General features: G+C 66.5%; 56 protein-coding genes, 2 tRNA genes and 1 pseudogene (1 of these 59 only partly in view). 32 read left to right on the top strand and 27 right to left on the bottom strand.

Annotated elements, in window-relative coordinates:
* Together QRT08_RS16755 and QRT08_RS16750 are read right to left on the bottom strand one after the other, a co-directional pair.
* Nucleotides 1-245, bottom strand: a pseudogene (locus QRT08_RS16755) (hypothetical protein); the annotation flags it as partial.
* A 129-nt stretch (nucleotides 246-374) separates the two neighbouring features.
* Nucleotides 375-2,324: a twin-arginine translocation signal domain-containing protein gene (locus tag QRT08_RS16750; protein ID WP_286047121.1), complete on the bottom strand. Its 1,950-nt coding sequence runs from the start codon at nucleotides 2,322-2,324 to the stop codon at nucleotides 375-377.
* A gap of 216 nt (nucleotides 2,325-2,540) precedes the next feature.
* Here QRT08_RS16750 and QRT08_RS16745 point away from each other — a divergent pair, with 216 nt between their 5' ends.
* The 5 genes from QRT08_RS16745 (at nucleotide 2,541) to QRT08_RS16725 (ending at nucleotide 7,472) form a co-directional block, all read left to right on the top strand.
* A complete protein-coding gene (locus QRT08_RS16745) occupies nucleotides 2,541-3,665 on the top strand; it encodes a polysaccharide deacetylase family protein (protein WP_286047120.1) in 1,125 nt (374 codons plus the stop codon).
* Between the two features lie 100 nt (nucleotides 3,666-3,765).
* Complete coding sequence (locus tag QRT08_RS18945) at nucleotides 3,766-4,638, top strand: winged helix-turn-helix transcriptional regulator (protein WP_286047119.1); 873 nt, start codon at nucleotides 3,766-3,768, stop codon at nucleotides 4,636-4,638.
* Nucleotides 4,628-5,086 carry a response regulator gene (locus QRT08_RS16735; protein WP_286047118.1) on the top strand — a complete coding sequence of 153 codons (459 nt, stop codon included), beginning with the start codon at nucleotides 4,628-4,630 and terminating at the stop codon, nucleotides 5,084-5,086. Before QRT08_RS18945 ends, QRT08_RS16735 begins: the two co-directional genes overlap by 11 nt.
* On the top strand, nucleotides 5,076-6,152 hold the full coding sequence (locus QRT08_RS16730; RefSeq protein ID WP_286047117.1) for an ATP-binding response regulator: 1,077 nt from the start codon (nucleotides 5,076-5,078) through the stop codon (nucleotides 6,150-6,152). Before QRT08_RS16735 ends, QRT08_RS16730 begins: the two co-directional genes overlap by 11 nt.
* Before the next feature lie 75 nt (nucleotides 6,153-6,227).
* A complete protein-coding gene (locus QRT08_RS16725; RefSeq protein ID WP_286047116.1) occupies nucleotides 6,228-7,472 on the top strand; it encodes a glycosyltransferase in 1,245 nt (414 codons plus the stop codon).
* 127 nt (nucleotides 7,473-7,599) lie between these two features.
* Here QRT08_RS16725 and QRT08_RS16720 read toward each other — a convergent pair whose 3' ends face one another.
* Nucleotides 7,600-8,592, bottom strand: a complete 993-nt coding sequence (locus QRT08_RS16720) for a DUF1616 domain-containing protein (protein ID WP_286047115.1) — start codon at nucleotides 8,590-8,592, stop codon at nucleotides 7,600-7,602.
* A 329-nt stretch (nucleotides 8,593-8,921) separates the two neighbouring features.
* Here QRT08_RS16720 and QRT08_RS16715 point away from each other — a divergent pair, with 329 nt between their 5' ends.
* The 12 genes from QRT08_RS16715 to QRT08_RS16665 all read left to right on the top strand — a co-directional run bounded on the left by QRT08_RS16715 (nucleotide 8,922) and on the right by QRT08_RS16665 (nucleotide 21,923).
* The gene (locus tag QRT08_RS16715; protein ID WP_286047114.1) at nucleotides 8,922-10,010 is read left to right on the top strand and encodes a DegT/DnrJ/EryC1/StrS family aminotransferase; all 1,089 of its coding nucleotides are present in this window, start codon (nucleotides 8,922-8,924) and stop codon (nucleotides 10,008-10,010) included.
* Nucleotides 10,003-10,980: a Gfo/Idh/MocA family protein gene (locus QRT08_RS16710; protein ID WP_286047113.1), complete on the top strand. Its 978-nt coding sequence runs from the start codon at nucleotides 10,003-10,005 to the stop codon at nucleotides 10,978-10,980. The genes QRT08_RS16715 and QRT08_RS16710 overlap by 8 nt, the downstream gene beginning before the upstream one ends.
* A gap of 120 nt (nucleotides 10,981-11,100) precedes the next feature.
* The gene (locus QRT08_RS16705; protein ID WP_286047112.1) at nucleotides 11,101-11,694 is read left to right on the top strand and encodes an acyltransferase; all 594 of its coding nucleotides are present in this window, start codon (nucleotides 11,101-11,103) and stop codon (nucleotides 11,692-11,694) included.
* Nucleotides 11,687-13,075 carry a nucleotide sugar dehydrogenase gene (locus QRT08_RS16700; protein ID WP_286047111.1) on the top strand — a complete coding sequence of 463 codons (1,389 nt, stop codon included), beginning with the start codon at nucleotides 11,687-11,689 and terminating at the stop codon, nucleotides 13,073-13,075. The genes QRT08_RS16705 and QRT08_RS16700 overlap by 8 nt, the downstream gene beginning before the upstream one ends.
* Complete coding sequence (locus tag QRT08_RS16695) at nucleotides 13,068-14,363, top strand: nucleotide sugar dehydrogenase (protein WP_286047110.1); 1,296 nt, start codon at nucleotides 13,068-13,070, stop codon at nucleotides 14,361-14,363. Before QRT08_RS16700 ends, QRT08_RS16695 begins: the two co-directional genes overlap by 8 nt.
* On the top strand, nucleotides 14,344-15,387 hold the full coding sequence (locus QRT08_RS16690) for a DUF354 domain-containing protein (RefSeq protein WP_286047109.1): 1,044 nt from the start codon (nucleotides 14,344-14,346) through the stop codon (nucleotides 15,385-15,387). Before QRT08_RS16695 ends, QRT08_RS16690 begins: the two co-directional genes overlap by 20 nt.
* A complete protein-coding gene (locus tag QRT08_RS16685; protein ID WP_303650385.1) occupies nucleotides 15,374-16,300 on the top strand; it encodes a glycosyltransferase in 927 nt (308 codons plus the stop codon). Before QRT08_RS16690 ends, QRT08_RS16685 begins: the two co-directional genes overlap by 14 nt.
* 289 nt (nucleotides 16,301-16,589) lie before the next feature.
* Nucleotides 16,590-17,162, top strand: a complete 573-nt coding sequence (locus QRT08_RS16680) for a DUF7344 domain-containing protein (RefSeq protein ID WP_286047107.1) — start codon at nucleotides 16,590-16,592, stop codon at nucleotides 17,160-17,162.
* Between the two features lie 186 nt (nucleotides 17,163-17,348).
* Nucleotides 17,349-17,759, top strand: coding sequence for a helix-turn-helix transcriptional regulator (locus QRT08_RS16675; RefSeq protein ID WP_286047106.1), 411 nt, complete (start codon nucleotides 17,349-17,351; stop codon nucleotides 17,757-17,759).
* A gap of 69 nt (nucleotides 17,760-17,828) precedes the next feature.
* Nucleotides 17,829-17,999: a DUF7563 family protein gene (locus QRT08_RS19055; protein ID WP_483299973.1), complete on the top strand. Its 171-nt coding sequence runs from the start codon at nucleotides 17,829-17,831 to the stop codon at nucleotides 17,997-17,999.
* A 316-nt stretch (nucleotides 18,000-18,315) separates the two neighbouring features.
* A complete protein-coding gene (glmS, locus tag QRT08_RS16670) occupies nucleotides 18,316-20,127 on the top strand; it encodes a glutamine--fructose-6-phosphate transaminase (isomerizing) (RefSeq protein ID WP_286047105.1) in 1,812 nt (603 codons plus the stop codon).
* Nucleotides 20,128-20,228: 101 nt separating this feature from the next.
* Nucleotides 20,229-21,923 (top strand): asparagine synthase-related protein, encoded by a 1,695-nt coding sequence (locus QRT08_RS16665; RefSeq protein ID WP_286047104.1) that lies wholly within the window; start codon nucleotides 20,229-20,231, stop codon nucleotides 21,921-21,923.
* A gap of 2 nt (nucleotides 21,924-21,925) precedes the next feature.
* On the opposite strand, the gene QRT08_RS16660 is transcribed toward QRT08_RS16665, so the two are convergent.
* Nucleotides 21,926-22,705 (bottom strand): hypothetical protein, encoded by a 780-nt coding sequence (locus tag QRT08_RS16660; RefSeq protein WP_286047103.1) that lies wholly within the window; start codon nucleotides 22,703-22,705, stop codon nucleotides 21,926-21,928.
* A gap of 121 nt (nucleotides 22,706-22,826) precedes the next feature.
* Between QRT08_RS16660 and QRT08_RS16655 the strand changes: the two genes are divergently transcribed.
* The gene (locus tag QRT08_RS16655) at nucleotides 22,827-24,146 is read left to right on the top strand and encodes a CapA family protein (RefSeq protein WP_286047102.1); all 1,320 of its coding nucleotides are present in this window, start codon (nucleotides 22,827-22,829) and stop codon (nucleotides 24,144-24,146) included.
* 1 nt (nucleotide 24,147) lies between these two features.
* Here QRT08_RS16655 and QRT08_RS16650 read toward each other — a convergent pair whose 3' ends face one another.
* From QRT08_RS16650 to glmM, 3 genes are all read right to left on the bottom strand, one after another.
* Nucleotides 24,148-25,746: an oligosaccharide flippase family protein gene (locus QRT08_RS16650; protein ID WP_286047101.1), complete on the bottom strand. Its 1,599-nt coding sequence runs from the start codon at nucleotides 25,744-25,746 to the stop codon at nucleotides 24,148-24,150.
* Nucleotides 25,747-25,799: 53 nt separating this feature from the next.
* The gene (gene glmU, locus QRT08_RS16645) at nucleotides 25,800-26,981 is read right to left on the bottom strand and encodes a bifunctional sugar-1-phosphate nucleotidylyltransferase/acetyltransferase (RefSeq protein ID WP_286047100.1); all 1,182 of its coding nucleotides are present in this window, start codon (nucleotides 26,979-26,981) and stop codon (nucleotides 25,800-25,802) included.
* Between the two features lie 79 nt (nucleotides 26,982-27,060).
* A complete protein-coding gene (gene glmM, locus QRT08_RS16640; RefSeq protein WP_286047099.1) occupies nucleotides 27,061-28,401 on the bottom strand; it encodes a phosphoglucosamine mutase in 1,341 nt (446 codons plus the stop codon).
* 423 nt (nucleotides 28,402-28,824) lie between these two features.
* On the opposite strand from glmM, the gene QRT08_RS16635 reads away from it, so the two are divergent.
* A complete protein-coding gene (locus QRT08_RS16635; protein WP_286047098.1) occupies nucleotides 28,825-30,117 on the top strand; it encodes a polysaccharide deacetylase family protein in 1,293 nt (430 codons plus the stop codon).
* A gap of 113 nt (nucleotides 30,118-30,230) precedes the next feature.
* Entirely contained in the window at nucleotides 30,231-30,383 is a 153-nt protein-coding gene (locus QRT08_RS16630) for a hypothetical protein (protein ID WP_286047097.1), read from the top strand.
* On the opposite strand, the gene QRT08_RS16625 is transcribed toward QRT08_RS16630, so the two are convergent.
* From QRT08_RS16625 to QRT08_RS16610, 4 genes are all read right to left on the bottom strand, one after another.
* On the bottom strand, nucleotides 30,384-30,659 hold the full coding sequence (locus QRT08_RS16625; protein WP_286047096.1) for a HalOD1 output domain-containing protein: 276 nt from the start codon (nucleotides 30,657-30,659) through the stop codon (nucleotides 30,384-30,386).
* A 71-nt stretch (nucleotides 30,660-30,730) separates the two neighbouring features.
* Entirely contained in the window at nucleotides 30,731-31,345 is a 615-nt protein-coding gene (locus QRT08_RS16620) for a DUF420 domain-containing protein (protein WP_286047095.1), read from the bottom strand.
* A gap of 60 nt (nucleotides 31,346-31,405) precedes the next feature.
* Complete coding sequence (locus QRT08_RS16615) at nucleotides 31,406-31,645, bottom strand: HalOD1 output domain-containing protein (protein ID WP_286047123.1); 240 nt, start codon at nucleotides 31,643-31,645, stop codon at nucleotides 31,406-31,408.
* Nucleotides 31,646-31,857: 212 nt separating this feature from the next.
* Nucleotides 31,858-31,930: transfer RNA gene (locus QRT08_RS16610), tRNA-Pro, on the bottom strand.
* Between the two features lie 68 nt (nucleotides 31,931-31,998).
* Between QRT08_RS16610 and QRT08_RS16605 the strand changes: the two genes are divergently transcribed.
* The gene (locus QRT08_RS16605) at nucleotides 31,999-32,277 is read left to right on the top strand and encodes a pro-sigmaK processing inhibitor BofA family protein (protein ID WP_286047094.1); all 279 of its coding nucleotides are present in this window, start codon (nucleotides 31,999-32,001) and stop codon (nucleotides 32,275-32,277) included.
* Here the strand turns inward: QRT08_RS16605 and QRT08_RS16600 are convergent.
* Nucleotides 32,254-34,326 carry a DEAD/DEAH box helicase gene (locus QRT08_RS16600; RefSeq protein ID WP_286047093.1) on the bottom strand — a complete coding sequence of 691 codons (2,073 nt, stop codon included), beginning with the start codon at nucleotides 34,324-34,326 and terminating at the stop codon, nucleotides 32,254-32,256. The two genes, QRT08_RS16605 and QRT08_RS16600, sit on opposite strands and share 24 nt — an antisense overlap.
* Nucleotides 34,327-34,377: 51 nt before the next feature.
* Nucleotides 34,378-34,746, bottom strand: a complete 369-nt coding sequence (locus QRT08_RS16595; protein WP_286047092.1) for a cupin domain-containing protein — start codon at nucleotides 34,744-34,746, stop codon at nucleotides 34,378-34,380.
* Nucleotides 34,747-34,824: 78 nt separating this feature from the next.
* On the opposite strand from QRT08_RS16595, the gene QRT08_RS16590 reads away from it, so the two are divergent.
* Nucleotides 34,825-35,730: a universal stress protein gene (locus QRT08_RS16590; protein WP_286047091.1), complete on the top strand. Its 906-nt coding sequence runs from the start codon at nucleotides 34,825-34,827 to the stop codon at nucleotides 35,728-35,730.
* Nucleotides 35,731-35,782: 52 nt separating this feature from the next.
* Nucleotides 35,783-37,000 carry a M50 family metallopeptidase gene (locus QRT08_RS16585; RefSeq protein ID WP_286047090.1) on the top strand — a complete coding sequence of 406 codons (1,218 nt, stop codon included), beginning with the start codon at nucleotides 35,783-35,785 and terminating at the stop codon, nucleotides 36,998-37,000.
* Here the strand turns inward: QRT08_RS16585 and QRT08_RS16580 are convergent, their stop codons facing one another.
* Nucleotides 37,001-37,420 (bottom strand): Hsp20/alpha crystallin family protein, encoded by a 420-nt coding sequence (locus tag QRT08_RS16580; protein WP_286047089.1) that lies wholly within the window; start codon nucleotides 37,418-37,420, stop codon nucleotides 37,001-37,003.
* 129 nt (nucleotides 37,421-37,549) lie between these two features.
* Between QRT08_RS16580 and QRT08_RS16575 the strand changes: the two genes are divergently transcribed.
* Complete coding sequence (locus tag QRT08_RS16575; protein ID WP_286047088.1) at nucleotides 37,550-37,678, top strand: phosphohydrolase; 129 nt, start codon at nucleotides 37,550-37,552, stop codon at nucleotides 37,676-37,678.
* 208 nt (nucleotides 37,679-37,886) lie between these two features.
* On the opposite strand, the gene QRT08_RS16570 is transcribed toward QRT08_RS16575, so the two are convergent.
* Nucleotides 37,887-37,959: transfer RNA gene (locus QRT08_RS16570), tRNA-His, on the bottom strand.
* A gap of 159 nt (nucleotides 37,960-38,118) precedes the next feature.
* Here QRT08_RS16570 and QRT08_RS16565 point away from each other — a divergent pair.
* A complete protein-coding gene (locus QRT08_RS16565; RefSeq protein WP_286047087.1) occupies nucleotides 38,119-38,625 on the top strand; it encodes a cupredoxin domain-containing protein in 507 nt (168 codons plus the stop codon).
* Nucleotides 38,626-38,672: 47 nt separating this feature from the next.
* A complete protein-coding gene (locus tag QRT08_RS16560; protein ID WP_286047086.1) occupies nucleotides 38,673-39,128 on the top strand; it encodes a DUF5814 domain-containing protein in 456 nt (151 codons plus the stop codon).
* On the opposite strand, the gene QRT08_RS16555 is transcribed toward QRT08_RS16560, so the two are convergent.
* The 3 genes from QRT08_RS16555 to QRT08_RS16545 all read right to left on the bottom strand — a co-directional run bounded on the left by QRT08_RS16555 (nucleotide 39,125) and on the right by QRT08_RS16545 (nucleotide 41,428).
* On the bottom strand, nucleotides 39,125-39,535 hold the full coding sequence (locus QRT08_RS16555; protein ID WP_286047085.1) for a DUF8146 domain-containing protein: 411 nt from the start codon (nucleotides 39,533-39,535) through the stop codon (nucleotides 39,125-39,127). The two genes, QRT08_RS16560 and QRT08_RS16555, sit on opposite strands and share 4 nt — an antisense overlap.
* Nucleotides 39,536-39,897: 362 nt before the next feature.
* Complete coding sequence (locus QRT08_RS16550; protein ID WP_286047084.1) at nucleotides 39,898-40,497, bottom strand: RPA family protein; 600 nt, start codon at nucleotides 40,495-40,497, stop codon at nucleotides 39,898-39,900.
* Nucleotide 40,498: 1 nt separating this feature from the next.
* A complete protein-coding gene (locus tag QRT08_RS16545) occupies nucleotides 40,499-41,428 on the bottom strand; it encodes a replication factor A (RefSeq protein ID WP_286047083.1) in 930 nt (309 codons plus the stop codon).
* Between the two features lie 179 nt (nucleotides 41,429-41,607).
* On the opposite strand from QRT08_RS16545, the gene QRT08_RS16540 reads away from it, so the two are divergent.
* Nucleotides 41,608-41,868 carry a DUF7091 family protein gene (locus QRT08_RS16540; RefSeq protein ID WP_286047082.1) on the top strand — a complete coding sequence of 87 codons (261 nt, stop codon included), beginning with the start codon at nucleotides 41,608-41,610 and terminating at the stop codon, nucleotides 41,866-41,868.
* Nucleotides 41,869-42,383: 515 nt separating this feature from the next.
* Here the strand turns inward: QRT08_RS16540 and QRT08_RS16535 are convergent.
* The 3 genes from QRT08_RS16535 to QRT08_RS16525 all read right to left on the bottom strand — a co-directional run bounded on the left by QRT08_RS16535 (nucleotide 42,384) and on the right by QRT08_RS16525 (nucleotide 44,471).
* Entirely contained in the window at nucleotides 42,384-42,860 is a 477-nt protein-coding gene (locus QRT08_RS16535) for a Tfx family DNA-binding protein (RefSeq protein ID WP_286047081.1), read from the bottom strand.
* 10 nt (nucleotides 42,861-42,870) lie between these two features.
* Complete coding sequence (locus tag QRT08_RS16530; protein ID WP_286047080.1) at nucleotides 42,871-43,314, bottom strand: TRAM domain-containing protein; 444 nt, start codon at nucleotides 43,312-43,314, stop codon at nucleotides 42,871-42,873.
* A gap of 164 nt (nucleotides 43,315-43,478) precedes the next feature.
* Nucleotides 43,479-44,471, bottom strand: a complete 993-nt coding sequence (locus QRT08_RS16525) for a radical SAM protein (protein WP_286047079.1) — start codon at nucleotides 44,469-44,471, stop codon at nucleotides 43,479-43,481.
* 377 nt (nucleotides 44,472-44,848) lie between these two features.
* Here QRT08_RS16525 and QRT08_RS16520 point away from each other — a divergent pair, with 377 nt between their 5' ends.
* A complete protein-coding gene (locus tag QRT08_RS16520) occupies nucleotides 44,849-45,547 on the top strand; it encodes a helix-turn-helix domain-containing protein (protein ID WP_286047078.1) in 699 nt (232 codons plus the stop codon).
* Between the two features lie 65 nt (nucleotides 45,548-45,612).
* Entirely contained in the window at nucleotides 45,613-46,698 is a 1,086-nt protein-coding gene (locus QRT08_RS16515) for a DUF373 family protein (RefSeq protein WP_286047077.1), read from the top strand.
* On the opposite strand, the gene QRT08_RS16510 is transcribed toward QRT08_RS16515, so the two are convergent.
* Both QRT08_RS16510 and QRT08_RS16505 read right to left on the bottom strand, forming a co-directional pair.
* Nucleotides 46,695-46,961: a DUF8106 domain-containing protein gene (locus QRT08_RS16510; protein WP_286047076.1), complete on the bottom strand. Its 267-nt coding sequence runs from the start codon at nucleotides 46,959-46,961 to the stop codon at nucleotides 46,695-46,697. The genes QRT08_RS16515 and QRT08_RS16510 overlap by 4 nt on opposite strands.
* Before the next feature lie 57 nt (nucleotides 46,962-47,018).
* On the bottom strand, nucleotides 47,019-47,861 hold the full coding sequence (locus QRT08_RS16505) for a polyprenyl synthetase family protein (protein WP_286047075.1): 843 nt from the start codon (nucleotides 47,859-47,861) through the stop codon (nucleotides 47,019-47,021).
* A gap of 87 nt (nucleotides 47,862-47,948) precedes the next feature.
* On the opposite strand from QRT08_RS16505, the gene QRT08_RS16500 reads away from it, so the two are divergent.
* Complete coding sequence (locus tag QRT08_RS16500; RefSeq protein ID WP_286047074.1) at nucleotides 47,949-48,698, top strand: YqjF family protein; 750 nt, start codon at nucleotides 47,949-47,951, stop codon at nucleotides 48,696-48,698.
* On the opposite strand, the gene QRT08_RS16495 is transcribed toward QRT08_RS16500, so the two are convergent.
* From QRT08_RS16495 to QRT08_RS16480, 4 genes are all read right to left on the bottom strand, one after another.
* Entirely contained in the window at nucleotides 48,699-49,508 is an 810-nt protein-coding gene (locus tag QRT08_RS16495) for an alpha/beta fold hydrolase (RefSeq protein ID WP_286047073.1), read from the bottom strand.
* Between the two features lie 331 nt (nucleotides 49,509-49,839).
* A complete protein-coding gene (locus tag QRT08_RS16490; protein WP_286047072.1) occupies nucleotides 49,840-50,796 on the bottom strand; it encodes an electron transfer flavoprotein subunit alpha/FixB family protein in 957 nt (318 codons plus the stop codon).
* A gap of 58 nt (nucleotides 50,797-50,854) precedes the next feature.
* Nucleotides 50,855-51,631, bottom strand: coding sequence for an electron transfer flavoprotein subunit beta/FixA family protein (locus QRT08_RS16485; protein ID WP_286047071.1), 777 nt, complete (start codon nucleotides 51,629-51,631; stop codon nucleotides 50,855-50,857).
* Between the two features lie 194 nt (nucleotides 51,632-51,825).
* Nucleotides 51,826-52,932: a DUF7345 domain-containing protein gene (locus tag QRT08_RS16480; RefSeq protein ID WP_286047070.1), complete on the bottom strand. Its 1,107-nt coding sequence runs from the start codon at nucleotides 52,930-52,932 to the stop codon at nucleotides 51,826-51,828.
* Nucleotides 52,933-53,078: 146 nt separating this feature from the next.
* On the opposite strand from QRT08_RS16480, the gene QRT08_RS16475 reads away from it, so the two are divergent.
* The gene (locus tag QRT08_RS16475) at nucleotides 53,079-54,320 is read left to right on the top strand and encodes a DUF7096 domain-containing protein (protein ID WP_286047069.1); all 1,242 of its coding nucleotides are present in this window, start codon (nucleotides 53,079-53,081) and stop codon (nucleotides 54,318-54,320) included.
* A gap of 23 nt (nucleotides 54,321-54,343) precedes the next feature.
* A protein-coding gene (locus tag QRT08_RS16470; RefSeq protein WP_286047068.1) for a type IV pilin N-terminal domain-containing protein crosses the window boundary here: on the top strand, nucleotide 54,344 shows a 1-nt sliver of it. The gene runs 464 nt beyond the window's last position; just 1 of its 465 coding nucleotides falls inside the window; its start codon straddles the right edge of the window (only 1 of its three bases is visible, at nucleotide 54,344); the stop codon falls past the right edge of the window.

Here is a 54,344-nt window from a genome sequence, read left to right as displayed (position 1 = left end):
TCTTCGGCGACCTGGCGGAGCGTGGAGGTGATCGAGCTGTCGCCGTCGTTGTCGGCGCCGGCCTCGACGACGTTCACTACCCTCGAGTAGTCGGAGGTGTCGGCCGAGCGACTGCCGGTCGAATCGTCGGAGTCGTCCGCGCTCGCGAGTGATCCGAGAAGGGGTGTCGCCGCGAGTCCGCCGACGGCACCGAGATAGCCGCGTCTGCTAACGGAACTGCGCTCTTCGTGGTCGTGGTCTCGCATTTCGTTCCCACGACAGCAACTGCTATTCGTAGTCCTTTCGAAACCCGGAGCGTCTCAATACAATACAGGAAATTTGACAGAACAGCCGACTGCTCGAACCGGTTGATGGGAGGGCCTGCGTCAGCGGGTTCAGACGAGGTCGATCTTCGCGCTGTCCGCACCGCGGGTGTCGCTGATCTGTCGGAACTGGCCGTGTTCGTCGTTGAGGACGCCCGAGACGTACGCCTTCCCGCCGCCGAAGCGGACGGCGATCGGGTCGTCCGAGAGCGTCTCGTTGGCGCTGCCGACCGACTTCCGCACCGACTCGATGACGATGCCGGTCGCGGTCAGCGCGTGGGCGTTGGCGCTGATCGCCGAACGGGTCGCGCGGATCGTCGTGCCGTTGATCTTCGCCGACTCGCAGGCGCGCGAGAGTGAGATGCCGTTGCCCCAGTAGTACTCGCCCGAGTCACCGTCGCGCGAATCCGCCTCGAGGACGCCGCCGTCGACGTAGATGTTGCCCGCGGTCGCCGACCCGCCGTGGGTCGAGATGGCGTGCATCGAGGCACCCGTGATGTAGGGATTGTTGATCTCGACCTCGAAGACGCCGTTCGCGAAGTCGATCCCGCGGCGACACTTGTGCACGCGGGGGTTGTTGATGGTCGTGTCCGTCGAGTGGGCCACCTGGAGGGCCTCGCCCTGGGCGCTCTTTCGGCCCTTGGGGTTCGTCGCGACGGGGTTGTCGTAGACCGTGCCGAGGCAGTAGTCGACGCGGTGGGCGTAGTTCTCGTAGTCGCGGACCTCACAGTTCTCGAAGCGGCCGTTGACACAGCACTCCATGCGCAGGGGGATCTCCCCGCCGACCGTCTTCAGGTTGCGGAAGACGGGGTTCTCGAGGGGTTCGAGCCGGTGGATCTCGATCTCGTGTTCCCCGCCGTCGAAGCCCATGTCGAAGTACGTCTGGGTGGCCTGGTCGAGGACGAACCACGACCCCGAGGTGTACTCGATGCTCGCGACCTGACACTTGTAGTTCGACCCCGTCCGGAGGGGGTGCTGGTCGGACCAGCTCGTGTAGCCCGTCTCGATGAGGACGTAGTCCCCGTCCGAGAAGCCGCTCGTCCCTTCGGTGTTGACGCTGCGTTCGCCCTTGCGGATCGACCCCGTCGGGACGGTGGTCGTCTCGGGGGTCGCGCCGTTGTAGTGGCTGCCCCGGAAGTGAAGCCCGCCCGAGTCGCCGAAGTCGAGGGTGGCGTTCTCGCCCTCGACGACCAGCGACTTGCGCACGACGTGCAGGTCGTCGAGGCGGAAGGTTCCGTCGCGGAACTTGATCTTGTCGCCCGTCTCGGCACACGCGACGACCTCGCGAAGGAGGTCGTCACAGCGGTCGGACTCGTCGAGGCCGACGTTCTCCGCGAGGGTTCGCATGTCGAACACCTTTCGATCGGCTCCTTCGACCTGTGCCGCCGACATGGTGAGGTCGGCCGTCGCCACCTCCAGGTTGAAGAAGTAGTACCAATACTCGTTCGGTTTGTCGTAGTCGCCGGGCTTCGAGCCGCCGATCACGTTGAGCGGGCTCGACGTCTCGCGGAACCAGTCGTCCCACGCGACGCGCCGGAGCGGGAAGCTCCCCTCGCGGGTGAGGAGGTACTCGCCGCCCTCGGGGACGTACATGTCGAGGGTGATCTGCTGTCTCCCGCCCGTGGCGTCGATCTCGCGCTCCGCGATCGGCTCGAACCGGCTTCCGCCGTCGTAGCGGGCCAGGACCGCCGTGAACGTTCCCGAGCGCTGGGCGTCGATCGTCGCGCCCTCGATGTGGATCGGTCGGCTGGTCTCGAAGTGGATCCCCCACCGGCTCGCGGTGTGGTAGCCGCCGTCGACGTCCGGTCCCACGCGCCGGTGCGGGATGACCGAGCCGATGGCGAGCTCCGCGGGGGCGTTCTCGAGTTGGGGAACGACGATTCCCTCGTCGGTTCCCTCGTCCGCCGCGGCCTGCGTCGTGCCGACGGCCGCGACGGCGCCCGCCGCACCGGCCGCCTTCATGAAGGTCCGTCGGGAGAGCCCCGACGACGATTCGTTCGTGGTGTGTGGATATTCAGTCACGCTTACTCACGAATTCAAAAAATACCAGATAACATATTAATATAAGCTTATATGAAGGTAATCGGAGGCGGTTACCGCCGAGTAAGCACTCGATACGGTCGATATCGGTCGATTCAGCCGGCCGGTTCCGACGCCCGATCGGTCGTCGTGGAAGGGACTGGCTAGCGGAATTTATCCGATGTATAAATAAAGGTCGGGGCTCGGATACTATGGACGATGACGAACACCACTGGATTTCGCTCGGGTCGCCGGTCGTTCATGCGGGCGATCGGTGCCGGGGCGGCCACGATCGGCGTTTCGGGCCTGTCGGCCACCGCCGGCGCCCAAGACGAGGGCGACGAACCGGCGGGCTACCTCTCGCTAATCTACGACGACGGCCCGGCGGAGGACTACGAGATGTACCAGGTCCACCGGCGCTACGACGCGCCGGGTTGCATCGCGGCCTGTCCCGGCCTGATAAACTCCTCGAGCGAGTGGCTCAGCAGCGGCCGACTACTGGAGATGTCGGACGCCGGCTGGGAGGTCATGTCCCACACCGTCGACCACCGGGCGCTCGGCGAGGTGCCGATCGCCCGGGACATCGAGGCCGGAGACACCCGAATCTACCCCGAGGTGGCCGTCCACGGTCGGTTCGAGGGCGATCCGATCGTCGTCTTCGACGAGACCGGCACCGAGGCCGAGGCGACCGTCGCCGGGAATGGCGAGGACGGGACCGGCTCCTACATCGAACTCGAGGAGGGGATCGCCGAGGGCTTTTCGGCCGCCTCCACCACGCGCGTTCGGTACACCGAGGAGTTCCTCCGCGAGATCCTCGCGGACTCGCAGTCCCGACTCGAGGGGTACGTCGGCGAGGGGCAGGTCACGAACTTCATCTACCCGTACGAGCGCGACGACGGCCTCGTGAGCGAACTCGTCCCCGAGTACTACGCCGCGACGCCCCAACGGGACGGCGTCGGTCTCAACCCCGAGTACCAGCCCGAACCCTACGGCCTCGGGCGCCGGTACATGGAGACCGATCGAATGGACGAGGCCGAGATCGAGACCTTCCTCGATAACGTCGCCGAGGAGCCCGACTACGGCATCCTCGCCGGCCACAGCCAGTACGACACCCTCCCGCCCGAACGAGTCGATTTCGTCCTCGACCAGGCCCGCCAGCGGAACATCGAGGTCGTCACCGTCCAGGAGGCGCTCGACGTCTTCGGCGTCACCGACGCACCCGAACCCAGGGTGAGCGCCAACGAGTCGGGAGAGGAGGAGGCTCCCGGCAGGGAACCCGGCGAGGAGGGCTCGATGGGGCTTCTCGATCGGATCATCGCCTTCTTCAGATCGCTGTTCAGCTAGCGACCATTCTTATTTTTAGTGTTATATTTCTAACTTTATTTAATCTAGATAACGTATAATAAATTACGGAGGAGCCCGTACGGGGAGTAGGCGATAGACGGTGACCAGCAACACAGATCGGGCACAGCAGGTCGTCGACACCGTCGACCTCATATCGAAGAAGTGGCATCCGGTGATCATCCATCGGCTCCTCGACGAGGGGCCGTTGCGGTTCAACGAACTCAAAGAGCGGATCGAGGGGATCTCGGCGAAGGTCCTCACCGACGGTCTGGAGGACCTGACGGAGAACGGGCTCCTACGGAGGACGGTGGTGAGCGAGTCGCCGCTTCGCGTCGAGTACGCGCTCACGGACACGGGACGCGAACTGCAGGAGGCGCTCGAGGCGCTCGCCGCGTGGGGCGACCAGCACCTCGACCCCGATCCGGATCCCGTGGTGTTGATCGTCGACGACGACCCCCGACTCGTGAAGATGCACGCCGGTTGGCTCGAGACCGACCACACCGTCGAACGGGCGTACGACGGCGAGGACGCCTTCAGGAAACTCGACGAGTCGGTCGACGTCGTTCTGCTCGATCGGCGGATGCCCGGGATCTCCGGCGAGGACGTCCTCGCGCGGATCCGCGAGTGGAACCTCGACTGCGGGGTGGTGATGCTCTCGGCCGTCGAGCCGGACTTCGACATCGTCGACATGGGCTTCGACGCCTACATCGTCAAACCCGGGTTCAGGGAGGAGGTCCGCGAGACGGTCACCGACGTGCTCGCACGCGAGGTACACGACGAACCCCTCCGGGAGTACCTCGCGCTGTCCGCGAAGGAGTCGCTGTTGCGCGCAGAGAAGTCGGCGGCCGAACTCGACGCCAGCGACGAGTACGACCGGCTTCGACGCCGCATCGAGGCGCTCGAATCGGAACTGGACGATCCCGTCGACGCCGCCGACGACCCCCAACTCCGGGCGTTGGTCAATGACGCCTGAGCGAACCGACACGGAGCGAGTCCTGCTCGTCGAGGACAACCCACACGACGTTCGCCTCGCTCGTGAGGCCATCGCGGAGGCCGACAGCTCGATCGAACTCGACGTCGTCACCGACGGGATCGCCGCGATCGACTACCTCTTCTCCCGGGGCGAGTACGCCGACGCCACGACCCCGGCGTTCGTCCTCCTCGATTACAACCTCCCGAAGCGCAACGGCGCGGAGGTGCTCGCCGCCGTGAAGTCGGACGATATTTTGCGTAGGGTACCAATCACTATTTTTACTACCTCTGACTCGAAAGATGACGTCGTTCGGATGTACGACCTCCACGCGAACGCCTACGTCACGAAGCCCGAGACGGTCGACCAGTTCGTCTCGATCATCGACCACCTCGAATCGTTCTGGCTGTCGACGGTGACGCTCCCGCCGGTACGCCGCCATGAACACTAATCCCGCGTTCGGGGCGGTCCTGCTGATCGAGGACAACCCCGGCGACGCCCGACTCATCGAAGAGATGCTGCGCGAACACCGGACGGATCCGCCGATCGAGTTGATCCACGAGTCATCGCTCGGCGCGGGACTCGAATCGCTCGTGGGGAGCGACCCCGACGTGCTCTTGCTCGACCTGCAACTGCCCGATAGCACCGGTCTCGACACCCTCGAACGCGTCCTCGGGAAGACGGAGACGGTCCCGGTGATCGTCCTGACCGGGATGCCCGAGGCGAGCCTCGGGATGGAGGCGGTCTCGCACGGCGCACAGGACTACCTCGTGAAGGACGACGTCACGCCCGAGGTCCTCGCGCGCGCGATTCGTTACGCGATCGAACGGAAGAAGACCGAACGCGAACTCAGGACGCGCACGCGCGAACTCGCCATCCTCAACCAGCTCACCCGTCACGACATCAGAAACGACATCAGCCTCGTCGTCGGCCGCGCCCGCGAGGTCGCAGAACACGTCGAACCGCGCGGACAGGACGCAATCGACGAGATCATCCAGTCGAGCAACCACATCCTCCAGCTGACCCGCACCGTCGGCGACATCGTCGAGACCGTCACCGACGACGAGGAGGTCGACCTCCACCCGGTCGTCCTCTCGCAGGTGCTCGCGACCGAGGTCGAGAAGGCCCAGGGGCTGTATCGCGGCGTCGAACTCTCGATCGAGGGCGAGGTGGCGGGGCTCCGGGTGCGCGCGAACGACCTCCTCTCGTCGGTCGTCGGCAACCTCATCAGCAACGCCATCTTCTACAACGACAAGGACGTCCCTGTCGTCCGGCTCTCGGCCGAACGGATGGATGAAACGGTCGTGATTCGTGTCGCGGACAACGGCCCCGGCATCCCCGACCGGCGCAAGGAACGGATCTTCGCCGAGGGGGAACGGGGCGAGACGAGTTCGGGAATGGGGATCGGCCTCTCGCTAGTCGACCGCCTTGTCACTCAGTACGACGGCGAGATCTGGGTCGAGGATAACGAGCCCGAGGGGTCGGTGTTCTGTGTCGAACTCCGCCGAACCGAGTAGCATACGACACCGATAATAAGGTTCGCCCTCCGAGAACGAGTACGAGAATGATCGACGGAACCGATTCCAGTACCCATGTCTGACCGCCTCGACGTCGCGTTCGTCCCCGCGGAGTGTCCGGGCAGCGACGGCACCGGCGCGACCCACAGTTCGACGATCTACATCGAACGGCTCTCCCATCACCACGACCTGACGGTGTACGTCTCGACGCAGATGGACGCCGCGGAGGCGACGCTTCCCGCGCAGGACCGCGTCGAGTACGTGCTCCACGACCGCCTCCCGAAGCTCCCACACCCGATCTACACGAAGATGGACGCCCTTCGCGATGAGAGCGCCGCCCTCGAGAGCCACGATCTGGTCCACTCCTACTCCTCGGCGTTCATCCCCGTGCTCGCCGACCTCGACGTGCCGACGCTCCTCACGCTCAACTCCTATCTACCCATCTGCCCGAAAGCCGACATGATGTACCACGGCGAACGCAAGTGCTCGGGGCCCGGCCGGCTGAAGTGTGCGACCTGCGTGCCCGCGACGGCGATGAAACGCCGACAGGGACTCGAGGCCGAGCTCCGACAGGGCTACGTCTCGATGGGCCAGATCCCGTTCGTCCGCTCCTCGATGGCCCACGCCGACGAGATCACGGCCTACCACGCGCTCTCGCCGCACCTAAAGGAGGACTACGCCGATCTGGGATTCCCCGCCGAGGCGACGACCGTCGTTCCCCACTTCTACGACGAGGAGTTCTACCGGCCGCGCGATGGGCCCGCCGACCTGACCGAACCGATCACCGCGCTCTACGTCGGCGCGCTCCAGGACATCAAGGGCGTCGAGACCCTGATTCGGGCGCTCGCCCTGCTCCGGCGGGCCGGGCGCGAGGTCGAGTTGCAGGTCGCCGGCCGCGGCCCGCTCGAGGGGACGCTCCGCGAACTCGCGGCCGACCTCGGCGTGAGCGGAGCGATCACGTGGCTCGGCTACGTCGATCACGGCGAACTGCCCGAGCTCTACCGGTCCTCGGACGTGTTCGTCTATCCGGGGATCATCGACGAGCCGTTCGGCCGGGTCATGCTCGAGGCGCTCGCGACCCACACGCCGATCGTGAGCGCCGACGTCGGGAGCATGGACTACATCGTCGGCCCCGCCGGGACGCTCTTCGAGCCCGGCGATCCGGACTCGCTCGCGGACGCCTTCGGGACGCTCTGTGACTCGTACGCCGACCACCGGGGGGCGATCCCCCACCAGCTCGAACGCTTCGCGCCCGGGACGGTGATCGAGTCGCTCGGCTCGCTCTACGCCGACGTCGCGACGACGCACACCATCCGATAGAACGACTTCTTCCCGGCGGACTCCTATATCGACTCCGCGCGCCGTGAGCAGTACGGAAAAACTGTGGTGAACCGTCACCGAGCCCCGATCCGGCGGGCGAACGCCGTCGACGCGACGGAGCCCGTGCTTAGCCGGTGAACGCGAGGCGGGTGGTCTCGTCGGCGTTCTCCGGCGACGGGTCGTCCGGCACGTCGCCGTGATAGAGGAGGAACCAGACGTAGACGTCGCCGTCGGCCGTCGGGCCGGCGTCGTACGAGACCTGTTCGGTCCCGCCGTCCTCGACGGTCGTCTCGAACCGGTCGAGTTCCTCCGCGCCGTCGACGCTCTCGACGGTCCGGCCGTCGTCGCTCAGCGTCACCTCCTGCTGGTAGACCACGGTGGTGTACGTCTGGGTCTCGCCCTCGTGGTTCTCGATGGCGATGGTGATTGGGGCGGTCTCGCCCGCCGAGAGGTCCGTCGGCAGGTCGGTCGAGGTCAACTCGCCCTCGTCGTTCTCCGAGAGCAGGTAGAACTCGGTGTGGGGCTGCTCGTTCGGTAGCGACGGGGCGGCGACCCCCATGTAGACGCCGCCGGCCAGCAGCGCGAGGAGGCTGAAGACCAGAAAGACGTTCAACAGGAGCTGCCGTTCGTTCTCCGGTTCGAACGGCCCGCGCGTCTCGCCCGGGCGTCGCCGCTGGACGGTGAAGAGCCCGGCGACGGCGCCGAGGTGGACGCCCGACCGCACGCCGTAGCGGCCCTCGGCCGGGTGCCTGGCGCGTCGAACGAGACCGAGCAGTGCGAACAGCACCGTCCACCCGACGACGGCGACGGTGATCGGAAGCAAGGTGATCCCGTACGGCGTGAAGTTCGCGGCGTACGCGATCATCGCGACGACCGCGAGGCTCACCGCGACCGAGAGGACGACCCGTTCGAGGGTCCCGAGGCCCTTGCCGTCCTCGGCGGGGGCGTCGGGGAAGAGGGCGCTGATGAACGCGTACCCGGGCAGCAACAGGACGAGCGGGAGCGCGAGCGCGACGCGGATCGGCGTGAAGGACACCTCCGCCACGAGGATGCCGCCCGCGGCCAGCCCGCTGAAGAGGAGGACCACGAACAGGTCGCCGGTCCACTGGTGGACTCTCATTTCCCCCGCCTACGCGAGGTGCCTTGAAAAACCCCCCGACAGTCCGATCGGCGGTACGCGTCGATCGACCGACACGAACGCCGCCGCGGCTAGCGATTTCCTCCCGATTATGCACCGCTATCGCGGGTTAATGCGTTTATAACAAAGGCACCCTCACTCTAGGCACGCGGTGAGCGCGGGATGTCACCCGCTACGAGTTCCACCATGCAACTACCCCCACACCACCCCGCTACCGAGGTCGACGGATCGCACGCGGAACACGACCACGCCCGGCCACGCTCGACGGCGGCGAGCGATCCCGCCGTTTCGCCGTCGCCCGGAGGCCGTCGATGATCCCGATCGCGAACCCCGACATCGGCGACGGCGAACGAGACGCCGTCGAGGAGGTCCTCGACTCGGGCTACATCGCCAGCGGCGACGTCGTGACCGCCTTCGAGGAGGCGTTCGCCGAGTTCTGTGGCGCCGAGCGCGGCGTCGCGACCGCCAACGGCACCGCCGCCCTCCACGCCGTCTGCGAGGCCCTCGACGTCCGGGGGCGGGCGGTGATCACCACCCCCTTCTCGTTCGTCGCGACCGCGAACTCGATCCGACTGGCCGGCGGCGAACCCGTCTTCGCCGACATCGATTCTAATACCTATAACCTCGACCCCGACGCCGTCGAGTCGATCCTCCGCGACCGCGAGGACGTCGCGGCGATCATGCCCGTCCACCTCTACGGCCTGCCGGCGGACATGGACCGGTTCGCGGAACTCGCCGCGGAGTACGACGTCGCGCTGATCGAGGACGCGGCCCAGGCCCACGGCGCGGCCGTCGACGGCCGGCGCGTCGGCTCGCTCGGCGACGTCGCCTGTTTCTCCTTCTACCCGACGAAGAACATGACCACCGGCGAGGGGGGGATGGTGACGATGGACGACCCCGACATCGAGGCGGGGGTCAGGGGGTTCATCAACCACGGCCGCGACGGGAGCGCCCAGTACGCCCACACCGCGGTCGGGCACAACCTCCGGCTGACGAACATCGCGGCGGCGCTCGGACGCGTCCAGCTACAGCGGCTTCCCGACTTCACCGAGGCCCGTCGGGAGAACGCCGACCGACTGACCGAGGGGCTCGCCGAGACCGCCGTCGAGACGCCGGCGGTGCCCGAGGGCCGAACGCACGTCTACCACCAGTACACGGTCCGAACCGACGGGCGGGACGCCCTCCAGAGCGCGCTCGAGGAGCGGGGCGTCGACAGCAAGATCTACTACCCGACGTGTATCCACGAACTCGACGCCTACGAGGGCTACGACGCGGACGTGCCGAACGCCACGCGCGCGGCCGAGGAGGTGCTCTCGTTGCCGGTTCACCCGAACCTCTCGTCGGCCGACGTGGATCGGATCGTTGAAGCCGTCGCGGACACAGGGATACGACATGTCTGAACAACCGCCGGTCCGTGCGGGCGTCATCGGCGTCGGCAGCATGGGGCAGAACCACGCCCGGGTCTACCGGGAACTCCCCGAGACCCAGCTCGTCGGCGTCCACGACGTGGACACCGAACAGGCCCGGTCGGTCGCCGAGGCGTTCGGAACGGCGGCCATGGAGATGGACGACCTCCTCGATTCGGTCGACGTCGTCTCGATCGCGGTGCCGACCCAGTTCCACTACGACACCGCACGGGAGTGCATCGACGCGGGCGTGAGCGTCCTCGTCGAGAAGCCGTTCGTCGAGGACCTCGAGGACGGCCGCGAGCTGATCGGGTTGGCCGAGCGACAGGGCGTCGTGTTGCAGGTGGGCCACATCGAGCGGTTCAACCCGGCGGTGATGACGCTGAAGGACCTGCTCGCTGACCTCGATATCATCGCGTTGGAAGCGCGCAGGCTCGGCCCGCCGGTCGACCGGGACATCGAGGACACCGCCGTGATGGACCTGATGATCCACGACATCGACATCATCCTGTCGATCCTCGGAGAGGAGGCGAGGGATGTCTACGCCGCGGGGACGCGCGGGTCGGACTACGCGACCGCGACGATCCAGACCCCCTCGGGCAGGATCGGTCAGCTCACCGCGAGCCGCGTCACCCAGCAGAAGGTCCGCGAACTGACGATCACCGCGGAGAACTGTCGGGTGATCGTCGACTACATCGACCAGTCGATCGAGATCACGCGCCAGTCGCTTCCCGAGTACGTCAAACAGGAGGGCTTTCGCTACCGTCACGAGAACATCGTCGAGCAGGTGCTCGTCGAGCGCCGCGAACCCCTGAAGAACGAGCTCTCGGCGTTCGCGGAGGCCGCACGGACCGGTTCCGAACCCGTCGTCACCGGCGAGGACGGGCTTCGGGCGCTCTCGCTCGCGCGCGAGATCGACGAACTGGCCGGCCGCGAGACGCCGCCGCCGACCGATACCGTATAGCACGATTTATGTATCACATACTAAACACTCCGGGGAGCGACAGCCTCCTATAGCCCGCACGCGAACGAATACGATGACTTCCATGCTCACGACACGACCCGACGACAGGAGGCCCGCCGGATGACCGAGACGCGCGTCGAACTCGGCGAGGAGTGTGTGATCGACGACCCCGACTCCGTGGGGTATCTCCACGACGAGTCGGCCGATCCCGCCGTGATCGGCGATCGTGCCCGCATCCGCAAGGGGACGATCGTCTACGCGGACGTCGAGATCGGCGACGACTTCACGACGGGTCACAACGCGCTCGTTCGCGAGAAGACGACGATCGGCGACAGCGTGATCGTCGGGACCGACACCGTGATCGACGGCACCACGGAGATCGGCTCGCACGTCAGCCTCCAGACGGGCGTCTACGTCCCGACGAACACGACGATCGGGTCGAACGTCTTCGTCGGCCCGCGTGCGGTGATGACGAACGATCCCTACCCCGTACGGCGGGACGCCGACCTCGTGGGCCCGACCCTCGAGGACGGCGTCTCGGTCGGCGCCAACGCGACGATCCTGCCGGGCGTGCGGATCGGCGCGGGATCGTTCGTCGCGGCGGGGGCGACCGTCACCGAGGACGTCCCGCCCCACACCCTCGCGCTGGGGACGCCCGCTCGACACCGCGACCTTCCCGAGTCCCTCTCGGGGGAGAACCTACTCCATGACTGATACGGTACGGAGCGCTCCGGCGCTCTACGGCTCGGATGCATCGATCGACGAACAACGCACTGCCCTGACGAGCGGCGAGGTCCCCGTCGCGGTCTACGGGCTCGGCAAGATGGGTCTGCCCCTCGCGTCGGTCTACGCCGACGTGACGGGCAACGTCACCGGGATGGACGTCGACCCCGAGGTGGTCGAGGGCGTCAACGCCGGCGAGAACCACATCGTCGGCGAACCCGGTCTCTCCGATCTCGTCCGCGAGGTCGTCGACCGGGGCGCGCTCTCGGCGACGACCGACGGCCGGGCGGCCGCGGCGGCCGCCCGGGTCCACGTCGTGATCGTTCCCACGCTGATCGACGAGAACAGCAAGCCCGACCTCTCGATCGTCGAGACGGTGATGGAGACGGTCGCCTCGGGGCTCGCGCCGGGCGACCAGGTGATCCTCGAATCGACGGTCCCGCCGCGCACCTGTCGGGACGTCGTCGCGCCGCTGCTCGCCGCCGAAAGCGGGCTGGATCGCGAGGAGTTCGGCGTCGCGTTCTGTCCCGAACGCACCGCGAGCGGGCGGGCAATCGAGGATATTCGGGGTGCGTACCCGAAGATCGTCGGCGGACTCGACGACGAGAGCACGCGCGTAGCCGAACTGATCTACGGCGAGATCAATAGCCAGGAGATCATCCCCGTTTCGGACGCCACCACCGCGGAGGCGGTCAAGGTGTTCGAGGGGGTGTATCGCGACGTCAACATCGCGCTCGCGAACGAACTGACGAAACACGCCGAGGAACTGGAGATCAGCGTGCTGGAGGCGATCGAAGCGGCCAACACCCAGCCGTTCTGTGATCTGCACATTCCGGGTGCGGGCGTCGGGGGCCACTGTATCCCCTACTACCCGCACTTCCTGATCCAGACGTTCGATGCCGACTCGCGGCTGATGGAACTCTCCCGCGAGATCAACGACACCATGCCGACCTACACCGCGGAACTCGCCCTCTCCGGGTTGACGAAACACGGCAAGGAGACCGAGGGAAGCGACGTGCTCGTCCTCGGGCTGACCTATCGGGCCGGCGTCGACGAACTGCGCGCGACGCCCGCGATGGGCGTCATCGAACGCCTCGTGAGCGCGGGCGCGAACGTCACGGCTGTCGACCCGATCACCGACACCCACGGACCGTTCGAGGAGGCCGGTGCGGACGTCGTCTCGCTCGACGACGCACGCGGGCGCACCTACGACGCGGTCGTGTTGGTGACCGCCCAGGAAGCGTTCGAGGACCTCGAGATACCTGCGCTGGCGGCCGACGACCCGTTGGTCGTCGTCGACGGCCGGCAGGCCCTTTCGGAGCTACAGAATGAACACGGAATCTACTACAGAGGAATCGGTATCAATGCCTGAACCCGCCGGAGATACGGTCTGTATCGTTGGTCTCGGCTACGTCGGTCTGCCGCTCGCGAACGCCTTCGACGAGGAGGGCCTCGACGTGATCGGCTACGACGTCGACGAGGAGAAGATAGCGGGGCTCTCGGCGGGCCGCGACCCGACCGGCGAGATCGGCGACGACGCCGTCACCGGAAGCGGGATCGCCTTCACCACGGACCCGACCGGAATCGAACGCGCCGACTACGTCGTCATCACGGTGCCGACGCCGGTCGACAGCATGAAGAACCCGAACCTCGACTTCGTCGAGAGTGCGGGTCGGACCGTCGGCGAACACCTCTCTCCCGGCGCGACCGTGGTCCTCGAGTCGACCGTCTACCCCGGCGTGACACGGGACGTCCTCGGGCCGGCCATCGAGGCGACCTCGGGGTTGACCCAGAGCGAGGGGTTCAACATGGGCTACTCGCCCGAGCGCCTCGCCCCGGGGACCGACAAGAGCCTGCGCGAGGTCAAAAAGATCGTCAGCGGCGACACCGACGAAACCCTCGAAGACCTCGCCGCGCTCTACGGGACGATCATCGACGCCGGGCTCTATCGAGCGCCCACGATCGAGACCGCGGAGGCGGCGAAGGTGCTCGAGAACGTCCAGCGGGACGTCAACATCGCGGTCGTCAACGAACTCGCGTTGATCTGTGATCATATGGGGCTGGACACGAAGGAGGTCATCGACGCAGCCGCCTCGAAGTGGAACTTCCACGAGTACTCCCCCGGATTGGTCGGCGGCCACTGCATCCCCGTCGACCCTCTGTTCCTGGTGCATGGCTCGGAACGTGCGGGCTACTCGCCGAAGCTCATCCTCCAGGCCCGCGAGGTCAACGAGTACATGCCAAAACACACGGCCGAACTCACGCTCAAGGCGCTCAACGAGGCCGGCAAGGTCCTCCGAGAGAGCCGGCTGGTCGTGCTCGGGCTGGCGTACAAGCCGAACGTCGGCGACCTCCGCACCTCGGAGATCGGCGGCGTCATCACGACGCTCGCGGAGTACGGCATCGAGTGCGACGGCTACGACCCCCTCGCGCCGGACGAACGGGTCCGCGAGTCGTTCGGGATCGACCCGCTGCCCGAGATGGCCTTCGACGGCGCCAACGGGATCGTGCTGGCGACGCCCCACGACGCGATCCTCGAGGAGTTCGACCTCGAGGCCGCGAAAGAACAGCTCGCCGAGAATCCCGTCCTCATGGACGTGAAGGGCGTACTGGACGAAGATGAGGTCGAGGAGGCCGGGTATGCCTACCGCAAGCTCTGAGCGCCTGCTGGTCGCGATCCAGCACCCGGCTCACGTCCACTTCTACAAGCACGCGATCCGCGACCTCGAGACCGACCACGAGATCTCGATCGTCGTGCGCGACTCGGAGGTCGCGACCGACCTGCTCGACGCCTACGGCTTCGAGTACGACGTGATCGGCCGCTCGGGCTCAGGGATCCGGCTGCTCGCCTCACAGGCGCTCTACGAGGCGAGGATGTTGCGTCACGCCCGCGAGTTCGAGCCGGACGTGATGACCGCGATCGGCGGATCGGCCGTCGCCCACGTCGCGCGTGCGGTCGGCGCGAGGAGCGTCGTCTTCACCGACACCGAACACGCGACGCTGACGAACCGACTGATGGCCCCCTTCGCGGACGAGATCTGGACGCCCGAGTGCTTCCACGCGGACTTCGGCGCGAAACAGATCCGCTATCCGGGCTATCACGAACTCGCCTACCTCCATCCCGATCGCTTTACGCCCGACGAGTCGATCCGCGAGGACGTCGGGCTCGGCCCCGACGACGAGTACGTCGTCCTCCGACTCGTCTCGTGGGAGGCCTCCCACGACGCCGGCGCGGGCGGCATCGACGACGTCGGCGACGTGGTCGATCGGCTCGAAGCCACCGGGGTACGGGTACTGATCACCGCCGAGGGCGACCTACCGGCTCGCGTGCGCGACAGGCAGGTCGACATCGAGCCACATCGGATGCACGACCTGCTCGCTGGAGCGTCGCTGTTCGTCGGCGAGGGCGCGACGATGGCCGCAGAGAGCGCGGTGCTGGGAACGCCCGCGGTCTACGTCAACACCCTTCGGATGGGTTATACCGACGAACTCGAGGCGCGTTACGGCCTCCTGTACAACTGTCAGGGGTCGTTTCGCCACCGGATGGCCCTCGACGTCGCCGAATCGATCCTCTCGGGCGAGGAGGACCGGGACTGGGAGGCCGCTCGCGAGCGCCTGCTCGACGAGAAGGTTGACACGACGGACGTGATCCTCGGGGCACTCACCGGCGATGGCTCCTATTAGGGCCCTCCAGTTGGTGACGACGCCCCGATCGTTCTTCGACCAGCAGGTGCGTATGCTCGAAGAGCGGGGCGTCGAGTGTACGGTTGTCGAGGTCCCTCGGCCCGAGAACGGTCGAGGACCTGCCGAGTTCGCCCGCTTTTACCGGCGAGTCCTCCGCGAGGCCCTCCTCGGGGACTACGACCTCGTTCACGCGAACTACGGACTGGTCGGCCCGTTCGCACTCGCCCAGCCGGTGCGTCCGGTGATCCTCTCGATCTGGGGGTCCGAGGTGATGGGTTACTCGAACCGGCTCGACCGAGTCACGCGCTTTGCCGCCCGCCACAGCGACGCCGTCATCGCCCCCTCGGCGGCGGTCTCGCGCGAACTCGACCGCCCCCACACGGTCGTCCCGTTCGGCGTCGACACCGACCTGTTTCGGCCGATGGACCGCGAGGAGGCACGCGAGCATCTGGGGTGGGACCCGGATACCCGGATCGTCCTCTTCCCCTACGATCCCGACAGGGCGGTGAAGAACCACCCGCTCGCCGAGCGCGTGATCGAGCGCCTCTCGGTCGAGGCCGAACTGCGGACGGTCTCTGGTCTCGCCTACGAGGAGATGCCGTACGTGATGAACGCGAGCGACGCGCTGCTCGTCACCTCCGAACGCGAGAGCGGCCCGATGGTCGTCAAGGAGGCCGCTGCCTGCGATCTGCCGGTCGTCTCGACGGACGTCGGGTTCGTCCGCGACGTCCTGAAGGACGTTTCGAACTGTTACATCGGCGAGTCCGCGGACTCGCTCGCGCGCCATCTCGATTCCGCCCTCGAACGGGGCGAGAGAGCCGATAGCCGGGACGTTATCGACGGATTAGGGCTCGATGAGATGGCGGATCGTCTCCTTACGCTCTACACAACCACTCTTCGACTTCATCCGTAAACAGAAAAATGTGATATATTGACTACTGTAAGAAACAATCGTTTATCATATAATTAATATTATCTTTCTTTCCAAGGCCCGAACCCTATTGGTGGTATTATCCATGAATCGGCGGTAAAGAGCCGGGTATCGGGTCGTCATCCCGTGTCTTTGGCGGTGCTTTATGATATCGGAACTATTATATTTCACGATCCGCGCTCTCGCCCGAAACAGTATGGAACGGTCTAAAACTACGTGGAACAACGGCCGGTTTATTATGCGTCGACTGATAGTGCGAAACGACGAAATGATGTCGACCGTCAATGCGGAGCACCCCTCGAACGACGCTGCCGTTTCGGAGGTCGCTCCCCCTGAACGCTCTCTCTCGAAGGACGATACGTTCCATATTCTCCAGAACGAACGTCGTCGCCGCGTGTTACAGTACCTCTCGGGCACCGAGGGGCCTGTCGACATGCGCGATATCGCGGAGCAGGTCGCGGCCTGGGAACACGATACCACCGTCCAGCAGTTGACCTCCGATCAGCGCCAGCGCGTCTACATCGCGCTGTACCAGTCCCATCTCCCGAAGCTCGCCGATTTCGACCTCATCACCTACAACCGAAGCCGCGGGGTGGTCGAGCGGACGCCGCTCGCTGACCAGGTGTCGCGGTACCTTCGGGAGTCCGACGATCAACCGAGAGCCCAGGGGCTCGATAACGACAAGTGGACCAACTACTACGGAGGGGCGACCGCGGTCAGTATCTCGCTCGTCGCGCTCGCGTGGCTCGGCTTCGCACCGATCACCAGCCTCGGCTTGGCGACGCTGATAACCGCGATCTACGCCGCCGTGACGGTGGGGCTGGTACGGTCGTCCGGCGACTGACACTCGACTCGCACGCCATAAATGGACACGACCGCGTCGGAAACCACAGCACCGGTGACTGCTCGGTGTACAGCCAGCGAGCGGTGTCCTCGTCCGATTCGGCGCCAGGGAAACCGATGGTACTCGTATGGGGGACTCGTATCCGGACCGGCGGTACTCCTCCAGCTCACCCCCGGTATCGACTGTATGATCGCCCTGGTCGTCGGCCTGCTCGGCGGTATGCTGGCGGGGATGGCGCTAACGCGTGCGCGGATATCGGACGAGCCGCCCGAACCGCCCACACGACACTCACGACCTTCTCGGGTGCCGACACGACCCATCGGACCGGCCGACTCGGCGGAACGAGCGTTTGGTGACGACGATCCCGCCCTGACCGACGAGGAGCGGATCGTCCGGCTCTTGGCTTCGAACGGCGGTCGGATGAAACAATCACAGATAGTCGACAGGACCGACTGGTCGAAGGCGAAGGTCAGTCGCCTGCTCTCGTCGATGGAAGACGGGGAGGAGATCACGAAACTGACCGTCGGCAGGGAGAACATCATATTCCTCGGCTCGATGGACGGGGTGTACGCCTCGGACGACGGACCGAGGGACTGAACCGGCGGCCCAGACGAGTTAGACGGGTGATAATAAAGTCCGATCACCACGAGGTGATTTCCCTACGCAATGGATAGGTCGGTTCCGGACAGGGCGGGTGATCGGCTAGCAGAGACGCAGTGTTCGAACTGTGGGAGCTTCGTCACGCCACAGTTCGCGCGTGTCTTCGGCGACAACCAAAATCGGGTACAGCGCTGTCTCAACTGCACAACGTCGCGTGATCTCTGCAACGGCCGGTGATCGCAGATCGGTCGCTGTAGCTGTCCGGGACCGGTTCGTTATCGGCTCGCTAAACCCCGGTATCCCGCTGTTCTCCGTTCTCGTAGCCGGTACTGTCCGGTCTCTCCTCCGTTCAATCTACACATAAATTGACACTATCGTCCGTCGTTCGGTAGGATTTTAGCCTGCGTATAGTAATGCCCATGAGAGCAGTTCTGCCGGATAGAAGTCCGATGCTTGCCCCCGCCGTGTGAGCACCTCCAACCCATGATATCGAACGACCCCGCCCCCGAGACGTACCGACGACAGCCAACCCCGCGCGGTGAGGTGAACTGATATGTGCGGCATCATCGCGTGTGTCGGTTCGGACGACGCCGTCGACACCGTCCTGACGGGCCTCAAGAACCTCGAATATCGAGGATACGACTCCGCAGGACTCGCGATCCAGAACGGATCCGATCTCGTCGTCCGGAAACGAGCCGGTAAGATCAGCGACCTCACCGACGGGTTCGTGAAGGAACTCCCCAGGGGCGTTTCCGGCATCGGCCACACCCGCTGGAGCACCCACGGCCCGCCGACCGACGCGAACGCCCACCCCCACACGAGCGCCTCGGGTGACGTCGCCGTCGTTCACAACGGCGTCATCTCCAACTACGAGGAGCTTCGCTCGGAGCTCGAGGGACTCGGTTACTCCTTCGAGAGCGACACCGACACCGAGGTCATCCCACACCTCGTCGAGCACTACCTCGAGGACGGCCTCGACAGCGACCGGGCGTTCAGAGCCGCCGTCGAGCGTCTCGAAGGGAGCTACGCCATCGCGCTGATGATCGAGGGCGAGGACACCGTCCGCGCGGCGAGACAGGGATCGCCGCTCGTCGTCGGCCTCCACGACGACGCCTACTATCTGGCCAGTGACGTCCCCGCGTTCCTCGAGTTCACCGACGAGGTGATCTACCTCGAGGACGGCGACGTCGTCACCGTCGAGAACGGTTCGCTCTCGATCACGGATCTCGACGGCGGACCGGTCTCCCGCGAGATCGATACCGTCGACTGGGACCCCGAGGAGACGGGCAAGGGCGGCTACGACCACTACATGCTGAAGGAGATCGAGAGCCAACCCGAGTCGCTCTCGAACACGATCCGGGGGCGAATCGACCCCGACGACCCCGCCGTTCACCTCGAGGGCTTCCCGTCGGGCTGTTTCGAGGACGTCACCGAGGTTCACTTCGTCGCCTGTGGGACGTCCTACCACGCGGCGCTGTACGGCGCACGCCTCCTCGATGAGGCGAACGTTCGGGTTCGTACCTCGCGGGCGAGCGAGTTCACCGGCCGGGTCCCCGATCCCGAGGGGACGCTCGTCGTCCCGGTCACGCAGAGCGGCGAGACCGCGGACACCCTCGGTGCGCTCAGGGCGGCCCGGAAGGCCGGTGCCCGGACGCTCGCGGTGACGAACGTCGTCGGCTCGACGGTTTCCCGCGAGGCCGACGAGGTGCTCTACATCCGGGCGGGCCCGGAGATCGGCGTCGCCGCCACCAAGACGTTCTCCTCGCAGGTCGTCACGCTCGCCCTGCTCGTCGAGCGTCTCACGGAGGAGATCGAGGGCGCGCACGCCCGCGAGGACCTCGGTTCGTTCCTCGAGGCGCTCTCGGTGCTGCCGAACCAGATCGAGGAGGTGATCCGCACCTCGCGTGCCGAGGCGCTCAGTTCGAAGTACGACGATCGCGACGCGTACTTCTTCATCGGCCACGCCCTCCAACACCCGGTCGCGCTCGAGGGCGCACTGAAGTTCAAGGAGATCACGTACGAGCACGCTGAGGGCTTCGCGGCGGGCGAGCTCAAACACGGCCCGCTCGCGCTCGTCACGCCGGGGACCCCGATCTTCGCGCTGTTCGACGGGAAACACGACGAGAAGACACACACCAACGCGAAGGAGGCCCAGGCCCGCGGCGCGGAGATCATCGCCGTCACCGCGAGCGAGCGAACCGCGGAGTTCGCTGACGACGTGCTGGTGATCCCCGACACGCATCCCGACCTCAGCGGACTGCTCGCGAACGTTCAACTCCAGTTCGTCTCCTACTACACGGCACGACTGCTCGGCCGTCCGATCGACAAGCCGCGCAACCTCGCGAAAAGCGTCACCGTCGAGTAATTTCGCTTCCGTCTAACAGTCACTTTTTCTATCTAATAACGGAACGAGCGACGTGAGATAAAGGTAAGATACATCGTCCTCCTCCCTGTAGGTGCGTTCATATGAGGACGGAGTTGTTCGGGGTGTTCGATGACCGCGAGCAGTTCACGCGGTTTCGCTCCCCGACCGATTTCGATCGGCTCGTAAGCGGTGAGTCGATCACCGTCGGCATCCGTGATCCGTATCTCGGCGTTCCCGGACGAACCGCGATACACGAGTCGGCCGACGGGCTCTGTGTCGTCTGGGGGGAGGCCTTCCCGCCCGAGGGTGTCGAAGAGTCGGCCGCGACGTGGCTCTTCGAGCGCTACGCCGAGGACGGGGACGACGCCTTCGAGGGGATGAACGGGTCGTACATCGCCGTCGTCGAACACGGCGGCGAGGCGCTCGTCGCCAACGATCCGATACACTCCTGGGAGTGTTTCTACACGGACACCGCCACCCGGTGGTTCGGTACGGACGCGACGGCGCTGACACGGACGCTCCCCTCGCCGACGCTCGACTGTCGCGGCCTCTGTGAGGTCGTCCACTTCGGGCTGACGTTCGGCGGGACGACCGCCATCGAGGAGGTACGGCGCCTCCCGTTCGATAGCTACCTCACCGCCGACTCCACCGAGGCGCTCTCGCGATTCGTCTACGAACCGAAGACGTTCGACTACACGGAGGAACTCGCGTCCCGCCTCGAGCGCGCGGTCGACCGGCGCGCGTCCTACCCCGGCACGAAGGGGATGCTGATGAGCGCCGGGTTCGACTCGCGCCTGCTGCTCGCACGTCTCCCCGACGTCGACGTCTGTTACACCCTCGGGACGCCGCAGACGCCCGAGGTCAGGGTCGCACGCAAGGTCGCAAGCCAGTACGGCTCGCGCCACCAGACGCTGCTCGTAAACGAGAACTACCTCGCGGCCGGCCCGGACATCGTCCAGTACACGAACGGGATCCGCGAGTCGGTCCACATCCACCACCGGGGGAACACGGCCGAGATCACCACGGACGCGGTCTATCACGGACTCTTCCTCGATACCCTGCTCAGGGGTCGCTTCGTTCCCCACGACACCGTCCATCTCGACGTCATCGACCGGGACTTCCCGCTGCCGCGACTCGACCCCGATCCCGACGTCACGAGGCTTTTCGCCGACAAGTTCGGCTTCTACGCCGACGGCGACCGGACGCTCGTCGACTGCCCGGAGATCGACGCCGACACCCCCGAGGAGTTCCTCGAGGACACGATCGCGCGCCACTACCGACGGGGGTTCGACCGGGCGGATTCGCGCTACAACGCGATGGCGTTGCTCGGCATCAAATCCAAGTCCGCGCTGCCGTTCAGGACCCACCTCGCGGATCAGTTCCTCGAGAGCTTCGTCGCGGCCGATTCGGAACTCATCGACTGGCACCTCACGACACCCCCGGAGCACAGAAACGACCGCACCTACCAGAAGGCCCTTCGGATGGTCGATCCGGACATCTTCCGGTATCGGCCGCCGGATCGGCCACACCGCTCCTATCAGCTCAACCAGGTGGAGAAGTACCTCCGCAAGAAACTCCCGGGGATCAGCCCCTTCGGAACGCCGTGGCCCGACCGGGACCGCATCTACGACGAGAACGACCTCGATCAGCGTCTGTTCGCCGGTCGACCCGACATCCACGCCCTTCCTCCCCGAATCAAACTCCGGATCAACGACGCCCGCACGTGGCTCGACTACGCCGCGGGAGACACCATCAGTACACCGTACGGCCTCGTCCGATCCGAATCGGTTCTCTGAGGTCAGCCGCCGAAGATCGGACTGCCGCCGTCGTCGGTCTCGTTCCCGTCTCCCGTCTCATCGCCGTCGGTTCCGCCCGTCTCCTCGGTGTCGTCACCCTCCTCCGTGTCCGTCGTACCGTCGTCTCCATCCGTCTCGTCTGATTCGTCGACCCCGTCAGTCCCGCTGGTCCCGTCGGTCCCACCGTCGTCCGTCTCGCCGCCGTCGTCCGTCGCGTCGTCACCGCCGCCGCCGAAGATCGGACCACCGTTCCCGTCATCCTCGTTGCCATCCGTTCCGTCGTCATCCGCTTCGTCGCCGCCGTCCGTCCCGTCGGAGCCGTCACCTGTCCCGCCGTCATCCGTTCCGTCACCGCCGCCGAATATCGGGCCCCCGTTTCCGTCGTCCTCGTCTCCGCCGTCGTCCTCCGGCGGCTCGTCGTCGCTCCCGTCCGACCCCTCACCGTCGCTTCCGTCACCGCCGTCGTCCGGCGGGGCGTCGGTCTCGTCCCCGCCGTCGCTACCGTCTCCGCCGCCCTCCGTGTCCGTTTCGTCCCCACCGCCGCCCGTGCTGCCGCCCTCCGGGCTCTCGGGCCCTTCCGAATCGTCGTCATCGGTCGAGATCGGGCCCGACGCCAGATCGCCGCCCGGAAGCCCGGCGGTGATTCCGAGACCCACGACGAACAGGCTCACGCCCAGGACGAGCAGCGCTCGCTGGATGGCGACTTGATCGAGCCGTGTCACGAGAGGCGGCGGCTGTATCGGCGCCGAACGGGGGCGTGCGGGGAACGAGACGGTCCACATCACTGTCCCGTACTAGTGCCCATCGCTTTATTATCGGTTCGATAAAGAGTGCGCGTGGATAGCATGCCCCGTCTACGCAAAGCGGGTAGTTAAGTTCCCGTCCGGTTTTAGGACGAGTAGAATGTGTGGCGCTACTGACGACTGTCTCCAACTCTCGGAGGCCGGTGGGGAGACGTGGTCGCTCTACGTCGCGGGCGACTGCGTCCACGACGAACCGCCGACGCCGTCGATGATCGGAGAGTCGCTGGGGGATCGCGTCGCGTCGAACGACGTCTCGATTCTCAACCTCGAGGCCCCGATCCCGGCCGACGACTCGATCCCGAAAGCCGGTCCACGCAAGGAGTCACACCCCGACGTCCCGGCGGCGCTCGCGGACGCCGGGTTCGACACCGTCGCGCTCGCGAACAACCACACGATGGACTACGGCCTCAACGGCCTCACCGGCACGGTCGACGCGTGTGAGGCCGCCGGCCTCGACACCGTCGGCGTCGGCACCGACATCACCGACGCGCTCGCCCCCCAGTATCTGACGGTCGACGGGACCGACGTCGCCATCGTCAACGCCTGCGAACGGGAGTTCGGCGTCGCGACCGAGTCGAGGCCGGGGACCGCCTGGATCGGCCATCCGGACGCCCCCCGGGTCGTCGAACGCGCGAGCGACCGCGCGGACGCGGTGATCCTCGTCGCACACGGGGGCGTCGAGTTCGTCCCGCTTCCACCGATCCAGTGGCAACGCCGACTGCGACGGCTGTCCGAGGTGGGCGCCGACCTCGTCGTGGCCCACCACCCACACGTCCCACAGGGCTGGGAACGCTACGAGGGCACGCCGATCTTCTACAGCCTCGGGAACTTCCTGTTCAACCACACGTCCCGGCCGAAAGCCGGGTGGGGGCTCTCGCTCGAGGTCTCCTTCGACGGCCCGACGCCCGCGAGCGCGACGCTCCTCGTCACGGAGGAAACCGACGACGGTGTCGATCTCCTCGACGATGGATCCCGACGCGAGGAGCGTCTGGCCCACCTCCATCGGCTCTCGGAACTCATGGCCGACCCCGACGAGTACGCGGCCCACTGGCAGGAACTCGCGGTTCGGATCTTCAACCAGCGCTACGCGGGGTGGCTGCGGCGGGCCGCGGGCGGCAACCCGGTCACGCTCGTGCGCCAGCCGCGCGAACACCTCACGCAGGACGGGCTCTGGGACGGCGACGCCCGACAGGACGAACTGCTCACCCTCCTCAACGTCATCCGCAACAGCTCACACCGGTCGGTGATGGAGACGGCGCTGGCGGTCGAGACGGGAACCGTCCCCGATCGGCGTACCCCCGAGGTGGAACGGCGCGTTCGCGAACTCCTCTCGTGGACGGAGGACCAGGCCGTCTACGACCGGCCATCGTTGCTCGAACGGACGGCCAGCGACCTGTTCGATCGGTTCTCGGACCGGTGAGTCAGCCTCTGGTCTCGTCGGTCTCGCCGAAGAGGCGCTGGATCGTCGAGGCGTGACGGCCCAGCGGTCCGGGCATCCCGCGGAGGATCTGTGCGATCTCGGACGGATCGATCGCCCGCGTCAGCAGCGTCAGTATCCCGTACACCACCAGCCCGGCTGGTGGGATGACCACGAACGCGACCAGTGCGGCGTCGATCGGAAGCGTCGTATTCGTCAGCGGAACGCCGACGGTGGCGAGCGGCGACCCGATCAGCGCGTCGATCCCGAGCGCGATCGCGACGAGCACGCCGCCCGTGACCGCGACGGTGATCGAGACGGGGATCGGGCGGATGTCGCCCAGCGGGTTGTAGCCGATGGCGCGTGCGCCCCAGAGGTGGAACATCGGCAGCGAGAGGTAGCCGAGCGAGGTCGCGACCGCCGCCCCTTCGATCCCGAACCGTGGGATCAGCGCGACGTTGAGCACGACGTTCATCGCCGCCGCCGCCCCCGTCGCGAGAATCATGACCCGCATGTCCCCGCGCGCGTGACTCACCGAGAGGATCGGGCGGGCGACGGCGAAGCCCACCGTCCCGGGGAGCAGGAGGAGCAACGGCGTGATCGTCGGCGTGAACTCCGCCCCGTAGTACCGCGGGACGAACTGTGCCGCGAGGACGGCGATCCCGATCGCCATCAGCGCCGTCAACAACAGCGTGTAGCGCGTCGCCTTCGAGGCCAGCGAGGTGATCTGTTCGATCCGGTCGCGGTGCCAGAGTTCGGACGCGGACTGGATCATCACCGACTGAACTGCCTTGGGTGCGAGCCAGAGGAACTCCGCGAGCACGAGCGCCGCCTTGTAGTAGCCGACCTGTGCCTCGGTCGTGTACGCCTGGAGCATGAGGACGTCGACGTGGTACAGGGAGGTCAGCAGGAAGATGTAGACGATCGAGAGGTTGTTGAAACTGAGCAGTTCCCGGCGGGGAAAGCCCTCGGGGGTGCGCTCGAAGACCGACGACAGCGAGACGTGTCCCGCCAGTCCGACGAGGCCGATCGCCGTGACGAGCGCGTCCGCGAGGATGTGCCCCACGAGCACGCCGGTCACGCCGTAGCCCAGATACGCGAGCGAGATGGAGAACAGGAAGAAAAAGGCCTTCTGTGCGACGTGGAGCGGTTCGGAGATGTGTTCGAGTTTCAGCCCCAGCAGCGAGCGCCGGACGTACTCGCGAAACTGGGCCATGATCGTGATGACCGCGAGCAGGAAGAAGAAGAAGGCGTACTCCTCGCCGAGGGTGGCGTCGACGACCCCGATCTGGGCCGCGGCGATCAGCAGGGCGCTCGCGACGAGCGCGAGGACCGTCGCGATCCGGAAGTAGTAGCCGAAGACGTTGTCGTGCCAGTCGGGGTCGTCGCGGTTCTCGGCGAGGTACTTGCGCGTCCCGCTGTCGACGCCCGAACTCACGGCGATCATCAGCAGCGCGAACACCGACATCACGGTCGCGTAGGTGCCGTACTGCGACGGGCCGAGGATCCGCACGAGGATCGGCGTCATCACCGCTCCGAGGAACGTCGCGGCGACGTTCGCGCCGGCGATGGAGATGAACGCGGTGACGAGTGTCCGTTTCATGTACTGGTCCCTGATCGTACTGCCACCGGCGTTATCAATCTCGTGTCACGAGTCTACCGGTCACGGAGGACCGACTCCCCGGGCGTCGTGGTCGCGTCCCCCGAGAGGGTCACGCCGGGTGCGAGGCTCGTGTTGATCGCCGTCTTCGCGCCGTGGCCGACGACGACGCCGAACTTGCGTCGTCCGGTCGAGGTCCGCTCGCCCTTGACGGTGAGCTTCACGTCCTCGCCGTCGTGGCGCAGGTTCGCGACGTTCGTCCCCGCACCGAGGTTCACGTCCCGCCCGAGGACGCTGTCGCCGACATAGGAGAGGTGGGGGACGTTCGTCCCGCGCATGATCACGCTGTTTTTGATCTCGACCGCCTGTCCGACGTGGACGTCTCCCTCCAGCAGGGTCGCCCCCCGGATGTAGGCGTTCGGGCCGACCGAACAACCTGATCCGATGTAGGCGGGCCCCTCGATCGTCACCCCGGACTCGACCGTCGCGCCCTCCTCGATTACAACGACGCCTTCGACGGTGGCGTCGGGGTCGACCTCGCCGTCGATCCGTCCCCGGTTCTCGCCCAGCAGGAGTTCGTTCGCCTCCAGGAGCTCCCACGCGCGCCCGACGTCCATCCATCGGTCGAGCGCCACGGGCGTGACGTCGTGGTCCTCGATCACGCGCGCGAGGACGTCGGTGAGTTCGTGTTCGCCCCGCTCGCTCATCGGTACGTCGAGGAACTCCCGCGCCTCCGCAGGGAAGAGATAGACTCCGGCGTTCGCGAGGTTCGTCGGGGGTTCCGCGGGCTTCTCGACGATGTCCGTCACGCGCCCGCCGGCCGTCGAGAGCACGCCGTAGTTCGAGGGCTCGGCGACCTCGAAGACGCCGATGGCGGGCCCGTTCGAGAAGAGTTCGGCGATGCTCTCGGGATCGTAGAGGTTGTCGCCGTTGAGGACGGCGAACTCCTCGGAGAGGTGCTCGCGGGCGGCCCGGACGGCGTGGGCCGTACCCAACTGCTCCTCCTGGGTGGCGTAGCTGACCGGCGCCCCACGGTAGGTCTCGCCGAAGTACGACTCGACGACGTCGGCCATGTAGCCCGTCACGAAGATCAACTCGTCGGCGCCGCCGGCGACCGCCGCGTCGGCGACGTGGGCGGCGATCGGACGGCCGGCGACCGGCAACATCGGCTTCGGTACCGACTCCGAAAGGGGACGAAGGCGGGTTCCTTGGCCCGCCGCGAGAATCACTGTTTGCATTGTCGGATCGTTTCTTGGTACCCGGCTTTGTTATCTGCCGGTTAATGTATGGCGATTCCCACCCGTCCGCGGGCGGCGTTCACATGCTTCGAAGGGCGTCGTCGACGAGGTCCAGGGCGACCGCCAGCAGTTCCTCCGCGCGCTCCTCTCGGCGGGATTCGGCCGTCACGCGCACGAGCGGCTGGGTGCCGCTCGCCCGGAGCAGGAACCACCCGTCGGAAAAGCCGACGCGAACGCCGTCGATCGTCAGCAGGTCGGCCTCGGGGTAGGCCTCGGGGACGGCCGCCGCGACGTGATCCATCACCGCCTCCTTTCGATCGGTCTCGACGTTCTCCCGGCGCAGGTGCGGAGAGACGACGCCGTCGACGAGTCCCGATAGCGGCGTCTTCGTTACCGTGGCCGCGAGCTTACACGCCGCGAGCGGGCCGTCGGGACAGAGCGTCTCCTCCGGCCAGATCCACGCCCCGCTCGGCTCGCCGCCGAAGACCACGTCGGGTTCGGTCGCTCGTTCGGCGACGTGGACGTCGCCCACCTTCGTGTGCGTGACCGACGCGCCGATCTTCGCGAGTTCGTCCTCGACGACGAGGCTCGTATCGACCGGGACGGCGACGCGGGTCCCCTCGCTCGCGGCCTCGCGCGCGAACAGCGCGAGCAGCACGTCCTTCGGGACGAACCGCCCCCGCTCGTCGACGGCCATGGTCCGGTCGGCGTCGCCGTCGTGGGCGATCCCGAGGTCCGCATCGGTTTCGGTGACCCGTTCACAGAGCCCCTCGCAGTTCTCAGCGGTCGGCTCCGAGGGCCGGTTCGGGAAGCTCCCGTCGGGGTCGGCGTTCATCGCCTCGACGTCACAGCCGAGGCGTTCGAGAGCGGTGACGGTGACGCCGCCCGCGCCGTTGCCCAGGTCGACGACGACCGAGAGCCCGTCGAGGGAGCCCGCTCCGCCGACCGCCTCGACGAGTTCCTCGGCGTGGCGCTCGGTGGCGTCCTCGACGATCGTTCGGGTCCCGCCCTCGTCCCACCTGCCGAGATCGTACTCGTCCGACCCGATCCGGCCCTCGATCCGCTCGCACTGGGCGGCGTCGAACGCCTGTCCGGAGGGGTTCCAGAGTTTGAGCCCGTTGTCCTCCGGCGGGTTGTGTGAGGCCGTCACCACGACCCCCGCGTTGGCGTCCTCGCGACCGACGGCGCGAGCGAGCGTCGGCGTCGCGACCATCCCCGCGTCGAGGACGTCAGCGCCGCACTCGCGGGCGCCCGCCGTGACGGCCTCGAGCAGCCACTCGCCGCTCTCGCGGGGATCGCGCCCGATCACGATTCGATCCGCGCCCTCGGTGGCGACCGCTCGACCGACCGAGAGCGCGAGGTCGCCGGTGACGACGTCGCCGACCGGTCCGCGGATACCGCTCGTTCCGAAGAGACTCATACCGGATCGTCGTCGTCCCGCCTCCTATAAGATCCGGTATACGGCCGCAACGGGGTCACTACCGGGCTCGGCGGGTCGTTAACGTCCGGCTAAATCCGCGATACGCGGGGTTCGATCCCCGGTATCGGCGAACGATCCACGGAGCCGTAGCCGGTTCGACCGCTCGATTCGTTCGTTTCGCGTTTTCGGACTGGATCGGAACGAGGTCGACGGCTCCCCCCATTTCGGTCGTTCACCAGCAGTGAAAGGAAGCCCTGACCGTGTCGTGCGATCACATTAATCACTACCTTCGATCGAACTATCCACTGCCTATTCGGTCGGAGTCTGCCGATCTTCGACAGGTATGTGATCGTATTTACGTATCCGATAAGCGTCTTTCATACCGAATAACCAAGTCCGCTCGGCCCCGATAAGGGAGTGACTATGACGAAGCGTCCAAACCGTCGCCAGTTCCTCGCAGGGGTCGGTGTCGGCTCTCTCGGACTCGCCGGTTGTACCGATATACTCGGCAGCGGCGAGGGGAACGGCGGGAACGGGAACGGAAACGGGAACGGGAACGGCGGCTTAGGCGGCGGGAACGGCGACGAGTCCCAGGCCACGCCGCCGGCTATCGATGCCGGCGAACTGATCGACGACTTCGAGGACGTCGAGAACTGGGCCCCGATGGAGGAGAGCAACGTGGCCGGCGACGGCGAAGCGGCGCTCACCGGCAGCCAGTCGCTGCGGATCGAGAACCAGGGCACTACGGCGGGTGTCTTCCAGGCGTTCCCCGACGGTCTCGACGCCTCGGGTAACCACCTCTCGATGGCGATCCGCGTCGACTCCCCCCGTCCCGCCCGTGTCCGACTCGAAGTCGACGCACCGGCGCGGGCCGATCAGCTCTGGACGACCCGGACGATGCTCGGTTCGCACGAGGGCTGGTTCCGCATGGACGCCGGCTGGACCGGCCAGCGCGGCGAGCCGAACCTCGGGAACGTCCAGGAGATGCGCATCTACATCCAGACCCAGGAGGAAGAGGAGATCCGCTTCTGGATCGACGACCTCCGAATGACGCCCGCGGCCGATCAGGGCTACGTCATCCTCAGTTTCGACGACGGCGTCGCCAGCCAGTACGAGCGCGCGTTCCCGATCCTCGAGGAGTACGGCTATCAGGCGGCGGCGGCGGTCATCCCGAACTCGCTCAACCGCGATGGTCGGTTGCACATCGATCAACTGCGGGAGATGCGCGACGCCGGTTGGGACATCTCCTCGCATCCCGATCCGGGGACCGGACTCGCCGAGGTCGACCCCGAGGAGGCGCGCAACCGGATCGAATCCGACTTCCAGTACCTCGACAACCGCGGGTTCCCCGACGGCGCGCGCCACATGTTCGCCCCCTACCACAGCGTCAACCAGGAGGTGATCGACATCGCCCGCGAGTACCACGAGACCTGCTTCTACTTCGCCGGCAACAACAGCAACGTCCCACCGACGGACGCGATGCACCTCTCGCGGGTCGACATGCACGACATCGGTGGCTTTACGAGCCTCATCGACATGGCCGCACAGCACAACCAGCTCGCGGTCGGACTGGCACACGGCGTCGAACCCGAGGACGCAGAGGAGCCCAGCCCCCACGCCGACATCACCGTCGAACAGCTGCGCGAAGTGCTCGATCACATCGAGCAGAGCAATGTCGAGGTCATCACGCCCTCCCAGCTCATCGACAGCGTCTGACTAGCGTCGGACCTTTCTACCGGGCTTAGGAGGGATATAACAAAGGTTCTGATGTCCGTTCTCCCGGCCGTGAGCGGACGCTCGTCTCCACGACAGCAGAGGAGGAACGTCTGATGACGGTCTTCGAGCTTTCGCTGACCTTCTTCGTCCTCGCACTCGTGAGTATGGTCGCCGACACGCGGGCCGTCACGGGGTTCTCGATGACACTGACGCGCTGGTTCAGCACCGCCTGTATCGTCCTGGGGATCGCGTCGTTGCTGGTGTAGCTACGCGCGGTAGAGCGTGATCTCCCGGTTCGCGGACAGGCGGACGAGATACCCCGCCAACCGGAAGACGAACCGCCCCGACCGATCCATGGCCGATCCGAACAGCGCGTTCAGGGCGTCCGGGTCGACGACGTCACCGATCCGCACGTCGAGGTCGATCGGGTCGACCCCTTCGGCGACGGCGATGGCTTCGACCACTGCCGTCGCGAGTTCCTCGCGTTCGGGCGGCCGCGCGGTGTATACGACCGACGCCCCATCGAGCGAACTGATGCTCATACTCGTCCCGACGAAACGCCCCGTCATGAAGCTGAGCGAACCGGGCGCTCATCCGTCGGGTTACCGGGCGGTTAGGCCGGGACGAACTCCGCGGCGTAGAGGTGGTTGAGCATGACGTAGGTGACGACGCCGAGGGACAAACTGAGGATCCACGTCCCGGCGGCGAGCCGTCCCACCGTCGCGTGGCGCGTCCCGGCGAGTTCGCTCGGCGTGTGTGTCAACCCGAGGACGATCGCGTACAGTACGAGCGGCACCGCGAGCACCGAGAGGACGATGTGGATCGCGAGCATGATCAGGTACGCGGGTTCGATCCAGCCCCACAGCGGCACCCAGTCGTATCCCGTGGCGAGGACGAAGTGTTTCTCCCCGCCGCCACCGACCTTCGGGAGATAGAGCAGGAGGAACAACACGATCAGGACGAACGACAGCACCATCGCGCTCCTGTGGCTGTCGACCTCGTCCCTTCGGATCCAGTACCATCCCAGTACGAGCGATATCGTCGCAGTCGTGTTGACGACCGCGATCGCGTGCGAGAGCAGATCGACGCCCGGTTCGCCGATATCGGGGTACAGCGGGACGACGCCGGCGAACGTCCCGACGACGAGCGCGTAGCCAAGCGCCGTCAGAACGAGTGCCGCCGCCAGCGGACGGTCCTTCGCCCGTCGCTGTACGTCTGCCGTTGCCATAGCTATCGTTCGACGCCGGCCGCTAAATGACCTCTCATTTCGCCCGATGTGCGTTCGGCGTCAGTCGGACGTCCGCGGCGTCTCCGGTCCCGTCGGTCGGATCTCGATCTCGCCGGAACTGTAGATCGAAATCCGGTAGCCGAGGGCGGCGATCTCGACGCGGCCGCGCTCGTCGCCGGCGTCGTCGAGCGGCGAGAACAACGCGTCCAGCGACTCCGGATCGACGTAGGTGTACAGTTGAAAGTCTGTCGGATCGATCCCCGCGACGTCACAGAGGGCAAGCACTACCGTCGTCGACAGCGATTTTTCCTCCCATCGTGCGTCATGTGGTAAATACCGTCGATAGAATCGAAAGCCGGCGAGGCTACCACGTTCGAATCCCTGATGCTCATCTCTAACATCTTATCTATTATATTACTAATTTATATGTTTTTATGTTTATTGGATGGGCCAATCCCATGTCACACTAGTCGTGAGACATCCTCATCGATTCGGACGGCGTCGAAAACGAGTGGGACCGCCCGGATTTGAACCGGGGTCAACGGCACCCAAGGCCGCAAGGATACCAAGCTACCCCACGGTCCCGCATTCCCCTTTTCCCGGCGGACGAGGAAAACGTTTCGTTCTTACCGGCCGCGTACCTATCGTCGGGTATGGTTACCGGTCTGGAAGTCGCCGTCCTCGCCGCGGTCGTCGTCCTCCTCCTCGGCTCGTACCGCGTGATCCACACCGTCCGTCCGTTCATCGTCAACGCGGTCGTCGGTCTCGTCGCCCTGATCCTTGCGTCTGTGTTCGGCTTCGGCGTCGAGATCACCCCGATCGTCCTGTTGATCGTCGCGATCGGCGGGGTTCCGGGGGCGGTGCTCGTCGTGTTGCTCGCGTATCTGGGCATCGCCTTCACGCCGATCTCACTGGCGTTCGTCCCCGTATAACTCCATCTCCGCGACGATGTCGAGGGGATCGTTCCCCTTTCGGATCCCGTCGAGGATCTTGAACGCCTCGTCGGGCGCGAGGAAGTGCCGCGTCACGGCCCGTCCCAGGGGGGTGGGCTCGAACCCGTCGATGAAGTCGTACTCCAGCAGCTTGCCGATCGCGTGCGTCGTCGGAATCTCGCCGATCATCCTGTCGTTGAGCGCCTTCGCGCGCTTGCCCCCGACGGTGACATTCGCCAGGGTCTCCTCGACCGCCGCCGACTCGTCGTGGTCCGTCCGAACCGGCTCCATCTCGTCTTTCAGCAGCGTGAAGGCGACCTCGTCCTCGGTCCCCTCCATGCTCGAGTGATACGAACAGTCGGGTTCGACCAGCAGGTAGACCGTCCCGCGGTCGTGGTAGTCGGGCCGGCCCGCCCGCCCGAGCATCTGGTGGAACTCCTGGACCGAGAGCCACTCGATGCCCATCGCCAGCGAGTCGAAGATCACCTGCGAGGCGGGGAAGTCCACCCCGGCGGCGAGCGCCGCCGTCGTCACGACCGCCGAGAGCTCCTGTTCGGCGAACATCCGCTCGACCTTCTTTCGACGGCCGTAATCGAGACCGGCGTGATAGGGCGCGGCGTCGTACTCCAACTTTCTACTTATTTCGTGACACCGCCGCCGGGAGTTGGTGAAGACGATCGTCTGGCCGCGATACCCCTTCGAGGACTTCCGGTCGAACTCCCGTTTCACGAGGCGGTTCTCGATCCGGGGCTTCTCCGCCCCGTCGGCGAACGTGAGGTGGCGCTCGATCGGGATGGGACGCTCCTCGAACTCGATCAGTCGGGCCTCGAGCTTCCGGCCGAGCCACTCGGGGTTGCCGACGGTCGCCGAGAGGTAGATCCACTGGGCACCCGAGTAACCGTTTCGCGAGCCTCGCTGCGCACGAGCCGCGCGCTGCTCGCAGTAGTCCTTCAGCCGGGCGATCAGCCCGTCGAGGCGGTGGCCCCGCTCGCCCTCCTTCAGCGTGTGGACCTCGTCGATGACGACCGTGCCGATGTCGCCCAGATCCCTGCCCGTTCGCAGGGCGTGGTCGATCCCCTCGTAGGTGCCGACGATCACGTCCGCGCCCGGGTCGAAGCGGTTGCCGTCGTCACGAACGCGGCTCGCGCCCACCCGGAGGGTGACGTCGACCAGACCGCCGTAGGTATCGAGAAAGTCCTCGTGTTTCTGGTTGGCGAGCGCTACCAGGGGAACGAGAAAGAGCATCTTTCCCTCGCCCTTCAGTACGCGGTCGATTCCGGTCATCTCCCCGACGAGGGTTTTCCCCGTTGCCGTCGCCGAGACGACGAGCTGATCCTCGCCGTCGAACAGCCCGTTCTCGACGGCGAGGCTCTGGACCGGCAGCAGGTCGTCGAACCGTCCCTCCAGCAGACCCTGTAGCTTCGGGTGCAGGTCGAGCGAGTCGACGGGGACGGGGTCGACCTCGTCCGTCGTCGCGCTGATCTCGTCGAACTTCGTGAGGTCGGGATCGAGCTGGCCCGAAAGCAGGTTCGTGATCCGTTCGAGGTCCTGGACCTCGAGGAGCAGTTCTTTCAGCCGGTCCTCGGCCGCGCCCGTCACCCCGCCCGCGTACGAGAGTTCGCGTTCGAGTTCGCGGAACGCACAGTCGGGACAGACCTGCTCGCGCCCGGTCTCGATCGCCGTCTCTCCCGTCAGCGGCGAGTACCGCCCCGCCGAGGCACACAGCCGGCAGGTGCGCACGACACGGGCGTCGAGCTGGTAGCCCGAGAGCATCTCGCGGAGTTCGGCGCGGCCCTCCCGCGAGGTCTGCTCGGAGATGCGGATCCGGTCGGCCCCGCGCGCGAACTCGACGAACTCCTCGGGACTGCGTGGCTCCTGGGTCGAGTCGCGCTTGATGCGGAACTTCCCCGGACGCGGGCCCGCGTTCGTCTCCTTGAGTTCGAGGACGGCCTGGAACAGGCGTTCGTCGTCCCGGATCGGGACGGCGAGGTAGTCGTCGCCGGTCCCGTGGAGAAAGAGCGTCCCGACCCGCTGGCGCTGCGTTGACACTGGCGGCCCTACGTCCGCGAGGTATTTGTGCCTATCACTTACCGTCGACTGTCACTCCACGAGCGAGATCGTATCGTCGCCGTTCGGAACCGCACACAGGAACGCGCCCGGATCGCTCCCCTCGTTTCTGTACCAGTGAACGACGCCGGCCGGAATCAACAGCGAATCGCCGGCCGAAACGGCGTACTCCTGGTCCCCGACACCGACCACGTACTCGCCTTCGAGGACGTACTGTTCGTGCTCGACCTCGTTTTCGTGTTTCGGCACCTCGGCGCCGGGCGCGAGGGCGAATCGCCGCAGCGCGAAGGTCGGCGCGCCGTCGCTCTCGTCGATCAGCACGCCCTTTTCGAGCCCGTCGGCGGCCTCGACGGGTTCGTACTCGACCTCGTTCCCACGGCGGACGACCGGATCCAGCGTCATGGTTCGACGGTCGTCGTCGAGCACCATCGGCCTTTCCGTCGACTGAACGCTTTTTACCCTCGCTAGCTAACACCGGACATGGCGACCGGCGCAGCGTCGGGCGACGCGACGGCGAACGGTACGTACCGGCTGGTCGTCGCCGTCGGCGATCCGGGCTACGCCGCGCAACTGGTCCGAACCGCCGTCGACATCGCGCGGGCCAACGATGGCGAGGTGATGGTCATCACCGCCGTCCACAAACCCCACGACTCGCCGTTCTCGGTCTTCTCCGACGAGCGGATCAGAACGGAGTTCGCCGGCGACCGCCGCGAGATACTCGACAACGCGCTCGCGGTCGCCGACGGGACCGTCCCGGTCGACGGACGCGTCGTCGTCGGGACCGACGTCGGCCGGGCGATCCGCTCGGCGGTCGAGGAGCTAGACGCCGACGCGTTGCTCGTCGGCTGGCACGGCCGGCCCCGACGGGACGAGACCGTCCTCGGGTCGACCATCGACGACCTCCTGCGCCGGGCCTCCTGTGACGTGCTGGTCGAGCGGATCGGCCCCACCGCGGACGGCGTCGACCGGGTGCTGTTGCCGGTCGCGAGCGGTCCACACCTCCCGCTTGCGGCGGCCGTCGCGGGGGCGATCGCCGACGCGAACGACGCCACGGTGGTCGTGCTGTCCGTGATCGCTCCCGACGCGACCGAAGCGGAACGGGAGGCCGCCCGGGGTCACATCGAGGAGGCGACCGATCTGCTGGCGGTTCCGACGGAGACCGAACTCAGGGAAGCGAGCGGGGTCGCCGACGCCATCGTCGAGGCCGCGAGCGAGTGCGACCTCGTCGTGTTCGGGGCGACCCGACGCGGGGTGGTGCGCCGTCGGCTCGTCGGCTCGGTTCCGCAGGCGGTCGGCCGTCGTTCGGATCGGACCGTGATCGTGACCCGACGCCGACTCGATCCGTCGATCCTCGATCGGCTGGCCGGTCGACTGTGGAACCGATGACGGCCGATCGCTCGGGCGTATTTTATACGTCTGCTTCCCTAACCTCCCGGTAATGTTCAAGAGTTTCCGGATCGGCTCGCTTTTCGGAATCCCGATCAAGCTAGACGTCTCCTTTCTGTTGATCCTCCCGATCTTCGCGTGGCTGATCGGCGCCCAGATCGAACTGCTGGTCGACCCGCTGAACGCCGTCTTCGGGACGGGGCTGGACGCCGCGGATCTCACGACCGGCTACCGGCCGTGGATCCTCGGTCTCTCGGCGGCGATCGGTCTGTTCGTCGGCGTCGTCCTGCACGAACTCGGCCACTCGCTGGTCGCCATCCGCTACGGGTTCCCGATCGACTCGATCACGCTGTGGATCTTCGGGGGATTGGCCCAGCTCTCCGATCAGCCCGAGGACTGGAAACAGGAGTTCCTCATCGCCATCGCCGGACCCGTTGTCAGCGTCCTGGTCGGGATCGGATCGTATCTCCTCCTGTTGGTCGTTCCGTCGGGGTTCGACGGGGTCGCCTTCGTCTTCGCCTACCTCGCGCTGTTGAACGTCGCGCTCGCGGGCTTCAACATGCTGCCGGCGTTTCCGATGGACGGCGGGCGCGTCCTGCGGGCGCTGCTCGCGCGGAACCGCCCGTTCGCGCGCGCGACCCAGATCGCCGCCGAGGTCGGCAAGCTCTTCGCGCTCTTCATGGGGCTGTTCGGACTGCTACAGCTCAACATCATCCTCATCGGGATCGCCTTCTTCATCTACATCGCCGCCTCGGGCGAGGCCCAACAGACGGTGATGAACGCCGCCTTCGAGGGGGTCCGTGTCGACGACATCATGACCCCCGGCGAGGAGGTCGACAGCGTCTCGCCCGACACCTCGATCGCCGACCTCCTCGAACGGATGTTCTCCGAACGCCACACCGGCTACCCGGTGATGGACGGGGGCCGACTCGTCGGGGTCGTCACTCTGTCCGACGCCCGCGAGGTCGACGCCGTCGAGCGCGACGCGTTCACCGTCGAGGACGTGATGACCACCGAACTGGAGACGATCGCGCCCGACGCGGAGGCGATAGACGCCCTCAACCGGATGCAGCAACGGCGGATCGGGCGGCTGCTCGTCGTCGAGGGCGGCGACCTCGCCGGGCTGATCTCCCGAACCGACCTGATGACCGCGCTCAACATCATCCGATCGAGCGGCTCGATCGAGACCGCCAAACGGGCCGCCGACGAGCGCGAACCCGACCGGACGGGACCCGTCCGGGACCCCGAGCCCGATCGCCGCTGGGAGTAACTAGTCGATGTCGATCCGCGATCCCTCGTCCGCGGCCTCCCCGCGGGTCGGGAGGTGGACTTCGAGGACCCCGTTGCGGTAGCTCGCGGTGCTTTCCTCGGCGATCACGTCGCCGACCCGAACCTGCTCGCGGACGTAGCGGGTGTGTCGACGGGCGACGGTGTCGTCGCCCTCGTCGCGCTCGTGGGACGCCTCGATCGAGACGACCCCGTCGTCGAACCGGAGGTCGATCTCCTCCTTCTCGAAGCCCGGCATGTCGGCCAGCAGAACGTAGCCCTCGTCGTCGGTGTCGAGACCGAGGTTGACGTCCCGCCGATCGCCGCCCAGCATCGGGCGGTCGGTCCAGCCCTCCCACATCGAGCGGCGCATCTGTTCCATCATTCGATCCATCTCCTCGAAGGGATGTCGTCGCATTGCCATGCTGATCACCAAGTAGATTGTTTGCAGTTCTATATACCTCTTCCGGGACGCGTGGTAGCAGCCGAACGAAAATTTACTCGATTTCGAATCGCAGTAGCTTCTTGTGGCAAGCGGTTGTACTGATGGGTGATGCCAGAGATCACCGTCTCCGACTCGCTGTACCGTCAGCTCGAAAACGCCTCCGAGGAAGGGGATTTCGAGTCGGCGCTGTGGGAGATGACCTACCTGTTCCAGCGCGGTAACGACCCCTCGGAGTAGCGCCGTTTTCTATCGCCGGCCGGCGAGCAGCGCGAACAAACGAATCGGTCAGCAACGGCTATAGCGCCAAGTTTCAACGTAACGAGCCCTCCCCGTGGTGCTCGACGGCCGCTCGAAGAGGACTCGGTCGGACTTCCCTCTCGCTATGGGTCGCTCGCGGACGCTTTCAGCGGAAAGCGCCCGCTCGTAGAGGCGTGCTCGAAAGGAGGTCCAGGTGCGAGAATTGAACCCGCGTCTCAGCCTCCACAAGGCTGAAGGATAGTCCACTACCCCAACCCGGACACACCCACTCCTACTCGCCCTGTGGCTGAAATACGTTACGACTCCCCGGGGACGTGCGAGTCGTTATCACGACCGGGTGACGCGAGCCCCGTCCTTTTTGGTGGCGACCCGTGTAGCCGCCGATGATGGGTCAGTCGACCACCCGCCGAGACGCACTCGTGAATGGAACCGCTCTGATCGGATCGATCACGCTCCTCTCGGGCTGTCTGGACGGCTCCGGGAGCGGCGGGGACGGCGGAGGTGGCTCGGACGGAGGCGACAGCGGGGAGAACGGCGGCGGTTCCGGTGGAGGCGGCGACGATGAAGGGGGCGACGACGGGGAAGCCGGAAACGGCGGAGCGAACGGCGGCGAGACACGGACGATCCGCCTGGGCGGGGCCACCGACGGCTGGCAGGGCCAGGAGCCGAGCGACATCGCGGATCAGACGAACCCCTCCCTCGCGCTCCAGGCCGGAACGACGTACGAACTCACCTGGGAGAACCTCGACGGCGCGGAACACGAACTCATCATCGAGGACGCCGAGGGCACCGAACTCGAGGCGTCGGACTCCTCGGAGGAGCAGGGCGAGACGGTCACGCTGACGTTCGACGCGGCCGAGGGGATGGCGGCCTACTACTGCGAGTACCACCCCGAGGCGATGCGCGGGGAGATCACCCTCGAATAGTCCGGAGCCGGGTGCTTTTGTGAGTCCGGTTCGTAGAACCTCTCACTGTGGCGATCACGGACAAGATCTACGTCAAGAACCACCGCCAACTCGCCTCGCAGCTCGACACCTCGATTCCGAAGGGGGCGTTCAAGGGGGCGACGCTCGATCTGCTCTTTCAGGGCGAGGGGTTGGAGAAACTCGACGACGCCTCCCGCGAGCGCGTCCTCGAGTTCGCACAGGACTTCCTCGACTGTGACTGTGATACCAACCCCTACTGTGGCTGCCCGGAACGGAAGTTCATGCGCTACCTCCTCGAACTGCGGGCGGAGGGTCTCGGTCCCGAGGCGATCGTCGACGTGATGAGCGACGACTACATGGTCTACGCCTATCCCGGTGACGTCCTCTCGTTTCTCGACGACTCGGTCAGGACTCTCGAAGCGATCGAGGCGCTCGCGAGCGTCGAGGACGACGACGAAGCCGAGCGGGCAGCGGCGGCGAAAAAGCGCGAACTCTCGGGCTAGCCCAGCCTGTAGGGGTCTTCCGCCTTCCCGTTCTCGCGGTCGAGTTCCTCCAGGTGGACGACCTCCTCGATCTCCTCCTCGTCGTCGAGTTCCTGGCGAAGCTGCGTGATGTAGCGTTTGTGCTCGTCGAGCTGTTCACGGAGGTGTTCGGCCTCGAGTTCGAGGCGTTCGTGCTCGCGGACGAAGCTCTTCGGCACCTCCACCTTCGGCGGGAACTCTCCCGTCGCCTCCCCGTCGGCGTCGCCTTCGGGGACCACCCGCACCTGGCCGTCGTGGGCAACCAGCGTATCGACGTAATCGCGAAACACTGCCGACAGCGAGATGTCGCGCTCCTCCGCGATCTCCCGGAGGGTCTCGAAGGCGTTCTCGTTGACGCGAAAGGAGATCGTCTTGTTCTTGTTGCCCATTCCCGTTACATTCCTCCCGGCGAATACTTAAGGGTTTGTCAGACACGGGCCGGCTACGATCTCGCCGTAACTCTCCTCTCGTGTCCCGCCTTCGAGAGTCGTCGGTCCTCAGTGGACGTCTCCCGGTGGTCAGTCGTCGCCTCTTTCTCGACGTCCCCGTCCGTCGAGACGCCCATCGCGGCGTACACCGCCCGCCAACCGGCACTGGGTGATTCCTCTCCGCGCGTTTCGATACGTTCTTGCTGCTCGTTCGAATCGGATCTCATGGGCTGGTAGGTAGCCCCGTTCGGGTGGTAGTGACACCCGGACGACTCCGTTCCGACGTCTCTTCGGGGCGTGTTCGGTCGAAAAACGGTTCGCCCTCAGGCCGTCGTCTCCGCCGTCTCTTCGTCCTCGCCTTCCTCGACGCTTTCGAGCGCCGAGAGCAGGTCACGGCGGTAGTCCTCGACCGACAGGTCGTACTCCTCGCGGGCCATCGCCGCATACTCGTTGGCCTCGTCGTCGAACGCCTCGATGCGCTCGATGGTCCGCTGGGCGGTCTCGACGACCCAGCGATCCCGCGTTCCGGTGTCGACCTCCGTGATCGACTCGGGCCGGACCGAGACGTTGACGTCGCCGTCGTCGGTCTCGTAGGTCCGGGGTTTGCCGACGACGGCGACGTACGCCGGCGGCTCGACCTCTCGCAGGAAGCTCGCGGCCTCGGGTTGGTACTGGCCGGCGTAGACGAAGAACGTTCCCGTGGGGTCGACGATCCGACCCTGCCAGTACTCGCTGTCCTCGCCGACGTCGCTCTTCTCGGTGAGGGTGCCGACGATGAACACGCGGTTGGCGCGCGCGCCCGTCGGGAGCAGCGCGTACAGCGGCGCGCGCTCGTCGTCGCTCTCCTTGAACGTGTAGCCGGCGTCGTTGAACTCGCTGGCGAAGACGCGCTGGGCGAGTTCGCGGGTGGGTGCTTGGCTCATTTCAGATCGACCTCGCTTTGATCAGCGTCTCCTCGGGATCCGTCGGTCCGCCGAGTTCCTCGACCGCGTCGGCCAGCACGTAGCGGCCGAACGTCGGCCCGGTGATCCGGTAGTACCGCCCAAGTAGTTGTGAACGGATTTCGTCGGCGACGACCGTCGTATCGAGCGCGTCCATCGCCATCTGTTTGGCCTCCTCGAGGGTGATCCCGGCGACCTCCTCGGTCGCCTCCTGGTCGAAGATCACCTCTTGGACCTCACGGCCGTCGTCGATGACGCCCTTGATCCGGAGGTCGAACTCGCCTTCGACCTCGCCGTGTTCGGAACACCGGCCGTTCTGGAGGACGCGGGTACAGCCCTCCTCGGGGCAGCGCTTGATCAGCCCCGATCCCGACTGGACGTCGACGAGCGCGCCTTCGATCTCGCTCTCGTCGTTGCCGACCTCGAGCTCCTCGTCGAGTTCGGTGATCCCGGTCGTGCGGTTGAGCTTGACCGAGTATCGGCCCTGGTACTCGTCGGTGACGACGTTCTCCAGCCGGTAGACGCCGCCCTCCTCGAGTTCGGGCAGGTCGGACTTCGCCCACTTGGTGAACTTCAGCGTGCCGGAGGGATCGCCGAGCAAGCCCACCTGCGCGATGGAGTCGCTTCGGGGCTCCCAGAGGTCGACGACCTTCGCCGTGAGGTCGACCCACTGCTCGGCCGCGTCGATCTCCGCGAGCTGGACCTCGCTGTTCGAACCGCCGCCCAGCGCGTCCCGATCCAATCCCGCCTCGTCGAGGTAGTGGTTCGTGACGCTTCGTCGTGCCTCCTCGGCCGGGATCTTGTACTCGCTCACGAGCGTTTCGAGTCGGGACTCGACCTCCTCGGTACTGATGTCGAGGTGCTCTGAGAACTGGTCCGCTATGCTTTCCGCGTGCTGTCGCAGGTCTGTCATGGTCTCACTGTCTCCGCCTCGTTTTCAATGGGAGACATACGACTGTTGGTGCCCGATGGTATAAAAAGTTCCGCGAGCGGGGTGAAAGTGATCTCTCGGCCACCTCTCTACGCCCACCCCGGTCGTTCGTAGTCGCGCACCGACGACGGGTCTTTGTGTGGCGCTCCTGTAGCCATCGTATGGACCGACGGGCGATGGATCGTTTCGTGCGGACGACGTTCCGCAAGGCGGGCCGGCGCTACGAGATGGCTCGCAGGGATTACGAGGACGCCCGAAACTCCGTCTTCGACGACCGCGCGCGGATCGTCTGTCGGCGCTACGCCGAAAAGCGGACCGTCGAACTCGACGCGAACGACCGCCCCGAGTGTTACGAAGCGGGCCACCGGGACTGTGAGGGCTGTGTCGAGGACCTCCACAACGGGACGGTCGAGACGTGGTGATCCGTACTCCGACGCGATGGTGAACCCTCTTCCCACTGGATAAATCATATATGACGATATCGAATCCGCTCTCGAACGACGTTCGTCGTTTCCCGGCGACGGTACACCGATGGCCGTGAGCCGTTCGTTCGGTCGATTCGGCTGACGTATCGACCCTGACCGCCCGTCTACCCGCTATCCGCCTCTGGTTGTGGCTGTCACCGACTTCCCCGCGCTTTCGATAACCTCGGTAGCGTCCTCCCGACCACGTGGGTTTCTCATCCTATCACAGGACGAACCTCCCGTCGGAAACGCCTTCTCCGGGATCGGGCTTGCTGCCTGAACCGTCCTGAAGCGATTCCTGACCGTGATGGTCCCGTCACCGCTGGTATCTCGGTGACGGCCGTACATCGGCAGTTGGCCGATCCGATCCGTGAACGGCGTGATCTCCCGGTCTCATCGCCGTATTCCATATCGTCGATTATAGTTTATCAGGTCGGATGGCCCGAGGGATGTCGAGTCGCTAACCAAATCAATCAATCGAGTTCCTGTCGCCGGACTCGCACCGTACCGTCCATCGTCACGCCGACCAGAAGGTCGCGCTTGACTTCGCGTCCGCTCACCGCGTCGCCCGCCGCGTCGCTGACCGATTTCATCAGCTCCGGGGCGGTCTGGTTGACCTTCACGTCGGCGTCGTCACAGGCCGCGTACACTCGCGATGGGATGTCGTAGAGATCAGTGCCCGCCGCGACGTCGACGCGAACCGGGGCGTTGAGCGCCTCGGCGAAGGCGATCGTCTCGCGGGCTTTTTCGACGTTCGTTCGGGCGCTCGTCTCGATGCTCGAGACGTTCGCCCGCGACGTGCCCAGCCGTTGTGCGATGTCGGCTTGGGGGACGTCGCGCTCGCGCAGCGCCAGTACCTCCGCCTGCCGGCGTGTCAGAACGTTCCGGTCGGCTTCGAAGCCGACCCGATCGAGCAGGGCGTCCACGTCGTAGTCGTTCGACTCGCTCATGAACCCGCGGCTATGCGCCCCAGAAGTTGTCCCGACTACCGAGTCGCTCCCGGGTCGGTTTCGTCTCCCCGTCCGTCCCGTTCTCGTCGTCGCGCCCGCCCTCGTCTTCCTCCTCGGGTTCGAGCGGGAGGCGTTCGATCTCCTCTGCGCGGGCGTGGTTCGAGTGGACCTGCGTGACCTTCACGCGAGCGCGTGCCTGCGGGAGGATGCCGTCGACCATCACGATGAAGCCGTCCTCGGTTCGGCCGACCCCGGCCCCGCTCTCGTGCATGTCGTCGACCTCGACGACGACCTCCTCGCCGGGCTGGACGGGCTGTTGTTTCAGGTCGCGGATCGGCTGGTTGTAGTGGCTACACCACTCGGCGCCACCGCGGTCCCCGTAGTGTTGACATCCCATTCCCGTGATCCGCTCGGAATAACTCGGGCATTCGTCTGCGAGTGGACAGTCCGGCATACGGAGACGTAGCAAAGCGGCGGTCTAAACGCTTACGACCGACCTTTTCCTGCGCTTCGCTGGCAAAAGGTCGATCAAAACGCGGCTCGTTCCCGTTGATCACTCGCCGCGACCGCTCGCTTCGCTCGCGGGAAAAAACGGAACCGCAACCCACAACCGCTCTGTTACGCCAGCGGCGTCCGCTCGACGACCGTCCCGTCGTAGGTCGGGTACTGCTCGACAATCTCCCCTTTCGAGAGATCGCCCTCCTCGATCATCTCCTCCAGCAGCCACCACGCCAGTTCGACGTGCTCCGTTTTGACGGTGTAGAACTCCTCGGGCACCCCGAGGTCGCGCAGTCGGGCCTCGGGCTCCCACGTCTTCCCGTAGACGAGCGTGCCGTCGTCGGTGATCTCGTCGAACTCCCGGCGGACGTTGCGTGCCATGCGCTTCAGCCGGTTGCGGTGCTGGGCGGCGTCCTTGAACACGCTCGTACAGAAGTAGACCTTCGGGTGGTCGCCCATCTCCTCGAGGATGGCCTTCGAGCCCTCGACGGCGCTCATGTGGCCGTCCTCGAGTTCGTAGCCCTCCTCCTGCATTCGCCTGTAGTTCCCGTCGCTCATCTCGAACTGGTTGACGTTACAGAACTCCGCCGCCCCCTCGTCGAGGAAGTCGAGGAACTCGGTTTCGGCGCGAATGCCGGGGATCTCGAAGGCCGGGGTCAGTCCCTCCTCGCGGGCGATATGCAGGATCTCCTCCCACTCCGTTCCATGGAGGTCGCCCCAGAGTTCCAGCGGCGGGTGAAACCGGATCTCGTCGAGGCCCGCCTCCGAGAGGCGGCGCATGTTCTCGCGGCCGCCGGTGATGCCCGTATAGAGGTGGGTGTGGTGCTCGGGGCCGAACTCGTCTTTGAGCAGGCGGAGATACCGGCAGGTCTTCGCCATCGCCTCCTGGGGTTCGCCGCCCGTCAACGAGGTGCCGAGCGCGTCCATGCGTTTTGCCTCCTCGATCACGTCGGAATCGCGCTCGACGGGCCGTTCGTTGGCGTACACTTGAGTGACGTTCTTCCTGTTCTCCCCCAACGGGCAGTAAAAGCAGTCGCGCTGGTCGCAGTAGCCGTAGACGAACAGCACCATCTTCCCCCCCTCGGCGCACTGCTCACAGCCCTTCGAGATCATTTCGTGTTCCGACAACGCGGTCGACGGACAAAAGACGCACGGCTTCGTCCGCACGCCGGAGCGGGCGGTCCCGCTTATAACGGGGTGATGGGGCAAGCGGCGTCCCTTTCTCCCTCCCTCCATATCCTTCGTTCGGGAGGCCGGTCGTTTTCATGGACCACCCGGTGGCCGGCCTCCCCGTCGATGCTCCCGACGTGGTGGCCGAAGCCCACTCGGGGCCGTCCGCCCCGCGGTCCCGTCCCTTTGGTCGTGGTGTCCGTGGGTACGGCGTGCCCCTGCTCGTTCCCGAGAACGCCATGACGGCGACAGCGTATAAATGACTTCGACATCGAGGGGGTTTATGACGACAGGGATGGATGACCCAGTAGGGTGGTTCCATGTCAGCAACCATCGCGGAGATCGAGATCCCGGTCGAGTCGTTCGCCATGGCCCGGACGCTCGGACGGTTGGACGGGGTGGCCGCCGAGGTCCAGGAGATCGTCGCCGACGACGATCTGGTCTCGCCGTTCGTCTGGTTCGACGGTGCCGATCCCGACGAACTCGGGGCGGCCTTCGAGGAGGACCCCTCGATCCGTTCGTACCGGCAGTTGACCGCCAAGGACGACGGGGGTGTGCTCTACGAGATGGTCTGGACGGACGACGTGGAGTTCCTCGTCCGGGCCACCGCGACCGACGGCGCGGTCCTGTCGGCCACCAGCGAGGACGACCGATGGCTCTTTCGGGTGCTGTTCCCGACCCGCGAGGACGTCTCGCGGGTCTACGACGCGTGTCGAACGGACGGCCTGGAGGCGAGACTGGCCCGGATCTACGAGGTCGACACCAGCCAGCGCGGCCCCGCGCTCCTGACCGACCAGCAGTACGAGACGCTCGTCACCGCCTTCGAGCACGGCTACTACGACGTCCCCCGGGAGAAGTCGTTGAGCCAGATCGCCGAGGAACTCGACGTCTCCCACCAGGCGCTCTCCGAACGCCTCCGGCGCGCTCACCGGGCGGTGATCGAGGGGCTGGTGATCGTCGGGACGGAGGCCGACCGTAGGAGCGCCCCCGAGGCTAGCGAGTCCGTCGGGGAGCCGTAGCCCGGCGACCCGTCGAACCGAACGCTCCCGAAGGTCCTTATTCGCTCCCCGTGTAGCCCCGGTCGATGCTGCTGGTGTTGTGCGTCGACCTCGACGACGACGTCGGCCGGAAGACGGGCTTCGACACCCCGGTCGTCGGCCGCGAGGCCTGCGAGGCCGCCGCCGTCGCGCTCGCCACCGCCGACCCCGAGGACTCCGACGTCAACGTCCTCTTTCAGGGCGTCCACCTCTACGACCGGCTGGCGAGCGAGGGCGAGGCCGTCGAGGTCGCCGCCATCACCGGCAACGCCAAGGCCGACGTTGGCGCGAACAGGGAGGTCGGCGACGAACTCGACCGCGTGCTCGCGGGGCTGGCCACCGGCGAGTCGGTCTCCGCGATCATCGTCACCGACGGCGCACAGGACGAGAGCGTCATCCCCGTGATCCGTTCTCGCGTTCCGGTCGACGGCATCCGCCGCGTCGTCGTCCGACAGGCCCAGGACCTCGAATCGATGTACTACACGATCAAGCAGGTGTTGAACGACCCCGAAACCAGAGGAACGATCCTCATTCCACTCGGTATTCTCCTGTTGATCTACCCGCTGGTCGCCGTCGCCGACCTGCTGGGGCTTCCCGGCAGTATTCTCGGCGTCCTCTCGGCGATGCTGGGGCTCTATGTTTTGTTTCGGGGGCTCGGTCTCGAGGAGACCGTCGACGAGTACGCCGAACGCGGGCGACGGCTGCTGTACACCGGCCGGGTGACGCTCATCACCTACGTCGTGGCCGCCGCCCTGCTCTTCATCGGCGGCGTCGGCGGGCTCGACGCACTCAACGACGCCCGCGCGGAGATGGCGCTGGGGACGATCGAGGTGATCGCCGCGCTGCTGTACGGCGCGGTCCAGTGGTTCGCCGCCGCCGGCATCACCTCCAGTCTGGGACAGATCACCGACGAGTACCTCGCCGAGCGCTTCGAGTGGCGCTACCTCAACGCGCCCTTCTACGTGGTCTCGATCGCGGTGGTGCTCCACGCCGTCAGCGCGTTCGTGCTGGGCTATCAGGACCTCCCCTACGTGGCGATCGCGCTCACGGTCGGCACCCTGCTGGGGCTGGCGAGCACCCTCGCGTTCGCCATCGCGGAATCCAGGCTCAAACGGCGCCCGGAGCCGACCTAGACCCGGAGTCGCTTTGGGGGCCGGAGCCACGCGCTCGCCGCGCGGATCCACGCGGACCACGCCCGCGCCATCGGCGTTCGCTCGCGCTCGCGCTCGGTGAGTCGCTCGTCACAGACGGGACAGCGGTACTCGACGCCCGTCGCCCGCTCGCGGACGACCCAGTCGCCGTCGACCGGGCTCTGGTGGTCACAGACGGGACAGAACAGGACGGATTTCCCGTCGGGCGGGCCGTCGACGTCGGTGCTGTGGGTGGGGCGGCTCATTGGACGGACGTACGTCACCGACGGCTATAATTGCGTTGGAGCGGCCCGTAACCCGAACTATCGTTCACGAATGACCACGAACTCCGCGAGGTCGCGCAGGTACTCGGCGGCGCGGTCGTCGACGAGTTCGACCCGCGAGAGCGCGTCGAGCGCGGCGTCGGACTGGCGGCGTGCGCGCCCGTCGGCCTCCTCGGGGGTGAGGTCGGTCACCTGCAACAGCGAGGGCCGCTCCATCTCGTCGTCCCGCCCCGTGGGCTTTCCCAACTCCTCGGCGTCGGCGGTCGCGTCGAGCACGTCGTCCCGTATCTGGAAGGCGATCCCCACCCGTTCGGCGTACTCGCCGACGGCCTCGACGGTGACAGCGTCGGCGTCGGCGGCGATCGCGCCGAGTTCGGCGGCGGCGCGAAACAGCGCCCCGGTCTTGCGCCGGGCGAGTTCCATGTACTCCGCCTCCGAACTCGGCTGGGCCACCAGCTCCGTCGCCTCGCCCTCCCCGAGTTCGACCATCGCCTCCGTCACGGTCTGCATCGCCCGCGGGTCCGCCGAGAACAGGGCGAACGCCTCGCCCAGTTGGGCGTCGCTGTCGACGATCGCCGGGCCGTACCCGAACGCGCTCCACGCGCTCTCGACGCCCCGGCGGACCGTCGAGCGGTCGATGATGTCGTCGATCACGAGCGAGGCGTTGTGGACGAGTTCGATCCCGACGCCGAACTCCACCGCATCGCGTGGCTCGCCGCCGACGGCCTCACAGACGAGCACCGTCACCGTCGGGCGGACCCGCTTTCCCCCCGAGAGCGCGGTGTGGCGGACCTCACGAGCGAGGCGGTCGGGTTCGACCCCGCTCACGACGTCCTCCAGACGCTCGTCGACGAGCGCCCGCCGGCGTTCGAGATACTCCATTACCGGCCTTCGGGGAGGTCGCGGCAAGTAGGTGACGGATCGGTCCGTCCGGCTCGGAGTTAACCGACGCGAGGCCGTAGGAACCGCATGGAGATCTCGATCCCGCTGGCGTTCGGGTGGCGACACCTCCTGTTCGCCAACTGGCCGGTCGATCCCGACCGCCTCGACGCACACCTCCCGGAGGCGCTGGCGGTCCAGACCCACGAGGGAGCCGGCTGGCTCTCGGTCATCCCCTTCGTCAACGTCGACACCCGCCCCCGCGGGCTTCCCGACTGGCTGGGGATCGACCTCCCCGAACTCAACCTGCGCACCTACGTCACCCACGAGGGCGAGCCGGGGGTCTACTTCTTCAGCCTCGACGCGCCGAGCGTCGCGGCCGTCCTCGGCGCGCGCCTGTCCCATCGCCTCCCCTACTACTACGCCCGGATGGACTGTCGATGGACGGGCGAGGAGGTGGCGTTCTCGAGCAGGCGGCTCCACCCCGGCGACCGCCCGGCCCGCTTCGAGGCGAGCTACGGGCCGGCCGGCGAGCCGTTCACGCCCGAGCCCGGCTCCCGTGCCGAATTCCTGACCGAGCGCCGCCGGCTCTACACGCAGGGAACCGACGGGGCCGTCCGCCACACCGACGTCGACCACGCCCCGTGGACGCTTCACCCCGCGACGACGTCGGTGGCACGGAACACGCTGTTCGAGGCCAACGGGTTCGAACACCCCGGAACCGACCCCGTCTGCTACTACAGCCCCGGCCTCGACGTGACGACGACCCGGAGCGAGCGACGGGTCCCGAAGAAGGGCCCGCAGTGGCTGGCCGCGATCCGCGATCGACTCGCCGACTGATCACGCCGCGAGAAACGCCAGGATCCGCTTCTCGAAGCTCGGCTTGTGGGTGTAAAACGCGCCGTGGCTCGCGCCCTCGACCACGTGCAACTCGGCGCCGGGAATCGCGCGGGCGGTCTCCTCGAGGATCGCGGGCGGGAAGAAACGGTCGTTTTCGCCGCCGATCACCAGCGTCCTCGACTCGATCGCGCGGACGCTCGCTCGCCCGTCGTAGTCCAACAGCGCCTCGATCGAGATCCAGGCGTCGGCGGGGACCGCCGGCCTCGGGAGCGTAAAGCGACCGATGGTGGCGGTCATCGGCGGGTAGACGAATCGCCGCCAGTCGGGGAACATCTCGGCGGCGACCGTCGCACGGATCGATCCCCAGTCGTGGTCGTAGGCCCGACGACGCATCCCGTCGGCGAGTTCCCGCCCCTCCGCCGAGAGGCGGGTGCCCGTCGCCGCCAGGACGAGGTCCTCGACGCGGTCGGGGTGCTCGACCGCCAACTGTTGGGCGACACACCCGCCCATCGAGAGCCCCCAGACGCTCGCCGACCCGAACTCCTCGCCGATGACCCGCGCGTAGTCGTCGGCCATGTCCCGTATCGTCTTGCCGGCTTCGAGCCCGCGCGGTCGGCTGATCACGTAGACGGTGTACTCGCCGACGAACCGGTGGTAGTACCGCCGGAGGAACCGAACGGACACCCGGGAGTAGTCCCCGTCGAACAACGGATCCGTCACGCCCGGCAGGAACACCAGCGTCTCCGGCCCCTCGCCGACGCGAGCGTACGGAAACCCCCCCGAAAACCGCCCCGTCTCTCCCCGAACCATTACCCGCACTACGGTGGGTGACGGCAAAAACGTGTCTCGCTCGTTCGAACGCTGCGATCATGTTGTCGGTCACGGGAGGACGACCTGCGGTGGCCCGAGTCGACGGGCGAGGGCACGAGCCCCGCCTGTCTCGGCTCCGCTCGATTCACGGAGGGCTACTCGCAAAAATCTGCTCCAAAAACCCGCTCGCTTCGCTCACACCGGTCGAGGCGTCACCCCTCGAACTCGTCGATCCACGTGCACCTTTTTACTCGTCGGGTTCGCGAGCGAACCACTCCTCGCAAAAATCTGCTCCAAAAACCCGCTCGCTTCGCTCGCACCGGTCGGGGCGTCACCCCTCGAACTCGTCGATCAACGCGGGAACGACGTCGAAGAGGTCGTCGACGATCCCGTAGTCCGCGATGTCGAAGATCGGCGCGTTCGGGTCGGTGTTGATCGCGACGATCGTCTCGCTTCCCTTCATCCCGGCGACGTGCTGGACCGCCCCCGAGATGCCGATCGCGATGTAGACCTCGGGCGTCACCGTCTTGCCCGACTGGCCGACCTGCCGGTTCTTCGGCAGCCACCCGCTGTCGACGATCGGCCGGGAGGCCGACAGCGTCGCGTCGAGCGCGTCCGCGAGCTCCTCGATCAGTTCGATGTTCTCCGCCTCGCCGATTCCCCGCCCGACGCTGACGAGCACCTCCGCGTCGCCGATGTCGACGTCGCCGCCGCCGACCTCCTCGAAGCCCGTGACCGTCGTGCGGACCGCCGACTCGTCGATCTCGACGTCGACCTCCCTGATCTCGGGGTCACCGTTGCCGCTCGCGCCGGGCCACTCGCCGCCGCGGACCATCACCACCGTCCGCTCGGCGTCGACCTCGACGGTCGTCTCGACCTTCGAGCCGTACATCTCGCGGGTCGCCGTGAGTCCGTCCTCGAACGAGGCGTCGACCACGTCGGTCACGAGCGGCCGGTCCAGCCGGTCGGCGACCGCTGGCCCGTAGTCGAGGCCGTTGACCGAGTTCGGTACGAGCACCACGGTGGGATCGAGTTCGTCGGCCAGCCGTTCCGTGACCTGCGTGTAGACGTCGTGGTTGAACTCCGCGCCGTCCGAGACGGTGTGGACGACGTCGACGCCCTCCTTCGAGAGCGACTGGGCGAACTCCCCGACCTGCCCGCTGATGACCGCGACGTGGAGTTCCTCGTCGAGGTCGTCGGCGAGTTCGCGGCCCGCGCCGATCAGCTCGTAGCTCACGTCCCGGAGTTCGCCGCGGCGGTGTTCGGCGATCGCCAGAACGCCCGTCATCGGCTCTCACCGTCCGTGAGAACGATGCAGTCGGTGCGCGCCGGGCATGCACCGACAGTCATTGTGCGCCCACCCCCTTCTCTCGGAGGGCGCCCGCGAGCTGGACGGCGGTCTCCTCGGCGCTCCCCTCGAAGACCGTCGCGTCGCCCTCGACGTCGGGCTCGTACATCTCGGTCATCTCGAGGCGGCTCTCGACGCCGTCGATTCCGAGGTCCGTGAGGGTCTTCACGGCGATCTCCTTGCTCTGGGCCTGTCGAATCCCCCGCAGGCTCGCGTAGCGGGGTTCGTTGATCCCGGTCTGGATGGTGAGGACTGCGGGCGTCTCGACGTCGGTCAGCTCCTCGACGCCGCCCTCGAGTTCGCGGTGGACGTGTGCGGTCTCGCCGTCGAACTCCAGGTCGTTGACGACGGCGGCCCACGGGAGGTCGACGGCCGACGCGAGCGAGACGCCGGTCGCGCCGAACATGGCGTCGCCGGTCTGGACGCCCGTGAGGATCAGATCCGGCTCCTCCTCGGCGACGACCGCCCGAAGCAGCTCGGTCTTGACGCCGACGTCGAGCAGCCCGTCGAAGGAGTCGTCCCACACCCTGACGGAGCGGTCCGCGCCCTTCGCGAGCGCCATCCGGATCGTTTCTTCCGAGCGTTCGGGGCCGATGGTCACGGTGACGACCTCGTCGGCGAGCCCCTCTTCTACGAGCTGGACGGCCTCCTCGACGGCGTAGTCGTCCCACTCGTTCAGGTCGTACTCGAGGTATCGCTCGTCGATGGCGGTGCCGTCGATCTCGAAGTCGTCCTCGACGGTCCCCACCTCCGCGACGGTCACGAGAACCTTCATCATCGTTGCTTCAGTCCCCCCGGTGGTAAACGTTTTCTATGCCGCCGGCCGGAGCCCGGACCGCCGATTCCGGAACCCCGGTCCCGTACCGTCGGTCACGGGACAGTCAACGGCACGCACCTGATTCGACGGACCACGGCGCGAGCGAGTCCCGCCCTGTAAACGGCCGATTCACGGCGGTATGACCGACGGTATCACTCCCGATCGGCGAGGGTGATGAGGTTTTCCCGGCCGATCCGTAGCTTCTCGATCTCGCCGTCGTCCTCCATCGACGAGAGCAGTTGGGAGACCTTCGCGTTCGACCAGTCGGTCTCGACGACGATCGTCGCCTGCTTCATCCGGCCGTCGTTGGCCTCGAGCAGCCGGATCACGCGCTCCTCGTCCGACAGTAGCTCCTCGTCGACGCCGGCGAACGGGTCGGGATCGGGCTCCGACGCCGGGTCGGGTTCGGGGTCCGGTGGCGGCGCGGGCCCGCCGTCCGAGCGCTCGCGTTCGGGCGTCGGCGAGAGCAGCGTCATCCACCCGCGATCGCCGCCGGTCGCCGTCGGCACGAACGGGGCGTCGCTCCCTCGTCGAGAGAGGACGTAGATCAGCAGGGCGATCGCCCCGACGAGGCCGACGCCGAGCCCGATCGTCAGCAGCGAGAAGCCCTGCCCGGTCTGGCTGCCCGCGACGAGCGTCGCGGTCGGCTGACCCGAGTCGAACTGCTGGGGCCCCTCCCAGATGATCGTCCCGTCATCGATGGTCGCGGGCGGGTCCGCGTTCTCGACGGCGTAGTCCTCGGGCGCGTGGACCACGAGGCGCTGGTCGGCCGACAGCGACGGGAGCCACGTCTCGCCGTCGATCACGAAGCTGTCGCCGAGTTCGATCCGCTGCTCGGTGGCGGGGGCGAACCCCTCCCACGTGACCGTCAGCCGCAGGGTGCCGGTACTCGACGTCGATTCGGCCTCCCGCTCGACGTTCGTGATCGCCATCTCGCGGCCGGTCTCGTTCGCGGCGTCGGCAGCGATCCGCTCGAAGACGTCCGCCGAGAGCTCGCCGCTCGCCTCCCCGTTCTCGAAGTCCTCGGCGAGGCGGTCGAAGGCGGTCCGGTCCTCCTCGGTCTCCAGCGAGAACTGCTTGTAGACCGAGACGTTCGCGTCGCCGTCCTCGTCGAGTCGGATCTCGATCGTCTGTGAGGTGTTGTCGACGTCCGACGCGACGCCGTCGGACTGGCCCGCCACCGGCTCCGCGCCGACGGCGAGCCCCCCGACGAGAGCCACCAGACAGAGGCCGAAAACGACGGCGACGGACACCCGCATACAGTAGCGTGGTCGCCGGGGGGAGAAAATGCTTTCCATGCTAAATAAACGACCGCACAAGGATCCCGACCCCTTATAATTCCACACGATAGTTAATTGATCTATGTCGGATAACTTTTGTACTAGAAAGGATATATCCGATCCACATGTCACGGCGGTTCCCGTTGGTCCTCGCGGCTCTCCTGCTCTGTTCGCTGCCCGCCGTCGCCGTTTCGGGGCCGGTCGGTCCCGCCGCGGAACCCGCGGTCGGCGGACCGACGGGGGCGCAGGCGGCCGTCGACGCCGGATCGATCGACTGGCTGACGCTCTCGGACGGGCCGGCCGCGAGCGGCGAGGGCTACGTCGTCATCGACCTCGGGGCGGCCCTCGACGACGACTCCAACCGGTTGGAGGCGCGCTACGCCGACCACCGCATCGACGCGCGAATGGAGAACGCGGGTTCGGACGCCGAGCGACGGGCGATCATCCGCGAGGAGGCGAGCCGACTCGGCGAGTCGATCGCCCGACTCCGCGAGCGCGAGCGAACCGCCTACGTGGAGTACTACGAGGGCGAACGCTCCGAGCGCGAACTGCTCGCCGAACTCGCGGTGGTCCACACGAACGCCGCCGTCCTCGACGAGTCGGTGACGTCCCTCGAGGGACACGCGGCCGCCACTCCCGGCGTCTCGCTCAGTTCGGAACTGGAGGCGATGGAGGTCGAGACCCGCACGATGCAGGGGCCGGTCCGCGACCGGGTCGCGGAGATGCTCCACGGCGAGGCCGAACCGGCGCGCGTCCACGTCGAGACCGACGGCGAGGGCGTCGTCCTCGCGCTCGTCGACGGCGACCGGTTCTACCGCGAGGCCTACCGTCCCGGGAACCGCGACCCCGAGGCCGATCCACAGTACACGAGCCTCGGCCAGTCCGAGGACCGGATCGCCGAGCTCTACCCCTCGATCTTCTCGGAGGCCCGCTGGAGCTACAGCGAGGTCGGCTACGGCACCCACCGGGGGACCGGCACCCACTCGCAGGGGTCGCTGACGGTGTTCCTCGACACCGGGACCGGCGACGTCTACCGGGAGTTCCAGACGCTGCGCCTCGATCGCCTCGACACCGTGACCGCCGTCGAGGAGACCCGGGCGGGCGTCACGGTCACGGTGGGCCGGACCGTTCCGGGCGGGCCGGCGACGGTGACGCTGACCGACGCCGAGACGGGCGCACCGCTCTCGGGCGAGGTCACGCTCAACGGCCGCTCCGTCGGGGAGACCGACGACGGGACGGTCTGGTTCGTCGCCCCGCGCGAGCCGGTGACCGGCGAGGCGACCGTCGGCTCGACGACGATCGAGTTCGAGGTCGCCGAGGGGACCGCGAGCCAGGGCACCGCGCGTGCCGTCGACGAAGGTTCATAACCCGTGAGGGTGCCAACGGGGGCG

It is taken from the genome of Halalkalicoccus sp. NIPERK01 (assembly GCF_030287405.1).
GTDB lineage: Archaea > Halobacteriota > Halobacteria > Halobacteriales > Halalkalicoccaceae > Halalkalicoccus.
Note: the sequence above shows the minus strand (reverse complement) of the source record. Positions and strands in the feature narration are given on the sequence as shown.

Bases quoted from the DNA above. Each gene is read 5' to 3' on its own strand.
- QRT08_RS16510 (WP_286047076.1), bottom strand. From the start codon at position 46,961: ATGAGCCGCCCCACCCACAGCACCGACGTCGACGGCCCGCCCGACGGG.
- QRT08_RS16525 (WP_286047079.1), bottom strand. From the start codon at position 44,471: ATGATCTCGAAGGGCTGTGAGCAGTGCGCCGAGGGGGGGAAGATGGTG.
- QRT08_RS16480 (WP_286047070.1), bottom strand. From the start codon at position 52,932: ATGCGGGTGTCCGTCGCCGTCGTTTTCGGCCTCTGTCTGGTGGCTCTC.
- QRT08_RS16585 (WP_286047090.1), top strand. From the start codon at position 35,783: ATGTTCAAGAGTTTCCGGATCGGCTCGCTTTTCGGAATCCCGATCAAG.
- QRT08_RS16730 (WP_286047117.1), top strand. From the start codon at position 5,076: ATGAACACTAATCCCGCGTTCGGGGCGGTCCTGCTGATCGAGGACAAC.
- QRT08_RS16590 (WP_286047091.1), top strand. From the start codon at position 34,825: ATGGCGACCGGCGCAGCGTCGGGCGACGCGACGGCGAACGGTACGTAC.
- QRT08_RS16745 (WP_286047120.1), top strand. From the start codon at position 2,541: ATGACGAACACCACTGGATTTCGCTCGGGTCGCCGGTCGTTCATGCGG.
- QRT08_RS16485 (WP_286047071.1), bottom strand. From the start codon at position 51,631: ATGAAGGTTCTCGTGACCGTCGCGGAGGTGGGGACCGTCGAGGACGAC.
- QRT08_RS16735 (WP_286047118.1), top strand. From the start codon at position 4,628: ATGACGCCTGAGCGAACCGACACGGAGCGAGTCCTGCTCGTCGAGGAC.
- QRT08_RS16665 (WP_286047104.1), top strand. From the start codon at position 20,229: ATGAGGACGGAGTTGTTCGGGGTGTTCGATGACCGCGAGCAGTTCACG.
- QRT08_RS16555 (WP_286047085.1), bottom strand. From the start codon at position 39,535: ATGGGCAACAAGAACAAGACGATCTCCTTTCGCGTCAACGAGAACGCC.
- QRT08_RS16630 (WP_286047097.1), top strand. From the start codon at position 30,231: ATGACGGTCTTCGAGCTTTCGCTGACCTTCTTCGTCCTCGCACTCGTG.
- QRT08_RS16500 (WP_286047074.1), top strand. From the start codon at position 47,949: ATGGAGATCTCGATCCCGCTGGCGTTCGGGTGGCGACACCTCCTGTTC.
- QRT08_RS16540 (WP_286047082.1), top strand. From the start codon at position 41,608: ATGGACCGACGGGCGATGGATCGTTTCGTGCGGACGACGTTCCGCAAG.
- QRT08_RS16635 (WP_286047098.1), top strand. From the start codon at position 28,825: ATGACGAAGCGTCCAAACCGTCGCCAGTTCCTCGCAGGGGTCGGTGTC.
- QRT08_RS16520 (WP_286047078.1), top strand. From the start codon at position 44,849: ATGTCAGCAACCATCGCGGAGATCGAGATCCCGGTCGAGTCGTTCGCC.
- QRT08_RS16690 (WP_286047109.1), top strand. From the start codon at position 14,344: ATGCCTACCGCAAGCTCTGAGCGCCTGCTGGTCGCGATCCAGCACCCG.
- QRT08_RS16550 (WP_286047084.1), bottom strand. From the start codon at position 40,497: ATGAGCCAAGCACCCACCCGCGAACTCGCCCAGCGCGTCTTCGCCAGC.
- QRT08_RS16515 (WP_286047077.1), top strand. From the start codon at position 45,613: ATGCTGCTGGTGTTGTGCGTCGACCTCGACGACGACGTCGGCCGGAAG.
- QRT08_RS16675 (WP_286047106.1), top strand. From the start codon at position 17,349: ATGATCGCCCTGGTCGTCGGCCTGCTCGGCGGTATGCTGGCGGGGATG.
- QRT08_RS16700 (WP_286047111.1), top strand. From the start codon at position 11,687: ATGACTGATACGGTACGGAGCGCTCCGGCGCTCTACGGCTCGGATGCA.
- QRT08_RS16545 (WP_286047083.1), bottom strand. From the start codon at position 41,428: ATGACAGACCTGCGACAGCACGCGGAAAGCATAGCGGACCAGTTCTCA.
- QRT08_RS16580 (WP_286047089.1), bottom strand. From the start codon at position 37,420: ATGGCAATGCGACGACATCCCTTCGAGGAGATGGATCGAATGATGGAA.
- QRT08_RS16660 (WP_286047103.1), bottom strand. From the start codon at position 22,705: ATGTGGACCGTCTCGTTCCCCGCACGCCCCCGTTCGGCGCCGATACAG.
- QRT08_RS16490 (WP_286047072.1), bottom strand. From the start codon at position 50,796: ATGACGGGCGTTCTGGCGATCGCCGAACACCGCCGCGGCGAACTCCGG.
- QRT08_RS16495 (WP_286047073.1), bottom strand. From the start codon at position 49,508: ATGGTTCGGGGAGAGACGGGGCGGTTTTCGGGGGGGTTTCCGTACGCT.
- QRT08_RS16605 (WP_286047094.1), top strand. From the start codon at position 31,999: ATGGTTACCGGTCTGGAAGTCGCCGTCCTCGCCGCGGTCGTCGTCCTC.
- QRT08_RS16625 (WP_286047096.1), bottom strand. From the start codon at position 30,659: ATGAGCATCAGTTCGCTCGATGGGGCGTCGGTCGTATACACCGCGCGG.
- QRT08_RS16680 (WP_286047107.1), top strand. From the start codon at position 16,590: ATGTCGACCGTCAATGCGGAGCACCCCTCGAACGACGCTGCCGTTTCG.
- QRT08_RS16695 (WP_286047110.1), top strand. From the start codon at position 13,068: ATGCCTGAACCCGCCGGAGATACGGTCTGTATCGTTGGTCTCGGCTAC.
- QRT08_RS16475 (WP_286047069.1), top strand. From the start codon at position 53,079: ATGTCACGGCGGTTCCCGTTGGTCCTCGCGGCTCTCCTGCTCTGTTCG.
- QRT08_RS16705 (WP_286047112.1), top strand. From the start codon at position 11,101: ATGACCGAGACGCGCGTCGAACTCGGCGAGGAGTGTGTGATCGACGAC.
- glmS (WP_286047105.1), top strand. From the start codon at position 18,316: ATGTGCGGCATCATCGCGTGTGTCGGTTCGGACGACGCCGTCGACACC.
- glmM (WP_286047099.1), bottom strand. From the start codon at position 28,401: ATGAGTCTCTTCGGAACGAGCGGTATCCGCGGACCGGTCGGCGACGTC.
- QRT08_RS16595 (WP_286047092.1), bottom strand. From the start codon at position 34,746: ATGACGCTGGATCCGGTCGTCCGCCGTGGGAACGAGGTCGAGTACGAA.
- QRT08_RS16720 (WP_286047115.1), bottom strand. From the start codon at position 8,592: ATGAGAGTCCACCAGTGGACCGGCGACCTGTTCGTGGTCCTCCTCTTC.
- QRT08_RS16650 (WP_286047101.1), bottom strand. From the start codon at position 25,746: ATGAAACGGACACTCGTCACCGCGTTCATCTCCATCGCCGGCGCGAAC.
- QRT08_RS16535 (WP_286047081.1), bottom strand. From the start codon at position 42,860: ATGAGCGAGTCGAACGACTACGACGTGGACGCCCTGCTCGATCGGGTC.
- QRT08_RS19055 (WP_483299973.1), top strand. From the start codon at position 17,829: ATGGATAGGTCGGTTCCGGACAGGGCGGGTGATCGGCTAGCAGAGACG.
- QRT08_RS16715 (WP_286047114.1), top strand. From the start codon at position 8,922: ATGATCCCGATCGCGAACCCCGACATCGGCGACGGCGAACGAGACGCC.
- QRT08_RS16505 (WP_286047075.1), bottom strand. From the start codon at position 47,861: ATGGAGTATCTCGAACGCCGGCGGGCGCTCGTCGACGAGCGTCTGGAG.
- QRT08_RS16620 (WP_286047095.1), bottom strand. From the start codon at position 31,345: ATGGCAACGGCAGACGTACAGCGACGGGCGAAGGACCGTCCGCTGGCG.
- QRT08_RS16655 (WP_286047102.1), top strand. From the start codon at position 22,827: ATGTGTGGCGCTACTGACGACTGTCTCCAACTCTCGGAGGCCGGTGGG.
- QRT08_RS16575 (WP_286047088.1), top strand. From the start codon at position 37,550: ATGCCAGAGATCACCGTCTCCGACTCGCTGTACCGTCAGCTCGAAAAC.
- QRT08_RS16685 (WP_303650385.1), top strand. From the start codon at position 15,374: ATGGCTCCTATTAGGGCCCTCCAGTTGGTGACGACGCCCCGATCGTTC.
- QRT08_RS16710 (WP_286047113.1), top strand. From the start codon at position 10,003: ATGTCTGAACAACCGCCGGTCCGTGCGGGCGTCATCGGCGTCGGCAGC.
- QRT08_RS16530 (WP_286047080.1), bottom strand. From the start codon at position 43,314: ATGCCGGACTGTCCACTCGCAGACGAATGCCCGAGTTATTCCGAGCGG.
- glmU (WP_286047100.1), bottom strand. From the start codon at position 26,981: ATGCAAACAGTGATTCTCGCGGCGGGCCAAGGAACCCGCCTTCGTCCC.
- QRT08_RS16725 (WP_286047116.1), top strand. From the start codon at position 6,228: ATGTCTGACCGCCTCGACGTCGCGTTCGTCCCCGCGGAGTGTCCGGGC.